The organism is Mycobacterium aquaticum (assembly GCF_002086485.1).
In the GTDB taxonomy this organism is placed as follows: Bacteria; Actinomycetota; Actinomycetes; order Mycobacteriales; family Mycobacteriaceae; genus Mycobacterium; species Mycobacterium aquaticum.
This window is the reverse complement of record NZ_MVHF01000010.1, coordinates 1-57671: the sequence shown is the minus strand read 5'-3', so window position 1 is coordinate 57671 and position 57671 is coordinate 1. Positions and strand designations below refer to the sequence as shown.

General features: G+C 66.0%; 49 protein-coding genes (1 of these 49 running past the window's edge). 28 read left to right on the top strand and 21 right to left on the bottom strand.

Annotated features, from left to right (window positions below; translation table 11 throughout):
- Positions 1 to 757: the 3' portion of an ammonium transporter gene (locus BST13_RS12790; RefSeq protein WP_083164328.1), read on the top strand. The gene continues 656 nt to the left of window position 1, outside the view; the window shows 757 of its 1413 coding nt (coding positions 657-1413); its start codon lies off the left edge, out of view; its stop codon occupies positions 755 to 757.
- Positions 758 to 761: 4 nt separating this feature from the next.
- Positions 762 to 1100 carry a P-II family nitrogen regulator gene (locus BST13_RS12785; RefSeq protein ID WP_083164326.1) on the top strand — a complete coding sequence of 113 codons (339 nt, stop codon included), beginning with the start codon at positions 762 to 764 and terminating at the stop codon, positions 1098 to 1100.
- 578 nt (positions 1101 to 1678) lie between these two features.
- Here the strand turns inward: BST13_RS12785 and BST13_RS40400 are convergent.
- From BST13_RS40400 to BST13_RS12770, 3 genes are all read right to left on the bottom strand, one after another.
- Positions 1679 to 1993 (bottom strand): winged helix-turn-helix transcriptional regulator, encoded by a 315-nt coding sequence (locus tag BST13_RS40400; RefSeq protein ID WP_081812604.1) that lies wholly within the window; start codon positions 1991 to 1993, stop codon positions 1679 to 1681.
- A 64-nt stretch (positions 1994 to 2057) separates the two neighbouring features.
- The gene (locus tag BST13_RS12775; RefSeq protein WP_142282782.1) at positions 2058 to 2285 is read right to left on the bottom strand and encodes an FAD-dependent oxidoreductase; all 228 of its coding nucleotides are present in this window, start codon (positions 2283 to 2285) and stop codon (positions 2058 to 2060) included.
- Positions 2282 to 2977: a transporter gene (locus BST13_RS12770; protein WP_083164324.1), complete on the bottom strand. Its 696-nt coding sequence runs from the start codon at positions 2975 to 2977 to the stop codon at positions 2282 to 2284. Before BST13_RS12770 ends, BST13_RS12775 begins: the two co-directional genes overlap by 4 nt.
- Before the next feature lie 270 nt (positions 2978 to 3247).
- On the opposite strand from BST13_RS12770, the gene BST13_RS12765 reads away from it, so the two are divergent.
- From BST13_RS12765 to BST13_RS12715, 11 genes are read left to right on the top strand one after another with little or no spacing between them, the layout of a single operon-like run.
- A complete protein-coding gene (locus BST13_RS12765; RefSeq protein ID WP_083164322.1) occupies positions 3248 to 4765 on the top strand; it encodes a flavin-containing monooxygenase in 1518 nt (505 codons plus the stop codon).
- The gene (locus BST13_RS12760) at positions 4758 to 5660 is read left to right on the top strand and encodes an alpha/beta fold hydrolase (RefSeq protein ID WP_083164320.1); all 903 of its coding nucleotides are present in this window, start codon (positions 4758 to 4760) and stop codon (positions 5658 to 5660) included. The genes BST13_RS12765 and BST13_RS12760 overlap by 8 nt, the downstream gene beginning before the upstream one ends.
- Positions 5657 to 7072, top strand: coding sequence for a flavin monoamine oxidase family protein (locus BST13_RS12755; RefSeq protein ID WP_095533522.1), 1416 nt, complete (start codon positions 5657 to 5659; stop codon positions 7070 to 7072). The genes BST13_RS12760 and BST13_RS12755 overlap by 4 nt, the downstream gene beginning before the upstream one ends.
- Positions 7069 to 8496, top strand: coding sequence for an APC family permease (locus BST13_RS12750; protein WP_083164318.1), 1428 nt, complete (start codon positions 7069 to 7071; stop codon positions 8494 to 8496). Before BST13_RS12755 ends, BST13_RS12750 begins: the two co-directional genes overlap by 4 nt.
- A 44-nt stretch (positions 8497 to 8540) precedes the next feature.
- Complete coding sequence (locus tag BST13_RS12745; protein WP_083164316.1) at positions 8541 to 9188, top strand: hypothetical protein; 648 nt, start codon at positions 8541 to 8543, stop codon at positions 9186 to 9188.
- On the top strand, positions 9181 to 10533 hold the full coding sequence (locus tag BST13_RS12740; RefSeq protein WP_083164314.1) for a glutamine synthetase family protein: 1353 nt from the start codon (positions 9181 to 9183) through the stop codon (positions 10531 to 10533). Before BST13_RS12745 ends, BST13_RS12740 begins: the two co-directional genes overlap by 8 nt.
- Positions 10530 to 11291 (top strand): gamma-glutamyl-gamma-aminobutyrate hydrolase family protein, encoded by a 762-nt coding sequence (locus BST13_RS12735; protein ID WP_083164312.1) that lies wholly within the window; start codon positions 10530 to 10532, stop codon positions 11289 to 11291. Before BST13_RS12740 ends, BST13_RS12735 begins: the two co-directional genes overlap by 4 nt.
- Positions 11288 to 13672 carry an AMP-binding protein gene (locus BST13_RS12730; protein WP_083164310.1) on the top strand — a complete coding sequence of 795 codons (2385 nt, stop codon included), beginning with the start codon at positions 11288 to 11290 and terminating at the stop codon, positions 13670 to 13672. Before BST13_RS12735 ends, BST13_RS12730 begins: the two co-directional genes overlap by 4 nt.
- A complete protein-coding gene (locus BST13_RS12725) occupies positions 13669 to 14790 on the top strand; it encodes a Zn-dependent alcohol dehydrogenase (RefSeq protein WP_083164308.1) in 1122 nt (373 codons plus the stop codon). The genes BST13_RS12730 and BST13_RS12725 overlap by 4 nt, the downstream gene beginning before the upstream one ends.
- Positions 14787 to 16250: an aldehyde dehydrogenase family protein gene (locus tag BST13_RS12720; RefSeq protein ID WP_083164306.1), complete on the top strand. Its 1464-nt coding sequence runs from the start codon at positions 14787 to 14789 to the stop codon at positions 16248 to 16250. Before BST13_RS12725 ends, BST13_RS12720 begins: the two co-directional genes overlap by 4 nt.
- 28 nt (positions 16251 to 16278) lie before the next feature.
- Positions 16279 to 17157 (top strand): NAD(P)-dependent oxidoreductase, encoded by an 879-nt coding sequence (locus BST13_RS12715; RefSeq protein WP_083164304.1) that lies wholly within the window; start codon positions 16279 to 16281, stop codon positions 17155 to 17157.
- 67 nt (positions 17158 to 17224) lie between these two features.
- On the opposite strand, the gene BST13_RS12710 is transcribed toward BST13_RS12715, so the two are convergent.
- Positions 17225 to 18445 carry a PucR family transcriptional regulator gene (locus BST13_RS12710; protein WP_051578867.1) on the bottom strand — a complete coding sequence of 407 codons (1221 nt, stop codon included), beginning with the start codon at positions 18443 to 18445 and terminating at the stop codon, positions 17225 to 17227.
- A gap of 824 nt (positions 18446 to 19269) precedes the next feature.
- Positions 19270 to 19431 carry a hypothetical protein gene (locus BST13_RS39045; protein WP_158087146.1) on the bottom strand — a complete coding sequence of 54 codons (162 nt, stop codon included), beginning with the start codon at positions 19429 to 19431 and terminating at the stop codon, positions 19270 to 19272.
- Positions 19432 to 19763: 332 nt separating this feature from the next.
- Between BST13_RS39045 and BST13_RS12700 the strand changes: the two genes are divergently transcribed.
- Together BST13_RS12700 and BST13_RS12685 are read left to right on the top strand one after the other, a co-directional pair.
- Positions 19764 to 20771: an AAA family ATPase gene (locus BST13_RS12700; RefSeq protein ID WP_083164300.1), complete on the top strand. Its 1008-nt coding sequence runs from the start codon at positions 19764 to 19766 to the stop codon at positions 20769 to 20771.
- A gap of 63 nt (positions 20772 to 20834) precedes the next feature.
- The gene (locus BST13_RS12685; protein ID WP_245839553.1) at positions 20835 to 23225 is read left to right on the top strand and encodes a S8 family peptidase; all 2391 of its coding nucleotides are present in this window, start codon (positions 20835 to 20837) and stop codon (positions 23223 to 23225) included.
- A gap of 610 nt (positions 23226 to 23835) precedes the next feature.
- On the opposite strand, the gene BST13_RS40195 is transcribed toward BST13_RS12685, so the two are convergent.
- The 10 genes from BST13_RS40195 to rpsF all read right to left on the bottom strand — a co-directional run bounded on the left by BST13_RS40195 (position 23836) and on the right by rpsF (position 36121).
- Positions 23836 to 23958, bottom strand: coding sequence for a hypothetical protein (locus tag BST13_RS40195; protein WP_281254743.1), 123 nt, complete (start codon positions 23956 to 23958; stop codon positions 23836 to 23838).
- Between the two features lie 190 nt (positions 23959 to 24148).
- A complete protein-coding gene (locus BST13_RS12680) occupies positions 24149 to 26767 on the bottom strand; it encodes a TniQ family protein (protein ID WP_142282781.1) in 2619 nt (872 codons plus the stop codon).
- Positions 26764 to 27846, bottom strand: coding sequence for an AAA family ATPase (locus BST13_RS12675; protein WP_083164290.1), 1083 nt, complete (start codon positions 27844 to 27846; stop codon positions 26764 to 26766). The genes BST13_RS12680 and BST13_RS12675 overlap by 4 nt, the downstream gene beginning before the upstream one ends.
- A gap of 38 nt (positions 27847 to 27884) precedes the next feature.
- Positions 27885 to 30035 (bottom strand): Mu transposase C-terminal domain-containing protein, encoded by a 2151-nt coding sequence (locus tag BST13_RS12670; RefSeq protein WP_083164288.1) that lies wholly within the window; start codon positions 30033 to 30035, stop codon positions 27885 to 27887.
- The gene (locus tag BST13_RS12665) at positions 30032 to 30769 is read right to left on the bottom strand and encodes a TnsA-like heteromeric transposase endonuclease subunit (protein WP_245839548.1); all 738 of its coding nucleotides are present in this window, start codon (positions 30767 to 30769) and stop codon (positions 30032 to 30034) included. The genes BST13_RS12670 and BST13_RS12665 overlap by 4 nt, the downstream gene beginning before the upstream one ends.
- Before the next feature lie 139 nt (positions 30770 to 30908).
- Entirely contained in the window at positions 30909 to 33986 is a 3078-nt protein-coding gene (locus tag BST13_RS12660; protein WP_170064282.1) for a replicative DNA helicase, read from the bottom strand.
- A gap of 491 nt (positions 33987 to 34477) precedes the next feature.
- Positions 34478 to 34933, bottom strand: coding sequence for a 50S ribosomal protein L9 (gene rplI / locus BST13_RS12655; protein ID WP_083164284.1), 456 nt, complete (start codon positions 34931 to 34933; stop codon positions 34478 to 34480).
- 11 nt (positions 34934 to 34944) lie between these two features.
- Positions 34945 to 35202, bottom strand: a complete 258-nt coding sequence (rpsR, locus tag BST13_RS12650; RefSeq protein WP_018603057.1) for a 30S ribosomal protein S18 — start codon at positions 35200 to 35202, stop codon at positions 34945 to 34947.
- A gap of 35 nt (positions 35203 to 35237) precedes the next feature.
- Positions 35238 to 35759 (bottom strand): single-stranded DNA-binding protein, encoded by a 522-nt coding sequence (locus BST13_RS12645; protein WP_083164282.1) that lies wholly within the window; start codon positions 35757 to 35759, stop codon positions 35238 to 35240.
- Between the two features lie 71 nt (positions 35760 to 35830).
- Positions 35831 to 36121 carry a 30S ribosomal protein S6 gene (gene rpsF / locus BST13_RS12640; RefSeq protein WP_029371044.1) on the bottom strand — a complete coding sequence of 97 codons (291 nt, stop codon included), beginning with the start codon at positions 36119 to 36121 and terminating at the stop codon, positions 35831 to 35833.
- A 156-nt stretch (positions 36122 to 36277) separates the two neighbouring features.
- On the opposite strand from rpsF, the gene BST13_RS12635 reads away from it, so the two are divergent.
- Positions 36278 to 36949: a hypothetical protein gene (locus tag BST13_RS12635; protein ID WP_245839546.1), complete on the top strand. Its 672-nt coding sequence runs from the start codon at positions 36278 to 36280 to the stop codon at positions 36947 to 36949.
- On the opposite strand, the gene BST13_RS12630 is transcribed toward BST13_RS12635, so the two are convergent.
- The 3 genes from BST13_RS12630 to BST13_RS12620 are packed head-to-tail and all read right to left on the bottom strand — an operon-like array spanning position 36940 to position 41451.
- Positions 36940 to 38577 carry a glycosyltransferase family 87 protein gene (locus tag BST13_RS12630; RefSeq protein ID WP_083164280.1) on the bottom strand — a complete coding sequence of 546 codons (1638 nt, stop codon included), beginning with the start codon at positions 38575 to 38577 and terminating at the stop codon, positions 36940 to 36942. The genes BST13_RS12635 and BST13_RS12630 overlap by 10 nt on opposite strands.
- On the bottom strand, positions 38574 to 41027 hold the full coding sequence (locus BST13_RS12625) for a transglycosylase domain-containing protein (RefSeq protein WP_170064281.1): 2454 nt from the start codon (positions 41025 to 41027) through the stop codon (positions 38574 to 38576). The genes BST13_RS12630 and BST13_RS12625 overlap by 4 nt, the downstream gene beginning before the upstream one ends.
- The gene (locus BST13_RS12620) at positions 41020 to 41451 is read right to left on the bottom strand and encodes a DUF5318 domain-containing protein (RefSeq protein ID WP_062828870.1); all 432 of its coding nucleotides are present in this window, start codon (positions 41449 to 41451) and stop codon (positions 41020 to 41022) included. The genes BST13_RS12625 and BST13_RS12620 overlap by 8 nt, the downstream gene beginning before the upstream one ends.
- Before the next feature lie 103 nt (positions 41452 to 41554).
- Here BST13_RS12620 and BST13_RS12615 point away from each other — a divergent pair, with 103 nt between their 5' ends.
- The 4 genes from BST13_RS12615 (at position 41555) to BST13_RS12600 (ending at position 45233) form a co-directional block, all read left to right on the top strand.
- Positions 41555 to 42406: a DUF1707 SHOCT-like domain-containing protein gene (locus BST13_RS12615; protein ID WP_083164276.1), complete on the top strand. Its 852-nt coding sequence runs from the start codon at positions 41555 to 41557 to the stop codon at positions 42404 to 42406.
- A gap of 171 nt (positions 42407 to 42577) precedes the next feature.
- Entirely contained in the window at positions 42578 to 43123 is a 546-nt protein-coding gene (locus BST13_RS12610) for a PadR family transcriptional regulator (RefSeq protein WP_083164496.1), read from the top strand.
- A gap of 49 nt (positions 43124 to 43172) precedes the next feature.
- A complete protein-coding gene (locus tag BST13_RS12605) occupies positions 43173 to 44252 on the top strand; it encodes an inositol-3-phosphate synthase (protein ID WP_083164274.1) in 1080 nt (359 codons plus the stop codon).
- Positions 44253 to 44339: 87 nt separating this feature from the next.
- On the top strand, positions 44340 to 45233 hold the full coding sequence (locus tag BST13_RS12600) for an alpha/beta fold hydrolase (protein WP_083164272.1): 894 nt from the start codon (positions 44340 to 44342) through the stop codon (positions 45231 to 45233).
- Positions 45234 to 45236: 3 nt separating this feature from the next.
- Here BST13_RS12600 and BST13_RS38695 read toward each other — a convergent pair whose 3' ends face one another.
- The gene (locus tag BST13_RS38695; RefSeq protein WP_142282780.1) at positions 45237 to 45605 is read right to left on the bottom strand and encodes a hypothetical protein; all 369 of its coding nucleotides are present in this window, start codon (positions 45603 to 45605) and stop codon (positions 45237 to 45239) included.
- Between the two features lie 662 nt (positions 45606 to 46267).
- Between BST13_RS38695 and BST13_RS12590 the strand changes: the two genes are divergently transcribed.
- From BST13_RS12590 to BST13_RS12570, 5 genes are all read left to right on the top strand, one after another.
- Complete coding sequence (locus BST13_RS12590; RefSeq protein WP_083164268.1) at positions 46268 to 47065, top strand: LLM class F420-dependent oxidoreductase; 798 nt, start codon at positions 46268 to 46270, stop codon at positions 47063 to 47065.
- A 96-nt stretch (positions 47066 to 47161) separates the two neighbouring features.
- Entirely contained in the window at positions 47162 to 47827 is a 666-nt protein-coding gene (locus BST13_RS12585; RefSeq protein WP_083164266.1) for a GntR family transcriptional regulator, read from the top strand.
- A gap of 44 nt (positions 47828 to 47871) precedes the next feature.
- On the top strand, positions 47872 to 49647 hold the full coding sequence (locus BST13_RS12580; protein WP_083164264.1) for an ABC transporter substrate-binding protein/permease: 1776 nt from the start codon (positions 47872 to 47874) through the stop codon (positions 49645 to 49647).
- The gene (locus BST13_RS12575) at positions 49647 to 50384 is read left to right on the top strand and encodes an amino acid ABC transporter ATP-binding protein (protein ID WP_083164262.1); all 738 of its coding nucleotides are present in this window, start codon (positions 49647 to 49649) and stop codon (positions 50382 to 50384) included. The genes BST13_RS12580 and BST13_RS12575 overlap by 1 nt, the downstream gene beginning before the upstream one ends.
- A 94-nt stretch (positions 50385 to 50478) precedes the next feature.
- Positions 50479 to 51012, top strand: a complete 534-nt coding sequence (locus BST13_RS12570; protein WP_083164260.1) for a MarR family winged helix-turn-helix transcriptional regulator — start codon at positions 50479 to 50481, stop codon at positions 51010 to 51012.
- A gap of 6 nt (positions 51013 to 51018) precedes the next feature.
- On the opposite strand, the gene ggh is transcribed toward BST13_RS12570, so the two are convergent.
- Positions 51019 to 52359 (bottom strand): glucosylglycerate hydrolase, encoded by a 1341-nt coding sequence (ggh, locus tag BST13_RS12565; RefSeq protein ID WP_083164258.1) that lies wholly within the window; start codon positions 52357 to 52359, stop codon positions 51019 to 51021.
- 75 nt (positions 52360 to 52434) lie between these two features.
- On the opposite strand from ggh, the gene BST13_RS12560 reads away from it, so the two are divergent.
- Both BST13_RS12560 and BST13_RS12555 read left to right on the top strand, forming a co-directional pair.
- Positions 52435 to 53100 carry an SDR family oxidoreductase gene (locus BST13_RS12560; protein ID WP_083164256.1) on the top strand — a complete coding sequence of 222 codons (666 nt, stop codon included), beginning with the start codon at positions 52435 to 52437 and terminating at the stop codon, positions 53098 to 53100.
- Complete coding sequence (locus BST13_RS12555) at positions 53100 to 53732, top strand: maleylpyruvate isomerase family mycothiol-dependent enzyme (RefSeq protein WP_083164495.1); 633 nt, start codon at positions 53100 to 53102, stop codon at positions 53730 to 53732. Before BST13_RS12560 ends, BST13_RS12555 begins: the two co-directional genes overlap by 1 nt.
- On the opposite strand, the gene leuS is transcribed toward BST13_RS12555, so the two are convergent.
- Positions 53716 to 56577 carry a leucine--tRNA ligase gene (gene leuS, locus BST13_RS12550; RefSeq protein WP_083164254.1) on the bottom strand — a complete coding sequence of 954 codons (2862 nt, stop codon included), beginning with the start codon at positions 56575 to 56577 and terminating at the stop codon, positions 53716 to 53718. The two genes, BST13_RS12555 and leuS, sit on opposite strands and share 17 nt — an antisense overlap.
- 222 nt (positions 56578 to 56799) lie before the next feature.
- Between leuS and BST13_RS12545 the strand changes: the two genes are divergently transcribed.
- A partial coding sequence (locus tag BST13_RS12545; protein ID WP_142282779.1) for an LpqN/LpqT family lipoprotein occupies positions 56800 to 57671 on the top strand: 872 nt, incomplete at its 3' end.

Below are 57671 nucleotides of genomic sequence, written 5' to 3'. Positions count from 1 at the left end.
TCGCGAGCGAGCGGTGCCCAACAACCTTCCGATGGCCGCCGTCGGCGCGGGCATCCTATGGCTGGGCTGGAACGGATTCAACGGCGGTGACCCCTACTTTTCCGGCACCAACGCATCCTTGGCGGTGCTCAACACCAACCTCGCCACCGCAGTGGCACTGTTGACCTGGGTGATCTGGGACATCTTCGCCAGCCGCGAGCGCAAACCCACCTTCTTGGGCGCCATCAACGGCATGATCGTCGGACTGGTCAGCATCACCCCCGCCGCCGGTTTCGTCAACAGCTTCGGCGCCATGCTCATCGGCGTGGTCGCGTCCTCCCTGGTATGGATGTCGTGGAACTGGCTGGGCCGCACCAAGTTATTCACCAGGGTCGACGACACCCTGGGCGTCGTGCATACCCATGGCGTGGCCGGTCTGGTCGGTGGCCTGCTGGTCGGCGTGCTGGCCGACCCGAAGGTCATCATCTATCTCGGCAACGGAAAGGACGTCAACGACGTCACCGCCGCCGGGTGGCTCTGGGGCGACCATCCGGCACAGATCCTGATCCAACTTTGCGCCGCGCTCACCATCATTGCGTGGGACGCCTTCATCACCTTCGCGATCCTGAAGGTTCTCGGCCTGTTCATGAAACTGCGTGCGCCGGAGGAGATCTTGGAACGGGGTGACATCGGCGCGCATCTCGAGGAGGCCTACCCTGACGAATCCGTTGTCAGCGGCCGACTCGATGGAATGAAGGTCGAAGGAGTGAAGGCCTGACGCCATGAAGCTCATAACCGCAGTCGTGCAGCCGTTTACGGTCACAGACATTCGGACCGCCGTGGACGAGGCCGGCGTGCACGGCCTAACCTTCTCCGAGGCCCAGGGGTATGGGCGCCAGAAGGGACACACCGAGGTGTACCGGGGTGCCGAGTACGAGGTCGGCTTCGTTCCGAAGGTACGCATCGACGTTGTGGTGGACGACGAACAGGTCGACGCCGTGGCCGCGGCCATCGTCGGCGCCGCGCGCACCGGCAAGATCGGCGACGGCAAGGTATGGGTCACGCCCGTCGAGTCGTTGGTCCGCGTGCGCACCGGCGAACGCGGACCCGAAGCCCTGTGACGGTAAGCGCCCAAGTTCCATGGTGAACGTTGTCCGCAACGATGTCATTTCTGCGTAACCTGCACGCTCTCAAGACTCGGCGGCATATCCAGCGGACCGCGACCAGCGCGAGTTCTTTACGATCCGCGCCTTATCGGCCGACTCATCAGTGCAGGTCGGCTAGGAATAAAACTAATTGGTCTAGTTCAACAACAAACGGGGTGTTGCTAATTTTCGCTGCATCTCGACAACAAGACAACTACAATGTAGGTTCTCAAATTTGACTGCATTTGGCCGCAGCTCTGACGTGCGAATATCGGATGGTCTCACGTGAACTGCACCGGGGTTTGTCTCACGAGGTGCTGCATTTCCTAGGCGCAAGCCCCGAACATACGATTTCCATGCCACTCGCGATAGCGCTAGTCAAACTCACCAGATGTCGATTGGTCACGGTGAGACATGAGCCTGGCTTGCGACAAGAAGCGGCAAGCATTGAGCCGCTGATTCAACCACGTCCGGTCTTGGCGACCGCTTGTTGGGTTACCGCGTACGCACATGTCGATTCAGTGGCCCAATTGGTCATTTGCGTCCTGGCCTGGCTAATCCGCTCGCGGTTGTCGCGCCGCTTCGATGACATGTACGTGGCTGTCGGCCCATGCGTGGAGTCCGTCGAGGCTGTCAACTAGGGACCGGCCCAGATTGGTCAGGCGGTAGTACACACGTTGCGGCGGAGGCCCTGTTCTCGGCGAGCGCTGTACCAAACCGTCGCGCACGAGATTGCGCAGTGTCGCGGACAGCATTTTGCGCGAAGCGCCGTTGATGCGCCGATACAGGTCTCCGTAACTGAGTTCCGTTGCACCGGAGAGGTGTTCGAATACTGCGGGCACCCACTTGTTGCTGATAATCGCCAACACAGCTTGCAACGCGCAGACATCGCGGACCGGCCTCGAACGGACATGACGCCCGGCAACGAACACCTCAGCGCACCGCGGTATCGAAGGGGCCGTATCCGCAGCACCCCGATTCGAGCAGGACCGTGTCGACGCCGCGCCCAGCCAGCCGCCGTGCGGTCGACAGGCCGGCCAGTCCACCGCCGATGACCGCGACCGAGCAGGTGAGATTCTCCTTCAGCGGCGGAGGGATGTCGGTCGGCGGGTCGATCCAGCCGGTGAAGGTGGTGTAGTCGGTGGTCGCGGTGCTGTTCATGCGGCTCCGGCTCCATGGACGCTGGTGGCTGAAAGGCGTTGTGCGGCAGCACCAGTGCGAGCGTCGAACGCCGTGTAGGCGCGGTAGATGACCAGCATGGTCAGGCCCCAGGTGGACAGGGCCAGGATGTAGAAGAGCGTGTGGTTGGCGTCGTCGCCCGGGATGTGCCAGAAGTCGTAGATCACGGCGACGACGACGTTGAGGGCCGTCGCGACACCGATCCAGGCGGCGTGTGCGCGCTCGCCGATGTTCCACAGGCGAAATGCGAAGTAGCACAGGAAACTTGAGGTCGCGAGCGCCGTCAACAGGAAGAACACCTTGCCGGGAGTGCCGATCTGGGCAGCGAATTCCGAGAGGAAGTACCCGAGCACCGCGGCCAGGGTGAACGCCCCGACCTCGACACGCAGTGACGGCCTGTATCCGTGGGTGAGCACCAGCAGACCCATGACCAGGATCAAAGTGAAACCGATAGAACGCGAGAACGCGTCGAGGAAGAATGCGATGCGGAACATCGGAGAATCCTGGCCGCCCTTGAGCAGACCGTACAGCAGGAAGTTCGACCCGGACACAGCCATGATGATCCATTCGAGGCCGATCAGGTAATTGTGATGGCGCCGAATGAATTTCGCGCCACAGATGAATCCGATGGCGATCATCCAGATGTCCGCCGCGGCGAAGAACATGTCGCGCATGGCAGCGCCTCCTTGGGTGTGACCGTGATCTCGTACGGTCCCCAGCGTGTCGAGGCGACTGCCGCCGCCGCTACGCCGACATGCACCTTCGTGTCGCCATGAGCGCGGCACAGTGCACCACCCGATCGTGCGATCCGCCCCTGTTCGGCGGCCGCGGTGCAATGTGCACCACACCGTCGCGAAGGAATGGGCACCGCGGCGTAGTGAACAACTGGCGGCGCCGGGCACCGTGGCATCACCCAAAGCGGAATCGATCGAAAGGCCCGGCCCATGAACGCATCGACACCCACCGTCGACGAGTACGACATCGTCGTCATCGGCGCCGGCATCTCCGGTATCGGCGCCGCGAAGTACATCACCGAGGCGTTCCCAGGCAAGCGGGTGGTGATCCTCGAGGGTCGCGCGAACATCGGCGGCACCTGGGACCTGTTCAAGTACCCCGGCATCCGTTCCGACAACGGCCTGCACACCTTCGGCTACGAGTTCAAGCCCTGGACCGACCCGGACGCCATCGCGGAGGCCCCGAAGATCGTCAACTACCTCCAGGAGACGCTTGAAGAGTTCGACCTGAACCGGCTGGTGCGGTTCGAGCACAGCGTGCAGCGCGCCTCGTGGTCGAGTGAGGACGCCCGCTGGACTCTCGACGTCACTACCCCAGACGGCGACCGGCGGATCAGCGCGAACTGGATCTTCGCCGGCACCGGCTACTACCGCTACGACGAGGGCTACACCCCGCAGTTCGAGGGCCGCGAGGACTTCCGGGGCGACATCCTGCACCCGCAGCACTGGCCCGAGGACTACGACTACAGCGGCAAGAAGGTCGTGGTCATCGGCAGCGGTGCCACCGCGGTCACGCTGATCCCGTCGATGCTGAACCACGCAGGTGCTGCGGCGCACGTCACCATGCTGCAGCGCACTCCGACGTACGTTATCCCCTGGGCGAAGGTCGATTCCGCAGCGCTGATGTTCACCAAGTGGTTCGGTGAGAAGCGCGGCTACGCGCTGACCCGGTTCGCCAACATCTGGATCGAACGAGGCATCGTCAAGGCCATGCGCGGATTCCCGAAGTTGGCACGCGCGGCCATCCGGCGCGTGAACATCGAATCCCTGCCGCAAGGATTCGACGTGGACACCCACTTCAACCCGCCGTACGACCCGTGGGATCAGCGCCTGTGCCTGTGCCCCGACGGCGACTTCTTCGAGGCGCTCAGTGACGGCAGCGCTTCGATCGTCACCGATAAGATCGAGCGGTTCACGGAGACCGGCATCGCGCTCGAATCGGGCGAGCACCTGGACGCCGACGTGATCGTCACCGCGACCGGCCTGAACATGCGCCTGCTCGGCGGCATCGAACTCGACGTCGATGGCGATCCGGTGCACCTACCGGACACCGTGGCTTACCGCGGAACCCTCCTGTCGGGAATCCCGAACCTCGCCATCGCGATCGGCTACACGACATCCCCGTGGACGCTGAAGATCAGCATCCTGTGCCGATACTTCTGCGCACTCGTGGCACACATGGACGCCTTCGGCTACGACAGCGTCCGCGTCGAGGCCGACCCGGCCATGGAGCGCCGGCCGATCGTTGACCTGAGTTCCGGCTACGCCCAGCGCGCGAAGGACATCATTCCGAAGCAGGGCACGGGCCTGTTCCAGATGTCCATGTCGTACCAGCAGGACGCCAAGATCCTCCGCGGTCCGCTGCTCGACGAGGCCCTGCACTTCTCGTCCCGTGCCGACGAACCGCACCGCTTGCCGGCGCCGGCGAATGAGGCGATCCATGCCTGAGCCGAAATCCGCAGACCGGTTCGTGACGCTCCCCGGCGGCACGCGGGTCTGCTTCCGCACCGACGGGCACGCCGGGGGAACACCGGTCCTGCTCATCGCCGGCCTCGGGGAGGACCTCACGACGTGGTCGCCGCGGTTCGTCTCCGCGCTGACCGCCACGGGATTCCTGGTGATCCGCATGGACAACCGCGACTCGGGCCGCTCGACCTTCGCCACGACGCCGCCGCCGAACACCCTTCGGCAACTGCTTTCCCGGCCGCGGCGCGACGCCTACACGCTGGCCGACATGGCGACCGACGCCGCGCAACTGATCGAGCACCTGGCCGTGGGCCCGACCCATGTGGTCGGCAGGTCGATGGGCGGCATGATCGCGCAGACGGTCGCGGCCCGGCACCCCGCCCTCACCGCCACGCTGACCTCGCTGTACTCGACCACCGGTGATCCGACGGTGGGGCAGCCCGCCGCGTCGACAAAAGCCCTGCTGGTGAGCCCCCCTCCGCGGAACCGGCTGCAGGCGGTCCGCGCGCACCTGCGGATGACTGCACACCTCGCCGGAACCGGTTACCCCATCGATGAGGCCGAGGAGGCCGCGCATGCCGTCGAAACCTGGAACCGCACCGCCGGCGACGGCGCCTCCGGGATGGCCCGGCAGATCCAGGCCATCCAGGCCTCCGGTGACCGGACAGCGGAACTGGCCACGATCACCGCGCCGACGCTGGTGATCAACGGCAACCGCGATCTCATCGTCGCACCGTCGGGCGGCGCGGCCACCGCGGCCGCGATCCGGCACGCACGGCACATCGTCATCCCCGGCATGGGCCACCACCTGCCCGATTCGCTCGCCCCGCGCATCGCCGACCACGTCATCGACCATCTCGAAAGGGCACTGATATGACCGAACAGAATCTGACCGCACAACACACCGTCGACGTCGCCATCATCGGCGCCGGCGTATCGGGTTTGACGGCGGCGCGGAGGCTGACTCAGGCCGGACGATCAGTGATCGTCCTGGAGGCCGGCGACCGCGTCGGCGGGCGCACCATGAACCTCGACGTCGGCCACGGCGTCATCACCGAAGGCGGCGGCCAATGGATCGGCCCCGGCCAGGACCGGATCTTCGCCCTGATCGACGAACTCGGGATCGACACGTTCAAAACCTACGTCGACGGCAAGTCGATCTATCACCGCAACGGCAAGTCCAAGCGATATGACGGCCTCATCCCGCCGGTCAATCCGCTGGTCCTCGCCGACTTCGCCCAGCTGCAGATGCGGCTGGACCGCATGGCGAAAACGGTACCCCTGGAGGCGCCGTGGACGGCCCGGCACGCGCGCAAATGGGACAGCACCACCATCGGGCACTGGCTCGACGCCAACGCGCTGACCGAGGACGCCAAGTTCATGCTCACTCTCGGCCTGGCGGTGACCAACGCCGAAGATTTGCACTGGACGTCGTTGTTGGTGCAGTTGGCGCGGATCAAGGGCGCCGGCGGCTTCGAACACATGGTGAACGTCACCGGCGGCGCGCAGGAGTCGCGGGTCGTCGGCGGGACGTTCCGCATCGCTCAGCGCATGGCCGACGACCTCGGGGCCGCGGTGGTGCTTGAGTCGCCCGTGACTGAGATCAGCCAGAACAGTGACGGCGTCACGGTTCGGTCCGCGCGCATCGATGTCCACGCTGACCGGGTGATTGTCGCCATGTCACCCGCCGATGCCTCCCGCATCAACTTCACACCGGACCTTCCGACCCGCCGGAGCATGTTGCAGCGCCGCTGGAGCAGTGGTTCGGAAAGCAAGCTCTTCGCCGTTTACGACAGGCCGTTCTGGCGGGAGCAGGGCCTCAACGGGCAAGCGGTCAGCGATTTGCCGGTCGCCAACTTCGTCATCGACAACTCGCCGCCGGACGCCAGCGTCGGCATCCTGCTGACCTTCATGGGCACCGCGGGATCGGGGTGTCTGCAGAGCTGGCCCGATGAACTGCTCGACAACCCTGACGCCCGGCGCGACGCCGTCCTTGCCGACCTGACCACACTGTTCGGCCCGCAAGCGGCCAAGCCGATCGCGTTCCTGGAAAAAGACTGGGCACACGAACCGTGGATCAATGGCTGTGTCGGCTCCCGCGCGCCAGGGTCGCTGACCCAGTACACCGACGCCGACCGCAGGCCGGTCGGCCGAATCCACTGGGCGGGCACCGAGACCGCGACCGTCAACCAGGGATACTTCGACGGCGCTGTCAGCGCCGCCGAGCGCGCCGCCGCTGAGGTACTTGACCGCCTGCGGGTCCCTAATCGACTCGGCGGATTGTCATGACCGACCAGCGCGCAGTCGCGGCGCAAGAGGCCGCCACCGGCCTGAACCGGACCCTCGGCGTCGCCCACATCGTGTTCATGGTCGTGGCGTTCGCCGCGCCGCTGACGGTGTTCGCGGGGCTGATCCCGCTGATGCTCGGCTCCGGCAACGGCATCGGGACGCCCGTCGACTTCGTGATCGTCGGCGTCGTGCTGGTGCTGTTCACCGTCGGCTACTCGGCGATGACCCCCGAGGTCCGCAACGCCGGCGCCTTCTACTCCTATGTGCAGCGCGGCCTCGGCACCGCGGCAGGCCTGGGCGCCGCCGCGCTGGCCCTGGTCACGTACTCGCTGCTCATCGTGTCCGTCGCGGCTTACCTCGGTGCCGCCGCGCGGAACGTGATCCACACGTTCGCCGGAGTCGCGGTGCCGTGGTGGATACTCGCAGCCGCCGGGCTCGCGGCGATCGGCTACCTGGGATACCGCAACGTCGAGGTCAGCGCGCGCGTACTGGGCGTGCTGCTCATCGCGGAGATCGGGATCGTCGCGCTGGTTGATGTCGCCATCGTGCTGCGCGGCGGAGCTGACGGGCTGTCGGCGCACCCGCTGACCTGGGACGCGTTCACCAGCGGCGCCACCGGCACCGGGATCATGTTCGCCGTCTTCGGCTTCGTCGGTTTCGAGGCCACCGCGGTCTTCCGGTCCGAGGCCAAGGATCCCGACCGCACGATCCCGCGCGCGACGTACACCGCCGTCGTCGTCATCGCCGCCATCTACACCGTCTCGTCCTGGGCGATGATCAACGGCCTCGGCGTCACGCGCACCGTCGAGGCCGCGGCAAACGATCCCGAAGGACTGGCAGCCGGGCTCGCGACCCGCTATGTGTCGCAGCTAGCCCACGACGCCGTGCAAGTGCTGCTGGTCTCGAGCTTCTTCGCATGTGTGCTCACCGCGCACAACGTGGTTTCCCGCTACCTGTTCGCCCTCGGCCGCCAGGGCGCGCTCCCGGTTCCGCTCGGCGCGGTGCATCCCGTGCACCGGTCGCCGCACGTGGCCTCGCTGCTGACCTCAGGAGTCATCGCGACGCTGGTCGCGGTCACGGCGATCCTCGGGCTCGACCCCGTCGTCCAGATCTATGCCTGGTTCGGCGGCGCCGGAACCCTCGGGCTGATCGTTCTGCTGGCCCTGACCTCCGCGGCGATCGTCGTGCACTTCCGCCAGCTCCGGACAGCGAGTACCTGGAGGGGCACCGTCGCCCCTGCCCTCGCACTCGCCGCCCTTGGCACCATCCTCGTGCTCGTCATCAGCAACTTCGAGCTCCTCATCGGCTCGCGCACCTGGGCGAATGTCTTCCTCGCGGTGATCACCGCCGCGTTCTCCGCCGGCCTCGCCTGGGCAGTCATGCTGCGCCGGCGTCGCCCCGATGTCTACCGCACCCTCGAATGACCTCGATCCCCGAAGCAGACCCCCAACGAAGAAAGGACGGACCATTGGACGCCACCACGATCCCCCCGGCTCCGGTCACGACAACAATCCGTGTCGAGATCGCCCACGATGCCACGCCCATCGTCCGACTGCTCGGCCGGACCCTGCGTGACGCCGTCCGCACCGGAGACGCCCCCGACGTGCTCGGACACGGCGCCGGGACGGTAGCGGTCCGCTCCCACGACACCCCGCAGGCCGCGACCGTGACATTCTCCGACGGTGCCGTGACGGTGACCGGTGGCGTGTTCGCACCGACCGATGCCACGGTGGTCGTCGATCTCGACGCGCGCCTGGCGACCGTCAGCACCGAAGGCGACGCCGACCTGGCCGACGGGCTGTCGACCGCCCTGCGACCCCCGCTGCCGTCGTGGCAGGAGGCGGCCACCCGATTCTGGGACCTGACCCGCGGCATCCGCGGCATCCCGGACGTCCTCGTGGCGGTGGCCGATGGCCCCGGCGGCCCGCAAGAGGCCCGGTTCGGCGCCGGCCCCACCTGCTACCGCATGGTCGCCACGCCCGACGTGCTGACCGGTGTGTTCACCGGCTCCGACTATCTCCTCTCCGCTCTGGACCGCGGCCTGCGGGTTCAGGGCACGCTCTCACAGCTCTCGGTCATGACGGCCGCCTCGTGGAAGGTTCGATTCGATGTCTGAGCTCACCCTGCCCAGAACGGCCACCAAGGCGATCCGGGTGGAGGCCACCAATCACGACGGCAGCTTCATGGGTAAGAACGTCACTGCTGCGAAGTTCGCGTCCGGCAAGGATTCGGGGTTCGCCTTCGCCGACATCCTCTTCGCGATCGACATGGGCACCGACTTCGTTTTCGGCGACGCCTTCCCCGACTGGCGCGGCAACCTCTACGACATCGCGCTGGTCCCGGACATGAGCACGCTCGTGGAGTGGAAGCCCGGGATGGACTCCGTGATCGGTGACTTCTGGATGAGGGACGGCCGGCCACTACCAATCTGTCCGCGCAACATGGTGCGCCGCCTCGCCGACCGGCTCAGCGCACTCGGCTACAGCGCCACCGTTGCGGTGGAAATCGAGACGACCCTGTTCGAGGAATCCATCCAGGAAGCGCGGGCACGCGGCTACCGCGACCTCACCCCGCTCGGCGGGGACACCGGGTCCGCCTACAACCTCGCGCGGTCCAAGGACTGGATCGACTACATGGAGGCTGTCACCGACCGGCTCGACTCGCTCGGCATCACCTGGGAGGCGTGGACCGACGAGGCCGCGCCCGGTCAGACCGAGTTGAACATCGCACCCGCCGACCCGGTGGCGCTCGCCGACGCCTGGGTGCGAACCAAGCAGGTCATGCGCGAGGTCGCGTACGAACAGGGGCGGTCGGTCACCTTCATGGCGAAACCGACCGCCGGATTCGGGCAGGGCGCCCACGTCAACCTGTCGCTGCAGCGGGACGGCGTGAACCAGTTCTTCTCCCCCGACGGGCCGTCCGAGGTCATGCTGCAGGCCATCGGCGGGCTGATGGCCACCATGGCCGGCAACACGTTGCTGGCGATGCCGCAGATCACCTCGTACCGGCGCCTCGTCGACATCTCGGGGCCACCCACCACCATGAGCTGGGGCATCAACAACAAGACCGCGGCGCTGCGGGCGATCGTCGGGCACCCCAAGTACTCGCGCCTGGAATACCGGGTGCCGGGTTCGGATGTCAATCCGTACTACGCGCTGGCGGGTGTGCTGGCCGGGGTCGTCGCCGGCCTCGAACGCGAGATACCGGCCCCACCGCCGTGCGATGACATGGCGTGGTCCCTGCCCGACGACACCGGGGTCGCGCGGATCCCCGACACGATGACGAAGGCCATCGCAGCTCTCGACGGCGACCCGCTGCTGCGCGAGTACCTGGGTGACGAGTTCGTCGAGTTCTGGGTTGCGTCGCGCCGGTGGGAGTGGATGCAGTTCCACACCAAGGGCGGCGACCCGTATACCGAACTCTCCGCGTGGGAGTCCCACCGCTACTTCGAGTTCACATGAGTCGCAAACCGCTGATCGGGATAACCGGCCGCCGATTCCAGCTGGGGCTGATCGCCGGGATGGACGAACGGTACGGAGGCGAGTCCATGGACTCCTTCATGTCAGCGTTCGCAATCCGCATCGCCAACGCCGGCGGCGTGCCCGTGCACCTGCCCTACGACGCCGATCCGGCCGACGCTTGCCAGTGGCTGTCCGGGGTAGTGGTGACCGGCGGGCAGGACGTGCATCCGGCACGGTGGGGCGGCGACACCACCGTGGTCCGCGACGTCGACCCCCGGCTTAATCCGAACGCGCATGACACCGAACGCGATGAGTACGAATTCACCCTGACCCGCACCGCGATTGATCACGGTATCCCGTTGCTGAGCGTGTGCCGCGGCCTGCAGGTCCTCAACACCGCGCTCGGCGGGACCCTCGTCGCGGATCTGCCGCCCGGGCCGATACCGCACCTGTCGCTGCGGGCCGCGCCCACCGACGGGGACGCCGCCCATGTGGTGGTGTTCGAGCCCGGGTCGACGGCCGCGCGGATCTTCGGCGACAGCGCAGTCACCAACTCGTGGCACCACCAGGCCGTTGACCAGTGCGCCACGGGGCTCATCGTTACCGGCCGCACCTCTGACGGGGTGGTCGAGGCGGTAGAGGCGCCCGATGCGCCGATCCTCGGGGTGCAGTGGCACCCCGAGTGGATGGAACGCGACGACCCGGCATTGACCTGGCTCGTCGACGAATCGAGAAAACAGCTGGAGGCCGCCAAATGACCATCGACACCACACATAGGGCACCGGGGCGACCCGCCGTCGCCGCCGACGAGATCGGGGCCGTGCCGCGGGTGCGCACCGTCACCGGCCTGCTCGCCGACGGCGCCGCCCGCACACCGGAGGCCGAGCTGCTGCGTTTCGGCGAGCAGTCGTGGACCTATGCGCAGGCTGACGCGTCGTCGTCGCGGCTCGCGCACCGACTGATCGCGACGGCGGGCGTGGCCCCAGGCGACCGGGTCGCGATCATGCTGCCCAACGTCGCGGGCTGGCCGCTGACATGGCTGGCGGCGCTCAAAGCCGGCGCCGTCGCGGTGCCCGTCAACTCGGCGTACCGCGCGGCCGATCTGCAGTTCGTGCTGCAGGATTCGGGCGCCCGCGTGATCGTCACCGACGCTGATCACAGCCCCCTGGTACGTGAGGTGATCGCCGCAGTTCCCGGCCTCGCCGACGTGACGATCATCGATATCGCCGACAGCAATGCGGGGTTCCCCGCGACCGCCCCCGAGGTCGTGATCGGTCCCGACACCCTCGCCAACCTGCAGTACACCTCGGGCACCACCGGGTTCCCGAAGGCGTGCATGCTGACCCACGATTACTGGACCAGAATCGCGTGGACCTGCGCCGCGGCCGCCGGACTCGGCCCCGACGACGTGCTGCTCACCGCCCAGCCCTTCTCCTACATGGACCCGCAGTGGAACACGGTGGTCGCCCTCACCACCGGTGCCGCACTGGTGGTGCTACCGCGGTTCTCGGCATCGGGCTTCATGACAGACGTGCGCCGGCACGGTGTGACGTTCTGCTACGTGCTCGGGTCGATGCCCACGCTGCTGTTCAAGCAGCCGCCCGGCCCTGACGATCGGGACAACCGGCTGCGCGCCGTGTTCTGCTCGGCCATCCCGGTGGCGCTGCACGCCCAGCTCGAGGAACGCTGGGGCGCGCCCTGGCGTGAGCTCTACGGAATGACCGAGAGCGGCATCGACATGATCAGCCCGCTCGCCGACACCGCGGCCGTGGGCAGCGGAACTCTCGGACGTCCCATGCCCACCAAGCACATCCGGATCGTGGACGCCGACGGCGCCGACGTCGCTGCCGGCACGCCCGGCGAGCTGACCGTGTCCGGCACACCGATGATGCTGGGCTACTGGAACCGGCCCGACGAGACAGCGCGGGCCCTGCACGGCGGGTGGCTGCACACCGGCGACCTGGCCGTCGCCGACGACCGCGGCGACATCCGCCTGGTGGGCCGCATCAAGGACATGGTGCGCCGCGGCGGCGAGAACGTCGCCGCCGCGGAGGTGGAGGCCGCACTCGAACGCGACGACGCCGTCGTCGCGTCCGCAGTGGTCGCCGAACCCGACGAGATGCTCGGCGAGGAAGTCAAAGCATTCCTGCAACTCGCGGCCGGCCTGCCGGCCGACCGGGCGACGGCCGAGGCCATCGCCGAAAGGGTCTCGGGGCAGCTCGCGCGGTTCAAAGTGCCGCGGTACATCGAATTCGTCGCCGACTTCCCCCGCACACCGTCCGAGCGGGTGTCCAAACCCGCACTGAAGGCCCGGGCCGCCGAATCCCCCGGCACCGTCTTCGACCTGCGCGCACCGGCCCCGGCCCAGACAGGTGCGGCTGAGCACGTGGTCGTCGACATGGTCCACGACGTCGCCGTCATCACTCTGCGGCGCCCGGCGAAACTCAACGCGCTGACCATCGAGATGCGGCGGCGGTTGGCCACGCTCATCCGCGAGTACGGCACCGGCGAGCGGGCCCGCGGCATCGTCCTCACGGGCACCGGGCGCGCGTTCAGCGCCGGCGAGGACCTCGCCTCACCGCCGACCACATTCGACGACATGCGCGACACCTTCGAGACCTTCCACGACATCACCCGAGCCATCCTGCAGACCCGGGTACCCGTGGTCGCGGCAATCAACGGCATCGCCGTCGGCGGCGCCTCGGAGATCACGCTGTGCTGCGATGCCCGCCTCGGCACGCCGGCGACCACCTATTTCCAACCGGAGAATGGGCGCGGCCTCACGATCTCCAACGCCTCGAGCGTGCTGCTCCCGCGGATCGTGCGCAATCACGCGATGCGGATGGTGCTGGGCTCCGAACGCATCGACGCCAACGAGGCGCTGCGCATCGGGCTGCTCGACGAGATCGTCGACCAATCCGATTTGCTGGACCGAGCCGTCAGCACCGTCCTGGCCTGGACGCCGGAAGGCGTCAACAACACCGCTCTGCACCTGGCGCTGCTGCGTCCGCCGCTCGAGGAGATCGAACACGCCTTCGCGCTCGAGGACGCCGCCGCCGACGAATCGTGGAACAGCGGGGCGTTCAGCGCCGGCATCGCCGGGTTCTGGAGCTCCAAAACGTCTGGAGGACAACGATGATCACCACCCGCGCGGCCGTACTCACGACGGTGGGTGAGCCGCTGCACCTGACCGACATCGTCGTCGACGATCCCGAGCCGCACGAGGTCCGGATCGCCGTCACGCACGTCGGGCTGTGCCACAGCGACCTGCATTACATGACCGGTACCGTCGACACCGAGCTGCCGGTGGTGGTCGGGCACGAGGTGGCGGGCATCGTCGAATCCGTCGGCTCGGCCGTCACCGGCCTATGCCCCGGGGATCTGGTGACTGGGGTCCTCACCCCGTCATGCGGCCAGTGCGCCAACTGCAACGCCGGCCGCTCCACACAGTGCCAGCGCCAAGACGAGATCCGTCGTCGCACCCGCCCCGCGTACGCCCTGCCCGACGGCACCCCGCTGGCTCGCCTGGGCGATATCGGTGCGTTCTCCGAGCACATCCTGCTGCGTGCGAACGCCGCGGTGAAACTGCCCGACGACGTGCCCACCCGGGTGGGCTGCCTGCTGTCCTGCTGTGTCGTGACCGGTGTCGGCGCGGTGTTCCGCGGCGCACAGGTGCGGCCCGGGTCCACGGCGGCGGTAATCGGCTGCGGCGGTGTCGGCTCGGCGATCATCCAGGGCGCGCGGCTCGCCGGCGCATCGGCAATCGTCGCCATCGACCTCGACGAGGCCCGGCTGAAAGCCGCACGTCGCTACGGCGCCACCCACACGGTGAACGCCGCCGAGGACGTCCCCGCGACGGTACGCGAGCTGCTCGGCGACGGCGTCGACTATGCCTTCGAGGCCGTCGGCTCCGCCCGGACCGCTGCCACCGCACTTGCCGTCACGCGCCCGACCGGCACCGCCTGCCTCGTGGGCATCGCCCCCGACGGCACGCAACTCGCGCTGCCCGCGTCCGACTTCTTCTTCAGCGAGAAGCGCCTCATCGGCTCCTACATGGGTTCCGGACAGGCGCGGGAGGACATCACCCAATTCGCCCGGCTCTATCAACAAGGTCGACTGCTCCTCGACGAAATGGTCACCGAAGTCATCGACTTCGAGCAGATCAACGAAGGCTTCGAGGCGATGAAATCCGGTGACGTGACCCGCATCGTCGTCGCCATGCCCAACCGTTCCAAGACCGCGGAGATGACCCGATGACGACCACGACCACGGCACTCGCCCAGCCCCGCAGCTACATCGCCGGCGAATGGGTCGACTGCGACGCACTCGACGCGTGGAACATCGACCCGAACACGGGCGAGCCGGTGCACCGCATGGTGACCACCACGACCACCGACCTGGAGCGGGCACTCCAACACGCTCAGCGTGCGTACGACGCCGCGGACTTCACCTCAGAAGAATTCCGGCTCGAACGCGCCGACGCACTCGAGCGCGCCGCGACCAAGGTCGAAGACCGGCTCGAGGAAATCGCCCGCACCGACGCGATCACCAGCGGCACCGCGATCACCTCAACCCGCAAGCTCGCCGCCTTCCTCCCGCCCCGGATCCGCGCCGCGGCGGCCGAGGCCCGCAGAATCCCCCGTGTCACCGCGCTGGCCGCCGGCGGCCGCGACGTGCGTTTGCACCGGGTGCCGTGGGGACCTGCCGCCATCCTCACCCCGTGGAACGGTCCCAGCTTCATCCCCGCGGCGAAGATCGCCAGCGCGATCGCCGCAGGCTGCCCGGTGCTGCTCAAGCCGTCCGAGCACGCGCCGGCCAGCGCACAGGTGATCGCCGAATGCTTCGTCGACGCCGGCTTACCCGACGGTGCACTCCAACTCGTGCACGGCACCGGCGGCATCGGCGCTGCACTCACGGCCGACCGCCGGGTGCAGGTTGTCTCCTTCACCGGCGGACCGGGCGCGGGCCGGGCCATCGCCCGCGCGGCGGCTGAGGATTTCAAGGTTCTGCAGCTCGAGCTCGGGGGCAACAACCCCGTACTGGTGCTCGACGACGCCGATCTCGACGTCACTGCCGACGGCATCCTCGCCGGCATGACGACGCTGAACGGGCAGTGGTGTGAGGGCCCCGGAAAGGTCCTGGCACCGCACCGGCTGGTGCAGCCCCTGCGGCAAGCGCTGATCGAGCGCATCACGCGGTTGCGGATCGGGCATTCACTCGACGAGGGCACCGACATCGGACCGATCTCGAACGAGCCGCATTACCGGACCCTGCTCCAGCGGATCGACGACCTGCGCGGGCTCGGCGCCGAGATCGACCAGCCGGGCGAGCTCCCCGGCCTCGCGGGCTACTTTCTGTCGCCGACCATCGCCACCGGCTCCGACCCCGACCGCACGACCGCCGAGCTGTTCGGCCCGGTTATCTCACTGCACGGCGTCGGTTCGGACGAGGAGGCCCTGCACGCCGCCAACGCGCACCCGTCGGGCCTGGACGCCTACGTCTTCGGAACCGACACCGACCGCGCCATCGCCATCGGGGCCCGGATCAAGTCCGGTGAAGTGCGCGTCAACGGCGCCAAACTCGCCGACCTCGGCGACGGTTCCGCCCAAAGCTTCTGGGGCCGGTCCGGCATCGGCGGGCACGGGCCCGCGGAATCGGTGCGGGTGTTCTGCGGCGAGCGCGTCGTCGGGGTCGACTCACCCGACCTGCCGATGTAACGCACACCAACCAACACCGGAGAAAGCCATGGACAAGACCACCTCACACGACGTCGCAGTGCTGGGCTGCGGCTTGATGGGATCAGCACTCGCGCAGGCGCTCGCCCGCGGCGGCAAAACCGTCGCCGTCTGGAACCGCACGCACCAGAAGGCAGAAGCCTTGGCAGACAACGCGATAACGCCCATTCAGGAAATCGCCGAGGCCGTCCGGGCCGCGCCGCTCGTCGTCGTCTGCCTGGCCACGTACGACAATGCACTCGCCGCCCTCGGGCAAGCGTCCGACCTGACGGGCACGACCCTCGTCAACGTGGGCAGCGCCGCCCCCGCAGACGTGGAAGCCTTCGGGGTCTGGGCCGGCGAGCGCGGCGCCAGATATCTGGACGGTTCGATCCTCGGGTACCCCGAACAGATCGGCACCGACGCCACGGCGATCCTCTACTCCGGATCCGACAGCGCGTGGGCCGACCACAGCGAGAGCCTGCAACTGCTGACCCCCATGTCCGTATGGGTATCCCCTGACATCAAGATCGCCAGTGTTCTGAATGTGGGACTGGTGGGCATGTTCCTGGTCCCGGCCGTCAGCGCCTTTGTGGAGGCAACGACCTACATGCGCGGACAAGGAGTCGATCAGGCCGTTCTCGACGCGCTCACGCCTGCCACGTTCGTGACCGTCCAGAGTGAGACCGCTCGGGTCGCGTCCGCCATAGACGGCGGCGATTTCACCACCGATCAAGCAACCATCGCCACCTACGCCCAAGCCCTCGACGGGGCCATCGATGTGATGACAGAACTCGGACTGACACCCCGGGTGTTCGCCGCCGCCATCGAGAATCTGAACGCCGCAGTCGACGCCGGACTGGGCGACCTCGGCTTCGCCGCACAAACAAAGATCATCGCCACCTTGTGAGCAAGCCTGCACAGATACCTCGCCGCGAGCACTGGCTGCGACTGAGGTCCGGCGGCATCGCCAGACCTCAGTCGCGCAGCTGCACAAGCATCAACGCCGCCACCACACTCGCTGCGTTCTCGGCGAGCGGCACCGGAAGAAGCTGATCGGCCCGAGCCAGCCGCCGCTCGACGGTGTTGCGGTGCGTGAACAGCCGCTCCGCTGCGGCGGAGCCATTGAACCGCTCACGGACGTAAGTCAGGACCGTCTCCCGCAATACGGGGTCAGCAGTAGCAAGATCGCCGAGTGTGTCGTTCACGAACTGATCGGCCTGCGCCATGTCAGCGGTGAGCACTGACACTAGAGCGACGTCCTCATACCGCACGACGGGCCGCGCCGATCCCAGCCGGGCGAGCATCCGCTGCGCGGCCGCGGCATCCAGATGACTGCGGCGAAATCCATCGAGATCGCGCCCGGTTCGGCCGAGGGCCACGCGGATCCCGGGGCAGACAGATAGGGCAGCCTCAACCGCCTCGACCGACGGGACACCATCCGCCGGGAACCACACCCACAGCGCGGTGGCACTCGCATTCAGGGTGAGCCGGCGCTGCACTCCGCACACCCGCATCACCGCTTCTGCGGCGGAGTCCAGTCCCTCGGCCGCGTCGGCGGAGTCGCTCCAGATGATCACGCTGAGGTGGCTGCCCGTCAGCGCGTACCCGAGGCGGGATTCTGCACGTGCGCGAGCGATCGGCGCCCCCTCGAGCAGCAGTTGCACGGTGGCATGCCGCTCCGCGCTGGCGCCCCGGGCGAGGTCCGCACGCTCCTGCTCGACGTACTCATCCAGTGCCGTCATCGAATCGTCGATGAACGTCGCCATCGACCGCTCGGACACCTTCATGAGATCCCGGAGCTCCTCGACATCTGTCGTCGCCGCGAAGCACGCATCCACCCACAGGTCCCACGCGCCGTGCTGAGCGCCCCGCCACGAACCGAGATCGTGCATGTCCATTCCCCGGCGCACCAGGTCACGCGCAAACTGCAGGACCTCGGGTTCGACACAGGGCGCGACCGCTGCCCCCGGGTCCTGCAAATTGGCCGACAGCCAATGCAACAGGTACGCCTTGCTCATGTGACGGTCAGCCGCCGCAAGCTGAGGATCCTCAAGCAACGCACGATAGGCGGCACCCTGGTGGGCGGCGGCGATCACGGAATTGACCGCCTCATTCGTCGACGCCAGCAGACGTGCAGCGACGTCCCTGATCAGCGCCGCGGTTCGCTGATCAGGTCGCGGCCATCGTGCATCCACGCTCGCACTGTAACGCCGCACGAGCACGGTCGTCCCTAAGCCCTCCCTAAGCCCCAGCGGTCGTCATGAATTGTGCCTGACGTCAGCGTTGTTGACTTTCGCACGTAAAAGAGCTCGGAGCGCCCAGGCCAACTGCGGAATTGAGCGGCATTCGCCAACACGATCACCACCGGGGTGTTACCAGCCCGCGGTCACGGCCATCGGCCCGGTCTACGGGACTGGCGAGGGGGAGTTGAAAGGAGCGTGTCACCTCCGGCACTGTCGACGAAGCCGGCTACGGAACGACAGCGGTCGAACGCCGACAGTTCATCATCGAGCTCATCCGCCCGTATCTGACTCGGCGATCCTGCAGCCATTGTCTCGACCAACTCAGAGCGATCGACCTCTGCATGGTGTCCGGCCCACTGGTGCGCGCACTGCGGAGCACTTCTTACCTCCCCCACACGATGACGCAGTTGGATTGCGACACCTGCTGCGGAACCCCGGGGACTCAGCCTGGCTTGTTGTTTGTAGCGTGGCCTCAGCGGAACGCTGCTGTGCCGTTGTGGGCGAACGGGATTGAATCGATCTCGTCTCGAATCTCCTTGAAGCGCCTCTATGCCCCGCCAGGTGGCTGCGTTGAATTAGATGGTGCGACGAAAGCCCAAGTTGGTCCCGATCACCCGGCCCAAACGAATCTGATACGCCCCCTGCGGTCGGGTTCGCACGCATTGAGTTGCCGCCCAACCCAACAGCTTCAGCGCAGCGGCAAGGACGCTCGTAAGCGGCTGGTTCACGCCCTGGAAGCCGAAGACATCGTCCAACCACCCCTTGCGTCGCAGTAGCTACGTTAGCTGCCCAAGATCGACGTGGCCGTTGTCCCATCGCAGACCGATCGTGTCTGCAGCAAGTTCGACGACATCCCACAGAGGCGACGCGGTGCGGACGTAGTAGACGCGGCTGGTGTCGTCGGGACGGACCTCTGTGAGCATGCCCAGCTCGCTCAATCTGCGGAGCTCCTCGATGACGTTGCTGCGTGAGGTCGTACCGAACAAGGGGACCTCGCTCTGATAGAAGCGGTCCTTCTGTTGCTGAGTTATCCACGCCGCGATCGGCAGCCTGCATCGACGCCCGAAGAGGCGGTCACTGATCAGTCCCCCGTCGATGGCCAGCCTCCTTGCATCTAGATACTAGATACTAGATACTAGATAGCAGGGCATCAAGCGACGAATTGTTCGCAGGCACTCCTGATTTGGGCTGTGAAGCACTCGATTATCGTCGGAGCCCGCACCTAAAGTGACGTCAAGGAGCAGCAACCGAGTCTGCGGAAGGGTTGACCGTGGCACGCAGCGACCTGCTTCGACGGCTGTTCGAGAGCTACGCGCGCGCCGACGACGCGGCGTTCCGTCGCGTCGCGAGCGAGGTCATCTCAGACGAACGCCACAAGAACCACCGCCTGTTGGCCAACGAACTCGAACGTGCTCTGGGCACTGCCAGACCTCCGGGCGGCGGCGACCCCCTGACGCTGCGGCCGATCCCGAAGAGTCGCGATGAGCGGCCCCTGCTGCGTTTGGATAAGCCTCGGCGAGAGCTCACCGAACTGGTGCTCAGTTCGGGGTTGCGGTCTGTCATCGACGAGATCGTCGTGGAGAATCAGGCTCGGTCACTGCTGACCAGTCATGCCCTGCATCCGCGGCAGCGCCTGCTGTTTCTCGGCCCGCCGGGAACAGGCAAGAGCGCCACAGCCCATGCGATGGCAGCTGAGCTCAGTTTGCCAGTGGCGACGGCATCGCTGGCGTCGTTGACGTCATCGTTTCTCGGCGACACGGCGCGCAACATCGAGTCTGTCATCAGATTTGCCGAGCAGACGCCGTGCGTGCTTTTGCTCGATGAGTTCGACGTGCTGGGGCAGGACCGTGGGCAGGCCGGTGATCACGGTGAGATGCGTCGGGTCGCTGCCTCGGTGTTGCAGCTCCTGGAGGAGGTGCACGGCGAGTCGTTGATCGTGGCGACGTCGAATCACCCGCATACGGTCGATACCGCGATCTGGCGGCGGTTCGACGATGTGCTCGGATTCGAACCGTTAAATCAGGGGCAGATCGCCGATCTCATTGAGTTGAAGCTGCGCTCGATGCATCACGATCTGTCTATCCGGTTGTGGGCTAAGCGAATGGCCGGGTTCAGTCCGGCTGAGGTGGAGATCGTGTGCGTTGGGGCGATGCGGCGCACCCTGATTGCCGAACGAACGACCGTCAACGACGGCGACATGGACGAAGCGAGCGGCGCTATGCGCCGTCGGCGCAATCTGGTGGACCATTCCCATCCGGGCGCTGCGGACAAGGGTTAAGTTGTCCGGCTGAAAAGTCCCATTCGATAGCGCTTCGGATTCGCATCCGGTAAGCCAATTGGCATGACGCAGTTGCACCTTGATGGCGGTATCGAGCATGCGCACCTACGTCTGACTCGTGCGTTGGATCCGTTTCCGCGGCTGCCGCGGCCCGGTGGTGGTGGGGGGCGAGGGCCCGCCCCCGATGCCCGCTCGCACGCCCGGGATCTCGCCCAGCAGCTCGAGAAGGTTCGTGATCGCCAGCAGTGCCGAGAGCCGATTCTCGGGATCACCCCGGAACTGGTGATGGTGATCGAGGTGATTGGCAACGTTGTAGATATCGCTGATGTCGTTGAGAAGGCAGACTTGCGCGTCCTTGGCCTCGCTGAGGACCATGCCTTGGTTGCATTCTCAAGCGACCCGGGCCTAACCGGATTCCGTGAACGTCTCGATCAGTACGCCGAAAATCTCACCAAGAGCGGCAATCCGAGATACTGGAATCTTCTCGACCCCATCATTTGCGTCCGTCCGCTCAAACCAGAAGATATCATTGACGGTGACCTCCTTGACCGTGCCAACGCCGCGGAGGCCGATCATGTTCTCCGCGTTGACATTGAATGCTGGTGCACCGACGAAGTCGCCGATACCGAACGGCGACACCAGGAAACCAAGCTCGCGATTAAGAATGCCGGCGGCACCGTGTTGGACTCCAGCTGCCGCCCGAATATCGGCTTCTCACTGATTCGGGCGGATGTTCCGGCTGGTCGCCTCGTGGATGTGGCGGCCACCGATCGTGTTAGTCGGATGAGTTTGTTGCCGCGGCCGGTCCTTGTCCATTCTGACGTTCGAATGTGGCCGGTCGAGGACCTGCCGGTCGTGCTGGACCCATCGGAGGGTGCGGCGACCGTTGCCATCGTTGACTCCGGAATTCAGACAGGACATCCCCTTCTGGCACCCGCGGTTGTCGATGCTGTCAGCGCGGTGCCAGGACTTACCGATGGCGCTGATGCGTGCGGGCACGGAAGCATGGTGGCCAGTCTCGCCTTGTACGGCTCTTTAGAGCACAAACTGGCCGAAAGGGAACCGCTGCGCCCCGCTGGACGCGTACTCGGCGTACGGGTACTCGACGAGAACAACAACTTTCCCGACGCCCAGTTGTGGCACACCCAGCTTGAGAAAGCAGTTGTCCTCGCGATTGACGCCGGCGCGCGTGTCATCAACCTGTCTCTTGGCGATGCCGGTCATCCCTACCAGGCTCCGGCGCCGCACGCGCTCGGCGCGGTGCTGGACAGCCTGATCCGCCAGTCCAACGTGGTGCTGGTCGTGTCCGCGGGCAACGTCATGGCTGAGGAACACGAGGGACCGCAGTATGCAGCGCGCTTGCTGCGTGAAGCCGACGCCAGGATTGCGCCGCCAGCGATGTCGTCGCTTTCCCTCACCGTCGGCGCCTTGGTGCCGGACGACTGGCAAGGCGCTCAACCTGTTCGGGAGAGCGTTGACCACGAATACCTTGGCCGGCCCGGCGATCCCAGCCCGATCAGTCGTAGTGGACCGGGCGTCGAATTTGCCATCAAACCCGAGCTGATGGCCCCCGGGGGTACCTACATTCACGACCGCGCAACGAACCGAGTTCGCACCCACCAGTCAAGCGGGCGGGTGGTCGCAGTTGAGGGTGCCGACCCGGAACGCCTGTTGGACCTTGATCTCGGTACCAGCTTTGCGGCGCCGCTAGTCAGTCATGCTGTGCTCAAGGTCTTTGGCCGCTATCCCTGGCTATCAGCGAATGCGGCCCGCGCGTTGGTTCTGAGCTCGGCGAACGACGTGCCGATCCTCATCGAGCATGACTCGGACAATGCCGCCAAGCGAGCCCAGCTCAACCTCAGCGGGTTCGGCCGAGTTGACGCCGAGCGTGCCGAATTCTCTGACGAACATCGCGCGGTATTACTGGCCGAGGAGTCCATGGCCCCTGATCAGGTCCATTTCTATGAGGTACAAGTACCAGACTCCTTCTATCTGCCCGGCCGCAAGCACCTCCGGGTCGCGTTGGCGTTCGACCCGGAGACACACGGGAGCAGGCTCAAGTACTTGGCCAGCCGAATGTCGGTATTCGTGTATCGCGGCTGCAATGTCGACCACATCAAGGCTAAGTACGCGGCGTCCGGTGGCGAGCCCCCGGCCGATCTGAGGAACGTGCAGGTGGAGCCATGGCCAGCGGATAGGGACAGGCTTCTGGGTGCCAATCAGGCCGCCTCCGCGTCGTGGAAGAATCGTTGGACGCGCGGGAAGCACGACAATGTGGTTGTCGTCGTGCGGAATTCAAGCCGGTGGCCGCACCCTGACTACCAGCAGGGCTACGCCCTGGCCGTGACCTTGGAGGTCGACCCCGAATCTGCGCCACCGATCTACGCTGACCTTCACGCCCAGTTCGAAGTGCTGACCGAAATCGAGATCGAAGCGGAAGCCGAGATCGGCTAGACGACCGCACTCGAGGCACCGCGGGCTGGCCGACCCAGCTCCGAAAACCCTTTGCGCGTAGTCGTTATCGTGCAGAAACGCCATCGAGAGCAGTACGGGTGTTTCTCGGGTACCAGTGAAGGAGAGTGCGGTCAGCATGAGCGGGCGAGTCCTGGTAGCGGGTCTCGGAACTGAGATGGCCGCACCGTCGTCCACAACGTGTTAGCCGAATTATGTTCTTCTATAATCATTTTGGGTGTCCGGAGTGTGCCTGACAGGACCGGACGCGTTGTGAAGTGTGCTGGCGCCATTGCGGCAGGCAGGTCGAACGTTATGCCGCCGACTGGACTGGTCTCGGGGCGCAGCGCCGGGCCACGCTGGACCGCTGAAATGGTCCAGCTCGGCGCCGACGTGTGCCTTGCCTTCATAGGCGGCGACTCAGCTGGAGCCAGGTCAGGGCGCGCTGCAGGTCGCCGCCTGTTCGTAGTCAGCTGCTGGTGCGATATCCATCGAGCGGCTCGGAAGGTGCCCGCCTCCACAGGACCGCCATCCAACCGTCGTGAGCGCCTTCAGCCAGCACCGCCAGAACCTCGGCCAACGCGGGGATAGTCCCACCGCTCGGCGGGCATTGTCACGTCGGGTACACCTGGCCGACGTCGCCGGCTGGATTCGACTGGAAGGCAACGAGATTCGTCGCGGACCAACTGCGAAACTTGACAAGCAGCGGCGCGCCGACGGCCGCCGCCTCCATCATGGATCAACTCCTCCTCTTGACGCACCCCTAGTTGAGTCAGTCGCAGCGGAACCTTCGCGCCCCGGAGGTGCAAGTGTCGTTAACCAATCAGCCGACAACGGCCACCACTCAGCGCGTTCGTACTCGCTGAACCAGCAGTTCCGAGATCGTCGCCTGCTCGAGGAAGGACGCATCCGAGCAATCGACGCATCTACTGCTGATCCGCGGGTCGCCACGCTCGAATCGCTGCCAGCACGCGCGCTCCGGCGTCGGTGATTTCCATCGGCCGTCCCCGCTCGGCGCGGATAAGCAATGCCATGCCGAGTTCTTTTTCCACACGGTTGATCTGGCTGGTGAGTATGCCCTGGTGTAGGCCAAGAGATTTCGCAGCGACGGTCAACGTGGGGTGATTGGTCGCGGCCGCGAATCGCTGGAGCCGCTGCCACCCTCCAGATCCAGCTAGCGCCGGTCGGATCAGTTCGGGGGCATCGGTAGCCGTACCCTGTGCGGCCAGGGTGGCGCTGTGGCTTGCGGTGCCCCGTCCCCGCATCGGGATGTCGTGCTTCTTCGCCCAACGGGCCATATTGGCGGTGCTCATGCCCGCCTCGCGGGCTATGTCTGGAAGCGCACGGCGTTGTGTCACGTACTGGGCATAGAGCCAGTCACGGTCGACCAGCACCTGGGCCGTTCTGCATGGGTCGCGCAGCGGGAGGTCGTAGTCGTGGGCGAGCCGAGCGACAATCTGGCGGCTTACACCCACCATCGAGGCGATGTCCCGCAGTGAAATGCGTCGTTGCTCATAGAGATCGACTAGCCGTTCCCGCGGGAGCGCGATTTTGGCGGAGTAGTAGGCGCGGTTGTGGGGGGTACTGCCAGGCGGCGGGGCGGGCCGCGGAGCGGGATGTCGTTCGAGCAGGTACCGCACTGCGTCGAGCGTGATCTCCAACTGTTTGGCCGCGGTGCCCATGGCACCCACCCCTACCGTTGATATGCGGTGCAGGTCGCTGAGGTCCACCGCCTCGGGGTCAGATCCGGGTAACTCCAGCCCACATAGCAACTCCGTCGGCGGGTACCAGGTGGCCGGTTCCTGACCGATACCGTTGTCGGCTAAGAAGATGCCCGCGTAGTCGTCGAGTGCTCGCGCCAATTCTGGATTCAGATATTGGGGGAAGTCGGCGACGTGTGTCCGAAAGGGAGCCGTTGTGTTCCCCCACGGTGACACGCTGGCTGGCAGGCCGCTGAGCCGTTCGAACAAGAAGCACCGTGCGATCTTGGCGCGGGCCGACACTGGTCCCGGGGTGGCGGTATCTCGGCAGATCTGAGCCCAGACCTTGTCTGGCATCAGAGTGTTCCAGTCGAGACGCCGCCGTCGCTTGTAGTCGATTGGCACATGCTGGGCGGCAAGGTATTCGTCCATTCGAACCAGCGCGGCGCGAATGTTGGACCACGTCTCTTGCTGTTCAAGTAGCTGGAGCACGCGAGAGACCGCGTGGCCTTCGATGGGGCTCTCGATCAGGCGGGCCGCTGCATCGAGACTGAGCCGGCTGCCGACCAGTAGAAGGATGATCGACAGTGCCGGCCGAAGCTGCTGTTGGTGGCACCCCTGGATCGACAGGGGCAGCGACCACCCTGGCCACAGCATCGTCGGCAAGCGACGGGCCAATTGTGCGGTGTGGGACGTGCCCCGATGCGGATGTGTCGGCAGTGGTGAGCCGATGCGGTAGCGCACCTGATCGCTCGGGTTGAGCATCGGTCCGACTGCAGAGATCTGCGCCCCGGTGAGTATCGGGGAGATGCCCTTGCCCCATCCGATATTGGCCGGACAGACATTTAATCCGCGGTCGCGGGCAGTAGTGACCAGCCAGCGCAACTCATCGCCAGCAGCGGCAATATCCTTGCTACCCAGCGCTTTTAGCGCCACCACGACACCGACGGCGGCTGTGGCCGCTGTCGTGGGCGCAGCTAACCCCGGTTTCGTTACCGCACGGCGGGCGCCCGACCATGCGGGCGCTCTTTCTGGATTCAGGCGATAGGCATCGTGCAGATCGGCAGGGATGACAGACTCGAAGTCCGCGGGCGTCGCGTAGGCGAGGGTGCGGCCAGCGATGGCCCGGATGTCCGCGAGAACTTTGATCCGCGGCTGGGGCCAGGGCTCGTAGATACCGAAGGCTGGCACGTCGGTGTCGACGACGGTGTTAGCCAATTCCTGCGCACGTAGGACGACGTGATCAGCGTGGAAACAAACAACTGGTGCGTCAGCCAGATTGGCTCCACAACGTTGGGGAATGCGGCCGACAGCATCGGTTGCGGGGTGAGCGCAGCGTCCCGGCTGCGGTATAAGTTCGCTGACGTGCGGGCGTCGTCGTTGAACCGCACCGCATTGGGGGCAGGTGTCGGCAAGCAGGCAGCGGTGCCGCAGGCACGCGAAGGTCCAGCCCAGCCGCCATGCGAGTTGCCAGCGTCCGCCTGTCTCTGCCAAACACAGTGGGCAGAAGCGCGATCCGTTGCCCCGTCCCCAGGGAAATGCTCGGCTCAACGTCGCCGAATCTGGATTGACTCGGACGGCTCGTCCTGCGTAGTGGTCAATCGTCATCATGTCGAGTTGGGCCGCGGTGACTCCGCTTGCGAAGGCTATCGAGTCACGCTGATCAGGGGTGAGGTGCACGATCCAGCCGCTCGTACGTAGCCCCGGGCGAGGGGTCAGACCTGTCGCGGACAGCATGTCGCCAAACGCTGTGTGGGTGCGGTGGGCGTACGCTTCGAGCCACGAGTCCAAGGCCTCGCCGGCGATTGGCGCGACTCGGATGGGCAGCGTGCGCACGGTGTTCATCCGGCCTTTCGGCTCCTGTTCCACAACCGTTTGGCGGCAATCGCCGCCTCGAGTTCGGCGCGGGCTTTCTCCGACGCTTCGTCGTTCTTCACCTTGTCCATCAGGTCGCGGGTCAGGACTTCCGCGCCGGTTCGCACCGCGCGCTGGCAGCCGCGGTTGATCAGCGTCATGAGCGAACCGATATGTCCGGTGCTCCGGGCGAATAGGTAGTCGGCCAGATCGTTGGCGAGCATCCCTGGATGTTTGTCGGCAAGGACGATCCGCTGCTCCAGTGCCAGGAGGAGCTTGCGCCACTGGTCCCGGTCGGCATCGTCTTTGGCCAAGTATGGGAGCATATCGAGTTTCGTTGTGCGCCTTCCTGTTTGGGCGATCACCGCATCCTCGTACGAATGGCCTTCGGAGAACAGGCCGCGGGCTTGCAACCCCACGCCGATGAAAATGAGGGTGACGGGAAACTCGTTGGCGATGTACTTGAAGTGGTTACTGATCTCCACCCCAACGGTGTTGCGCCAACGCAGGAAATGTAGGTCATCAACGATCAGCAGCTTCGTTTCGCAGCTCAAGACGTTATCTAAAGCGCGGTGGGCGTATTCAGGCGCCTTGCCTCGCGACCCGCCGGGATGGGCGTAGAAGGCGAGCATGGCGCGGTTGAAATCCACCATGCCGGTATTTCCCGTCAGTCCGACCCGGCAGACCGGCCAGCGTTCGTTGCCCTGGTCCGTCTCGGTTCCTTGCTCCTTGCATTCGCGGCGGTGGAACTTCTTCGCGAAGTCCAGCACTGCCGTGGTCTTCCCCAGGCCGGGGAACGCGTCGATCGCCACCGCCCCCTTGGCCTTGTCGCCGTCTTGCAGGTTGCTGTCCACGATGTCCCACAAATCCTCATGCAAGTCAGCCAGCTGCGGTGTCCTGATCGGGCCGAGGTTGGCGTGCCATTCGCGGCGCTGCCGGTTGTAGTCCTCGTACGCGTCTTCGCCCAGCGCCTCAAGCTCTGTGCGGGTCAGCGCTTCTGGGGGTATCCGTGCCGGTGTATTCACGAACCGCTGCCAGCCTTCTTTACGGGCCAGTGTGAGGTTGTCCATGCGGACCTTTGGTTCTGGCTGTTGGCGCTTTTTGGCGGTCACGCGTCCTCCAGGGCATCGGCGTAGAAGTCGTTGGTGCAGTCGTCTAGTTCGTCCTCAGCGTCGTCATCACCGGTCTCGGGGTCAGGTTCGTCGATCGGCATGTCCGTGCCCTCGTCGGCGGGAGGATCGGCGGTGGCCAGCACACGCGCGACTGACGGCAGCGTGACGACCTCGTCCTGCGCGGCGCTCTGGTCGATCAGGGTGTCTTCGCGGGAGAGCCGCAACGCCATCCGCCGCTCGGCCAGCGTGGAGCCCAGCCCGAGGTTCCACCGCTCCAACAGATCTGCGACCGCAAGTCGATCGTCGGGGTGGGTGTACTTCTTGGCGGCGAGTTTGCGCCCGAATTTGTATGCGTCCTCGCTCATCGGCATCTTCATCAACGGTGCGTGCTCCCACATCAGCGTGTGCCACTTGCGGGTTTCCGGATCGCGGAAGTACGCGCGGGTAATGTCGTCTGGGTCGTAATGAATGGGCCAGCGCCCCTTGGCTTTTCCTCTGTAGGGGCTGGTCATGTAGCGGTAGGGGTTCAATGAGGGGCCGTTGTAGCGGCGAGTATCGAAGTCCACTCCGTAGTGCTGCACTTTACGGAACTCGGCTTTGAGGAACTCGTACGCCAGATCGGGATCACGCGGAGCCTCGATGTAGCCCGCGCGAGCGACGCCGTGTTCGAACATCTGCGCTGGCGACATGCGTAGCCCCGGCACATGCGGATCGACGAGGCTGTCGTGCGGTCGGCGGTGATACACCACTGCCACCCACTCACGGATGATTGCTTCCAACTCATCGAGGTAAAAGAACGCCTCCGACTCTGGGTCCAGCCCGCGGGAATGCACATCGGGGCCTTTGTATCCCGGCAAGGCTTGCAGCAGGTCCTCGCGGATGGTGCGGAAGAACCGCTCCACGGGTCCTTTATCCCGGCCCGTACGCAATCGCGCAGGCTGGATCGAAATGCCCATCCGCTGGCAGACACTCGTCAAGTGTTCGGAGATGTAGATCTTGCCGTGGTCGATCACGATGGTCTCGGGCACGATCGCCGGACCCGCCGCGCCGATGGCCGCTCCTTCGACCGCATCGACGTCGATCAGGACCGACCGTGGGACGCCATGCTCGGGCCACACCGCGTCAACTGGCCAGTCCTTGCCGGCAGGCCGAGGCCGATACGCCTGATACAACACCGACGCGGCATCCACCGATTTCGTCGACACCGGAGTCAATCTGATTCCGGTGACGCACCGGGTGTACCAGTCCATCCCGATCGTTAGTTCCGCCTGCACCCACCGCAATGTGAGCGGATCCAACGCGAAGACATCCAGCCGCGTGGTGTCCATCAGCAGGTACTCGCCCGGCCGGGTCGGGCGCAACTTTCCGTACACACCATCCGGACGATCAGCGATATCGCGGTTCCGTTTGGTGCTCAACCGAAAGGTCGGATGTCGCTTCTCCAACTGTTCAAGAACTCGATACGCCGTCGCGCGACTCGGCTCCTTAACGACATCTGAACCGAAGCGCCCGATTACTCTCGCGCATGTCCTGTCGATCACCATCGATCGCGACGGACGCGACTGCTCGGTGTGCTCGACCATGACCTCGAGGGCAATTTCGACCCATCGCTCATCGACAAGTCCCAACGGTTTCTGACGGCTTGTCGCACCTCGGGCCAACCCAGCCTCGCCATACTGACGGAAGTCGGCGACCCACTGCTTTATTGTGCGCAGGCTCACCTCAAGCTCAGTAGCTTTCGCCTCGTATCTCGCAGTCAGCGTCATCTGCGGGTCGTACAGCTGCCGTGGTTCACCGGGTGCAGCCAATTCGGCTGTCCCAGAACGGTATCCCGTTAGAACTTCGCGTATATGCGCAGCGCGTTCGGCCACCGCTGATCTCTCGGCATCGGACAGAGTCGACAGGACAACATCTGCATGATCTTCAGGATCGGTCGCCCTTATCCCCGGCGCCTCGGGGACGAGGCTCGCGCGAACGCTCGTCAGCAACTCCTGCAGCGCTACTCGCACCATTGCGCCCTGCCCGTGGCATGGTCGCAACACAGCCTCAGTGCCCAAGCTTCTCGCGTGCAGCTCAGCAATCTCAAGAAGTTCCCCATCGAATACAACACGGGTTCCAACGCCCACGCGCACCACGGAATTGGTCACTGTCTCGGCCCCTTCGTGATCATGGTCGATCCCGTGAATGGCTCATCGAGATCAACAGTGAGGTAGCGGTTCCAGATCAAGTGGAATACCGTGGCGCGCACCAACGCGGCTGCCACTCCAATGTCGACACTCAGTGCCTCACCCAAGGTGAGGCCGACGAGATCATCGAGGCGTATCCGTTCCACGAGTACACGTTCGAAATGCCTGGGATTGCGGAAGCCCGCAAGGAACCTAATATTGCCGAGTTCCACCGCCGGCGGCTCACTCCACACTTCGTAGCGCCAGCCACGACTCTCCACGAGCTTGCGCGACCATCCCAGGCTGAAGCGAACTTTGGGATCATCCAGCCGCGCAGCAGGTTTCACATCGACGATGACCGGCCCATCCGCATCGACGAGCAGAAAATCCGGGACATGCCGGCGTTCACGTCCTTCCACCGTCGCTTTTAGGAGAAACGGCTGCGGAACGATTCGGCGCACCGCGAAGTCGAAGTCGGCGTAGAGCAACCGCGCCAACTCCAGGCGAGATTCGTAGATGACATGGGCACACTCCGTCGCCGACCAATACGTGCCCGAATAGTGCTTTTGTCCGCGGTACCACCTAAAGGTGCGCCACGGTGCGGCGGTGCTGAGCAGATCAAGGGTCGCGAGGCCCCAGTCGGTCGATAACTCGGCCAGGGTCTGTTTGTTTCGAACGGAAACCGTCGCTTCGGCGGTCCGTCGAATGCCGGACACCCCTCGACGATCCCACCTCGACGGGCTCCCGCTCCGCAACCGCGTGCGGCGTGTCTCACGTTAATTGCACAAGTGCAGCGGTCGTGCAGTCAATCGTGAGAAAGTGCAGTCAAACTTGAGAACCTACACAACAGTCGTGCTACCTCGCCATGTTCGTAAACCGCGACAGATGCAGTTGGTGCGCAACGGTAATCGTCGCAGTCGGACCGTTGCGGTGCTTGCCGAGAATGATGTCGGCTTCGCCGCCGCGCGGGTCGTCACGGTCGAACGCGTCGGGACGATGCAGCAGCATGACCATGTCGGCATCCTGTTCGAGACTGTTATGTAGGCTAACTAAATTTGCGACGAAGTTGTGCGTTCCCGGCACGGTTCCGTCGTAGACGTCATGAGTACCAATACTTTTGATCTCCACGATCTTGTCCCAGAACACATCGTTAGTTGCAAGGTCGTGGAGCTCGCGATCGCCGAGCGCCGCCGCCACACGGTGCAAAGTCGGCCGGCCCGGATCATGCTTCCAGCGCCCCTCTGACACCGTGACATTCGCAGCAAGGTTTAGGTCACGGTTCGTCCACTGTCGCTCTTGCATCACCTTTCGCACGGTGTTCCACACCTCTCGCGGCACAGTATCGGAACCCGGCCTCCGCGTACGCTTTTCGAGTTCCTGCAGAACCTCACGCGCTTTCTCGCCGCGCGCACCATGCACTCCAACATGCGCGAGGAACCGCTTCTGATTTTCGGCCCGGTCTACGCACACATACCAGCAGTCCCGGTAGCCCGCTTTCTGTGCGCGCACAATACGTCCGTAGACACCGACCCGCAGCAGCAGCTGCGTCACATCGTCGGCCAGTTGCCGGCTCGTGGTGGCGTAGTAGATCCGCGCCTGCCCGACCTTGGCGTCCCACCGCACCGACCCATCGGTCGCCCAGAGGTGCTTGAGGAACAACGCCACCTGATCGTTCGGCAGCGCGAAAACCTCTTTGGGAACGAACTTCTCATAGCTGCGCTTGCCGAAGAGGCCGAGCTCGTCGAGCCAGGCGGCGATCGGATTGCGCTTGCCGTGCGTCAGCCGGTACGGCGCGGGTAGCCGCATCGTCGTCACGCGCGCGGCCGGGTACTCGTCGCGAATCGGAGTCACCCCGAAGTAGGCCGCCGAGATCTCCACCGCATCGAGGTTCGCCTTGTCGATGCTGGCGTAGCGGATCGGCTGGCGCTTGACGCACGAGCCGTCACCGATCATGTGCGCCAGCATCACGACCTCCGAGTCATGCATGCGTTCGGTCTGCACCGGTTCGGGGACATGGCGGGGTGTCGCCAACCGATCGCCGATGGCCAACTCACCCAACGGAACCCAGCCGTCGAGTGTCAGGAACGGATGGTTCGCGGTCGCCTCAACCTCGCGCCCGGAGGCCAGTCGAAGCTTGAAGACCTCTTTGTGACCGCTGTAGAACACGTTGGTCATCGGCCGCGCAACCATGCGCTTCTGCTCGTCGAGGGACCACACCAGCGGTCGCTCGCCGGTTGCCATCAACTCACCGAAGGTGACCTCAGCGCCGGTGTCGGCCCGCAGGATTCGCGTATTCGCCGTCAGGCAGCCCGACTCACGAAGGTCGGACACCTGCGGCCGCTTGTCGGTGCGCTGCTCGGGCCCACGGTTCAGCTGGCTGATCGCGACCACGGGGACGTCGAGTTCCTTGGCCATCAGCTTGAGGCTTCGGGAGAAGTCCGAAACTTCCTGCTGACGTGACTCGTACTTCTTGCCGGAGCTCATCAGCTGCATGTAGTCGACCACGACAAGCCGCAGATCGGCTTTTTGCGCGAGCCGTCGTCCCTTGGCCCGGATCTCCATCATGGTGAGGTTCGGCGAGTCATCGATGTAGAGCGGCGCCTCGCTGATCTCACTCATCCGGCGCGCCAGCCGCGTCCAGTCGTCGTCGCTCATGCGGCCCGAACGCATATCGCCGAGCTTGATCTTCGCTTCGGCCGAGAGCAGCCGCATGACGATCTCGGACTTGCTCATTTCCAGCGAGAAGATGACGCTGGCCATCCGGTGCTTGATGGAGCAGGACCGCATGAAATCCAGGCCGAGGGTGGAGTTGTGGGTAGGCACCATGGCCGGCCCGGCCAGGTAGAGATGCGCGGGATTGTCGACCTCCACGCAGCGCACCGGCACGCTCGGCAGGCGCCGCACGCCGACGATCTGGCAGACCGGCGTCAACACCGCGGCACCGCCGCCGGAGACCGGGGCGGCGATGGCGTGCAAGCCGGGCCGCAGCGCAGCCGTCGTCCGAATCCCCTCTCCCGTCGGCCACTGGTGCTGCGCGTCGGCGACGATCACTGTGCCGTCGGAGAATTCAACCTCGTAGCACGGACGACCCAGCAGCACGTCAGTCGCAGCCAGCACCTGCGTGGGCTCACCGTCGGCGCCCAGCAGAAGATCCCCGGCCGCGACGTCGCCCATCGTGGTCCACCCGTTGGGGGTCGGCAGCGGGGTGTCGAGCGCGAGTGCTTTCCCCACACCGGGACGCGCGGCGATGATGATCATCTGCCCGGCGTGCAGGCCATTGGTGATCTCGTCGAGTTCGGTGAACCCCGTCGGCACACCACGCGAGATGCCGCCCTGGGACGCGATCGCGTCGATCTCGTCCATGGTGGGCTGCAGCAGGTCTTCCAGTGGGACGAAGTCCTCAGACGCGCGCCGCTCGGTCACGTCGTAGATCTCGGCCTGCGCTCGGTCGACCACATCGGTCACGTCGGCGCCGTCGGCGCCCGCGTAGCCGTACTGCACCACGCGCGTCCCGGCTTCCACCAGACGGCGCAGCAGGGCCTTCTCGGCCACGATGCCTGCGTAGAAACCGGCATTGGCGGCGGTGGGCACCGTGGAGATCAGGGTGTGCAGATACGGGGCTCCACCGATGCGGCGCAGCAGACCGCGCCGGTCGAGCTCGGCCGCCACGGTGACCGCGTCGGCGGGCTCACCGCGGCCGTAGAGGTCCAGAATCGCGTCATAGACGTTCTGGTGGGCCGGGCGGTAGAAGTCGCCGGGCCGCAGCCGCTCCAGCACGTCGGCGATGGCGTCCTTGGAGAGCAGCATGCCACCCAGCACCGACTGCTCGGCTGCCATGTCCTGCGGGGGCTGGCGGCCGAAGTCCTCGCTCGGCGGTGCGCCGTCCATATCCGGAGGCCCATCTGGATGCCCCAGATCGTCGACGACAGCCACGGACTCCCACCCCCTCCGAGCCAAGCTCGAACGTCTATTCGAAACGGTACTGCGACTGTAAAACAGGGTTCCGACAAAACCGTGGAACGCCTCGCGGCAGCTTACGGTAGACGTTGCTGGCGACCCCGGAAACCCGGCCTGTTAACGAACCTGTGGATGGTGTGGGGATATCTGTGGGTAGCGATGTTGACTCATTGGGGAGAACCTGTGGATTACTGCCGAGTCAGGTTGCATAGGTGCAGTTCAGGCCGCTACCCGTCCGGTTCACAACTGTGGATGGCAATTGTCACGGCGTGTCGCGACGGGTTGCCACCTCGGGCGTGTTGTGTTGCACACAAGGGCCGGGGAGGTTAACGCCGGGTTAGATTCGCTGTCCAGCGTTTCGCTCATTATGTTCGCGGTAGACACAGCAACGCCCGGGTTGGATCCGATGACGGGCCCGACCCGGGCGTTTTGACGCTGTCGTTAGACCTCGGCCACTTGGGTGGCTGTTATCCCGCCACCACGTTCAGCGAGACCGTGGCTTCGACGCCGGTGTGCAGCCGAACCGTCACCGGGTGGGTGCCGACCGACTTGATGTGCGCCTTGGGCAGCTGGACGGTGCGCTTGTCCAGGTTCGGCCCGCCGGCCTTCTTGATCACTGCGACGACGTCGGCCGCGGTGACCGAGCCGAACAGCTTGCCGGTGTCGGCGGCGGCGTGAACGGGCAGCGACACCTCGCCCAGACCCTCGAGCGCGGTCTTGAGCTCGTTGGCGTGCTCAACACCCCGCACGGCCTTGGTCTCGCGGGCCCGGCGGATCTCTTCGGCCTGGCGCTCGGCACCACGGGAGGCCACGATGGCCAGCCCGCGGGGCAGCAGGTAGTTGCGGCCGTAGCCGTCCTTGACCTCGACGGCGTCGCCGGCGCCGCCCAGATGCTCCACCTCAGCGGTGAGAATCAGCTTCATGATGTTCCCCTCTACCGCGTCGACGAGCTGAACGGCAGCAGAGCCACCTCGCGGGCGTTCTTCACGGCGACAGCGATGTCGCGCTGGTGCTGGACACAGTTGCCGGTCACGCGGCGGGCGCGGATCTTGCCACGCTCGCTGATGTAGGTGCGCAGCAGCGCAGTGTCCTTGTAGTCGATGTTCTGCCCCTTCTTCGAGCAGAACACGCACTTGCGGGTCTTGACCGGCTTCTCCGGTGCCGGCCGCCGCTTGGTATTCGACTTGGCCATTGGTTATCTCTTCCTTGCAAAAATTTCGATGTTGATCAGAAGGGCGGTTCGTCGTCAGCCCCACTGAAGGAGCCCGACGCGGGCGCGCTGCCCCAGGGATCGTCTTTCGGCTCGGACTGACGGGAGCCTCCCCCGCCGCCACTGAAGCCGCCGCCACCGCCACCCCCGAAGCCGCCACCACCACCGCCGCTGCGGCTGGCCTTGTTGACCTTGGCCGTGGCGTAGCGCAGGGACGGGCCGATCTCGTCGACCTCGAGCTCCACGACGGTGCGCTTCTCGCCCTCACGGGTCTCGAAGGAGCGCTGCTTCAGCCGGCCCTGAACGATCACCCGCGAACCGCGGGTGAGGCTCTCGGCCACGTTCTCGGCCGCCTCACGCCAGATGTTGCAGCGCAGGAACAGCGCCTCGCCGTCTTTCCATTCATTGGTCTGACGGTCGAACGTGCGCGGTGTCGACGCAACGGTGAAGTTGGCGACGGCCGCACCGGACGGCGTGAAACGCAGCTCCGGGTCGGCGGTCAGGTTTCCGATAACGGTGATGGTGGTGTCACCAGCCACGAGATCCTCCTGAGGATGGGCTTGTTTCGCGCGAGCCTACGCAACGCGAATGACAGCCTGGGGCGGTTCGCCTAGTGCTTGTCGGTCCGCAGCACCTTGGTCCGCAGCACGGACTCGTTCAGGTTGAGCTGACGATCGAGCTCGGACACGGTGGCCGGCTCGGCCTTGACATCGACGACGGCGTAGATGCCCTCGGCATGCTTGGCGATCTCGTACGCCAGCCGGCGACGGCCCCAGATGTCAACCTTGTCGACAGAGCCGCCATCCTTGCGGACGACGTTCAGGAACGTCTCCAGCGAGGGAGCTACGGTGCGCTCGTCAAGTGTGGGGTCGAGAATGACCATGATTTCGTATGGACGCATTAGAACCTCATCACCTCCTATGGTCGTTTCGGCCACGGCGGATTCCGTGGCAGGAGGGTCGCCTGCGTCGGCAACCGGCCCAGGCTACCCGAAATGCGCCTGAGCTGTGAAATCGCTATAAGGTGAGGTCGTCATTCTTCGAGGATCGGGGGATCTGTGAGCTATCCCAACGGGCCCTACGGTCAGGGGTTTCCCGGGCAGCAGCCGGGCTACCCGCAGCAACCCGGATATCCGCAGCAGCCGGGCTATCCACCGCCGGGCTACCCGCAACAACCGGGTTTCCCGCAACAGCCCGGGTTTCCCGGCGGATACCAACCATCCGGGATGCCGCCCATGGCGCCTGCGTCGCCGAGTGGTGGCACGGGCATCACCGCGGGCGTCCTGGCCGGGCTCGGCGCACTGGCGAACCTCGGAGCCGGGATCTTCGGGTTGATCGGCCTTGCCGCGATCAACAGCGACTCGACCTTGGGAAGTTCGGAGCTCTCCGGCGGCGTGTCCGCCCTGCTGGTCGTCACGGTGCTGATCAGCGTCGTGGTCGGGATCGTGCTGCTGGCCGGAGCCATTACGTTGTTGCAGCGCAAGATGATCGGCCGCTGGCTAGTGGTCGCGGGATGCGCAATGACCATCGTGGGCAGCCTGATCAGTCTCGGCCTGAGTGCAGCCGTGACGGCGCGCTACGGCTACTACGGCGGCGGCGGTTTTGCCGTGCTCGGTCTGATCTTCCCGGTGGCGACACTGGTGCTCGCCCTGCTGCCTGCCACCACCGCATGGATCCAGGCGAAGCCCAATCCACTGGCACCGCAGCCATATTCGCCGTTTCAGGGCTGAGCTGACGCGCTCTCGACGGGTTGCGGTTCGGGCGCCGGTTCCACGCGCACCCGGTCGCGGTCGGGCCGCAGCCAGTCGGGCAACCAGCGCGGCGGGTTGTCGGGAGCACCGTCGAACACCCCACCGGTCGGATCATCGATGCGGCCGCCGTGGCGCACGAGGTCGAGTTCCGGCCGGTAGATCTGGCGGATCACCAACGCGCACAGTCCCATCACGGCGATGTCGCGAAGAAGTACCGTCGTGGTGAACCACTGCTCCGGCAGCCCACGGTTGGCCTCCCCGTACAGATAGAGCATCCGCGGGACCCAGACCAATGCGTCAATCGTCATCCAGGCCAAGAGGATTCGGCGGTGCGGCAGGGCAAGGACGGCGAGCGGCACCAGCCACAACGAGAACTGTGGACTCCACACCTTGTTGGTCAACAGGAATGCCGTCACCACCAGGAACGCCAACTGCGCCACTCGCGGCCGCTGCGGCGCGGTGAGCGCGATATAGCCGATCACGATCAGGCACGCCGCGAACAACACCGCGGTGACCGCGTTGGTCACCGTCGGTGGTTGCCAGAACCCGAGATTCGGGTCGAACCCACGCCACCCGGTGAACGACTTCACCACGTTGTACAGCGAGTCCATGTCGTCACCGCGCCGGGTGTTGAGCCGGAAGAACTCCGACCACCCCCGCGGGAACATCACCATGATGGGCAGGTTCACCACCACCCAGGTGCCGACCGCGGCCAGCGCGGTCGTGCCGACCTGCCGCATCCGCCCGGTGCGCACCGCCAGCATGGCCAGCGGCAGCAGCAACAGCAGCGGATAGAGCTTGGCCGCCACTCCCAGCCCGATCAGAACACCGGCCAGTGCGGGTTTGCGGCGGGCCCACGCGAGCATCGCGCCAGCCGCCGCGGCGGTCGCCAAAGCGTCGAAATTGGTGAAGATCTGAAAGATCAAAATCGGAGAGCCCGCGACCAGCGCGGCATCCCAGATGCGTCGACCCGCCTGTCGCGCGGTCGCCCAGATGGTGGTGAGCCAGGCCAGCGCCAGCCCGAACGCGGCGATGTTGAAGAACATCACCACCTCGGCGATCACCGGGAGCGCAATCACCGTCGTGGCAGCCGTGTACGTCTTGGCCAGCGCCATCGACACGTACTGGTAGATGCCGGTGAGCACCGGATACTCCATGTAGCGCACGGCCGGCTCGCCGTCGTACTGCATGCGCTGCTTACCCGTCGAGTCGTTCTCCTGCCAGCTCGACTTGTACGGGAACTTGCCGAGGTTCAACAGCTCTGCGGTGTAGAGCGGCACGGTGTCGGAGTAGCAGAGCTCGTAGTACGCCCGGTTGTTCTGCCAGTTGGCGACGCGTTGGCCTGCGGTGCCCGAGCCGGTGGTCTGCAGGCACGCGGCCTTGGTCGAATAGCCCAGCGCGAGGAACACCATCGCGATGATGAACATCACGCGCAGCGGCGTCATGAACCGCGCCCGCCCGATCACCGCATGCCGGCCGACCGGACCACCGAATGGATACGACAACGCCCGGCTCAGGACGTCGTTGCGGCTGGGCAGGTCGCGATCATCCGCCTCACGGGTGTCCCCCGCGAGCGGCGCCGGTGAAGCCAATTCCCGTTCCGTCACGGAGGCGGCATGGGCGCGCCGGGACCGCCGGGGACAACCGGTTCAGCCGGCTGTGCCGGTGCGATCGGCTGCGCCGGTGCGATCGGCACGGTCGTCGGGGGGCCGACCGGGATCGTGATGCCCGGCGCCACTTCGATGGTCGGCTGGATGACGGTCTCCGACGGCATCGTCGGATTGGGCACCATCGGTCCGTTCTGTCCCGGCGGCGGGGCTGCGGGCGCCTGCGGCACACCGGCATAGCCGCCGATCTCCGTCGGCTTCGGGAAGGACTCGTTGTCGGTGCCCTGCAGGGCGCCGTCCATGGTCGACTTCCAGATGTCCGACGGCAGACCGGAACCGTAGACGGGCGAACCCCACTGATTCACCAGCGGTTTGACGCCTTCGGTGGTGCCGACCCAGACCGCCGTCGACAGCGACGGCGTATAGCCGACCATCCATGCGTCGCGGTTGGCTCCGGAGTCGCCGAGCTGGACGGTGCCCGTCTTGGCTGCCGACGATCGTCCACCCGCGAGGTTGTGCCCGCGCGACCATCCGGCGATCGGCTGCATCGCCGAGGTGACGTTGTCGGCGACGGCCTTGTCGATGCGCTGTTCACCGTTGTCCTGCGCCGATGCGTCGAACAGCACCTGGCCCGAGGAGTTCACGACCTTCTGCACGAAGTGCGGCTTGTGATACACGCCCGACGCAGCCAGCGTGGCGTACGCCGAGGCCATGTCGAGCACCCGGGACTGGTACTGACCCAACACGACGCCGTTGTTCGGCGGGCCGCCCTTGCCGTCCTCGGACAGCGTGTGCTCGACCCCGGGGAAGCTCTCGGCGACACCCGCATCGTGGGCGGCCTTGGCGACATCTTCCGGCCCGTTCTTGAGCTTGAGCATCAGCCGGTAGTAGCTGGTGTTGAGCGAGCGCTTGAGCGCCTCGGCGATGGAGCAGACTCCACAGCCCTCGCCCTCGACGTTGGTGATCTTGATGCCGTTGACGGTCACCGGCGAGCTGTCCACCTGGTAACCCAAGCCGATGCCCTGCTGCAGCGCGGCGACCAGCGCGAACACCTTGAAGGACGACCCGGTCGGCAAGCCGGCCTGGGCGAAGTCGAACCCGTTGGCGTCGGAACCGCCGTAGTACGCCTTGATGGCGCCGTCATGCGGGTCGACCGACACCACCGCGGCCCGCATGTCCGCATCCTGGCCGTCCATGTACTTGGTGACGGCCTTCTCGGCGGCCTGCTGCGCCTGGGGGTCGATCGTGGTGGTGATCTGCAGGCCCTCGGTGTTCAGCGTCTGCTCGCTGACGTCGAAGAGCCCCATCAGCTCCTTCATGACCTGCCGTTCGATCAGACCGTTGGGACCGGTGGTCTGATTCTGCTGCGTGGCCTGGTCACGCGACACCGTCGGCGGGAACACCTGCTTGGCCCGGTCGCCGGCAGACAACGCACCCATGTCGACCATGCCGTCGAGCACCCAGTTCCACCGCTCGGCGGCGCCCTCGGGATCGACCGCGGGATCCAGGGTCGACGGCCGCTGGATCAGGGCCGCGAGCAGCGCGCCCTCGGCCACGTCGAGTTGTTCGACGGGCTTGTTGAAGTACGCCTTGGACGCCGCGGAGATCCCGTAGGCGCCGCGACCGAAATAGATCATGTTCAGATACGCCTGCATCACGGCGTCCTTGGACCATTCGCTGGACATCTTCGTCGAGATGACCAGCTCCTTGGCCTTGCGCACGAGACCGCCCAACCCGGAGCGCTCGTCACCCACCAGCGCGTTCTTCACGTACTGCTGCGTGATGGTCGAGCCGCCCTGCAGTTCGCCGCCGAACAGGTTGTTCTTGATGGCACGCAGGAAGCCCGTGAACGAAAACCCGGGGTTGGTGTAGAAGTCGCGATCCTCGGCGGCCATCACCGCGTTGCGGACGTGCACCGGGATCTGATCGATGTTGACGTCGACGCGGTTGCCCTCGGGTGGCACGATCTTGGCGATCTCCGAGCCGTCGCTGGCCAGGATGGTCGACACCTGGTTGGTACGGATGTCCCCCGGCTGCGGGACGTCGACGATCATGTACGCCATACCGAAGGTGACCAGCGGCAGCAGCACCATCACGGCCACGGCCGCGACGAGCCCGCGCCGCACCCACTTCCAGTTGATGCGGAACTGCTTGCCCGGTGCCGGCGGCCCCGACGGGGGCTCGGACGGTCCGCCCGGACCGCGTCCGCCCGGTGGCGGGGGCGGAGGAGGCGGCGACTTCGGTGGCGGTGTGCGGTCCATGGCCGCCCGCACGACCTCGATCGGGGCAGGCCCGCCTTCGCGGACCGGGGGCAGCACAGTCGTCAGCCGGTCATCCGGCGGCACCGCCGAGCGCGGACGATGGGCGCCCCGGGGTGCGCGTGCGCCAAGACGGCCAGCCGCGTTCTGGACGTCGTCGGCTGACCGGTGCTGGCCCTCTTCGCTATTCACTGGCCGTACGCGCGGGCTTGCGCGTGGTGGGAGTTCGTCGTGGCTTGCGCGCCGCCGGAGGACGGGGCGTACCGAGCACATACGACTTGACCAGATGGTTCCAACTGCAGGTCCGGCATACCTCCACCACATGTACTGCGAATTCGTCGTAGCGCGTCGCCAGAAGGACCAGCTCCTCTGCCGTGCGCGCCGAACCCGACACCGGGCCCAGATGTTCTCCGAATACCCACGACACCAGCGTCAGCTGTTCCTTACGGCAGATCGGGCACATCACCGAACTGGTTTTTCCGTGGAACTTCGCGGCGCGCAGCAGGTACGGATTGGCGTCGCAGACCTCGGAGACGCCGGTGCGCCCCGAGTAGACCTCAGCCAGCAGGGACCGCCGCCGAAGCGCGTAATCCACCACCTGTCTCTGCAATCGCACGTTGACCAGAGTACGTCGGCCCTCACACCGCCGAGGCGCGACCGTGGTTGCAGCTCCTACGATCATCGGCGTGGCAACAAGGCAATCCTCCCCGCGAAGCGCCATGACGCGGGCCAAGGACAGCGACCGCAACGACACCTGCAAAGTGCTCGACAGCGCCTTGGAGGAAGGTCAGCTGTCGATGGAGGAGCACCGTCAACGGGTCAGCGCGGCCACCAATGCGACCACGCTGGGCCAGCTCGCCACCTTGGTCGAGGACCTGCAGAACTCCAATGCCCCGGTGCAGCTGCCGACGCTGGACGAACCGCGGGTGCGACGCCTGACGGGAACGGCGCGCGCCGGCTGGGGTGTGCGCTTGGCGATGGCCGTGGTGCTGGTGCTGTTCGGCATCGGTATCGGCTGGGGTCTGTACGGCAACACCACGTCGCCGCTGAGCTTCACCACCGATCCGGGCGCCAAGTCCGACGGGATCCCCGCCAAGGTGCTCACCTCGCCACGCCAGCTGCTCTCGCTCGGCGGGTTCAACGGCCTGTTCGAGCAGATGCGCAAGAAGTTCGGCGACACCACGGGCTATGAGCTGCAGATCAGGGAGGACTGGGCCTCGCTGGACCGCGCCGACCCGAACGACAACCGCCGCAAGATCGAGTACGACTACCGCGGCGGCTGGGGCGACCCGAGCTCGTCGCCGCCCAGTGCGCTCAGCGACGGGGACCGCCTCGTCGACCTGGCCAAGTTCAACTTCGACGCGATCATCGGCATGCTGCGCGGCGCCCCCGAATCCCTCAACGTGCCGCGCGCCGACGTGAAATACACCTGGGTGGAGATCACGCCGTCGAAGGATCCGGCGACGCCGGATGCAGTGAACATCACCATTCGCGTCAGTGGTGATTTCGGCGGCGGCTACATGGTTCTGGCCCCCGACGGCACACCCAAAGAGGTCTACGCCAAGCAGTGATGTGGTCTCGGCGGGCCGTCACGCCGGCGTGACAGTCGAGGGCGACCCGAGGTGACAAAGCACGCACTTTGGCAACCCTAGGTAGCGCTCAATATATCGGCGCGATACAGTGACACGAGGTGTTGATCCGTCGTAGCGATCGACACATGTCCTGTCGAGGGGGTGATTTCGGTGCTGGAGCTCGCCATCCTGGGTCTTCTGCTCGAATCTCCCATGCACGGCTACGAGCTGCGTAAACGCTTGACGGGTCTACTTGGCGCCTTCCGGGCCTTCTCGTACGGTTCGCTCTACCCGGCACTGCGACGCATGCAGACAGACGGGCTGATCGTCGAGGATGCAGCGCCGCTCGGGTCGACCAAGGTGCGCCGCGCGCGCCGGGTTTACCAGCTCACCGACGCCGGCAAGCAACGGTTCGCGGAGCTGGTGGCTGATACCGGCCCACAGAACTATTCCGACGACGGGTTCGGGGTACATCTCGCCTTCTTCAATCGCACTCCGGCCGAGGCCAGGATGCGAATTCTGGAGGGGCGCCGTCGTCAGGTGGAGGAACGCCGGGAAGGTCTGCGCGAAGCCGTGGCGCGGGCCAGCAGCTCGTTCGACCGCTACACCCGTCAGCTCCACCAGTTGGGGCTGGAGTCCAGCGAGCGCGAAGTGAAATGGCTCAACGAATTGATCGCGGCTGAACGACTGGGTCAAAGCCGCCCAGAGAACCCGTAGGCGCAGCCCGCATAGCCGAGCAGTACCGAATTGAGTAAGGAGACCGTCCATGTCTGAGCACGCAGGAGATATCCGGGTCGCCATTGTCGGCGTCGGTAACTGCGCGTCGTCCCTGGTGCAGGGCGTGCAGTACTACCAGAACGCCGACGAGAGCACCACCGTGCCCGGGCTGATGCACGTGAAGTTCGGCCCGTACCACGTCCGCGACGTCAAGTTCGTCGCCGCGTTCGACGTGGACGCCAAGAAGGTCGGCTTCGACCTGGCCGAGGCGATCTTCGCCTCCGAGAACAACACCATCAAGATCGCCGACGTGCCGCCGAGCGACGTCATCGTGCAGCGCGGCCCGACTCTCGACGGCATCGGCAAGTACTACGCCGACACCATCGAGGTGTCCGATGCCGATCCGGTCGACGTCGTCAAGACACTCAAGGACGCCAAGGTCGACGTGCTGGTGTCCTACCTGCCCGTGGGCTCCGAAGAGGCCGACAAGTTCTACGCCCAGTGCGCCATCGACGCAGGTGTCGCCTTCGTCAACGCCCTGCCGGTGTTCATCGCGTCGGACCCCGTGTGGGCCAAGAAGTTCGCCGACGCCGGTGTCCCGATCGTCGGCGACGACATCAAGAGCCAGGTCGGCGCCACCATCACCCACCGCGTGATGGCCAAGCTGTTCGAGGACCGTGGTGTGCAGCTCGATCGCACCATGCAGCTCAACGTCGGCGGCAACATGGACTTCCTGAACATGCTCGAGCGCGAGCGCCTGGAGTCCAAGAAGATCTCCAAGACCCAGGCCGTCACCAGCAACCTGCAGCGCGAGTTCAAGACCAAGGACGTGCACATCGGCCCGTCCGATCACGTCGGCTGGCTCGACGACCGCAAGTGGGCCTACGTGCGGCTGGAAGGCCGTGCGTTCGGTGACGTGCCGCTGAACCTGGAGTACAAGCTCGAGGTGTGGGACTCGCCGAACTCGGCCGGCGTGATCATCGACGCGGTGCGCGCCGCCAAGATCGCCAAGGACCGTGGCATCGGTGGCCCCGTCGAGGCGGCCTCGGCCTACCTGATGAAGAGCCCGCCCAAGCAGCTGCCGGACGATGTCGCCCGCGCTCAGCTGGAGACCTTCATCGAGGGCTGATTTTCTTCGTTGCCTCTGCGCCCAGGGCGTGTGCTTCTCGCACATCGACGCCCTGGGCGCAGAGTCGTTTTCGAGTAGGGTCGGCTCGTGGTCAGCGACGACGAACTACCTGGTCTTGACGAATTCGGGCTCCTGCACGAGAACGCCGAACAGATCGGTGCGACGGGCCCGCTGCCACCGGTCACCCGTGTCGATGACGGCCCGATCAGCATGCTGAAGTGGGGCGACGGCGACCCAGAGGTGGTGTTCCTGCACGGCGGAGGCCAGAACGCCCACACCTGGGACAGCGTGATCCTGGGCCTGGGTCTGCCCGCACTGGCGATCGACCTGCCGGGGCACGGCCGTTCGGCCTGGCGTGCCGACGGCGACTACGGCCCGAAGCTCAACGCGCAGAACCTGATTCCGGTGCTCGAAGCCCATGTGCGGCAGCCACGCCTGGTGGTCGGCATGTCGTTGGGCGGGTTGACGGCGCTGCGCATCGCGGCCACCGGCCCGGCCCTGGTGCCCGAGCTGGTACTCGTCGACGTCACCCCCTCGTCACCGGAACGCCACGAGCAGATGACCAAGGCACAGTTGGGTACCGTCGCTTTGGTGCGGGAGAACCGCATCTTCGGCTCCTTTGCCGACATGCTCGCGGTCACGGTGGCCGCGGCTCCGCATCGCGATCGAAAGTCTTTGCGGCGCGGCGTGTTCCACAATTCCAAGCAACTCGACGACGGCACCTGGACATGGCGCTACGACTCGTTTCGCACGGGCGACGGCTTTGGCGGCCTGTGGGATGACGTCCCGGCGATCACCATGCCCACCACACTGATCCGCGGCGCCAACTCACATTTCGTGAACGACGAGGATGCCGAGATCTTCGCCCGCACCGCGCCCGGATTCCGTCAGACGCACATCGTCGCGGGTGCCGGGCATTCCGTGCAGGGCGATCAGCCTGCCGCACTGGTGGAACTGCTGCGGGGCGTGCTGGCGCACTGACCGTCACGGAAACGCCCAACTCTCGGTCGGCGTGACCACGAAACCCCGCGTCCGTGCGCCGTCGTAGCAGGCGACGCCGCCGCCGTACAACGCCATGCACAATCCCGAATCACCGTAGCCTTCGACGGCCAGCCCCTGATCGAGATGGGCCACCGGACCGGGATATTGCGGCTCGATCGACTGCTCGGCATGACTCCACGTCAGTTCGGAGAGGTCGAGGCTGACACGGTTGACCGCACCGCGGCCGGGTATCGGTCCCTGACAATGGATTCGGACACCGGAGTACGCCGTGAGATCACAGCGCAGACCACCGTCGACGTCGAAGTACCTGGTGATGTTCTTGGGGCCGTCGCCCACCGTGTAGTCCGTCACGCCGTCGATCGCATATCGGCGTGGATCGGGAAAAGTGCTGGGAAGAGCCGCGACTGGACTGAGTGCCGTGGTACCTGCCGCGATCACGAACCCGGTGGTGGGGTCACCCGGAACACGGCACGCCGTCAGCTGATGAGAATCCACAACGCATTCGGAACCTCCTGCGGCCAGCTTGGAACCTGGTGGCAACGGTTTCGCGTCAGGTGGCGGTGTCACCGCTGTCTTCATGAACCAGGCCGGCTGACCGAACCGCACCGCAACCGCGTTCGCTCCCGCAGGTGCACCGGGAATGCTTCCGTAGCAAGAGATTTCGGATGATCCGAAACCGCACGTGGCACCCGTGGGAGTGGAGAACCAGACGCCGCGCCCTGGCTGCGCGTACGCCTCCTCCGGCACGGCGGTGAAGTCATCGAAGCGGGGGAAGTTCGGCGCCACTGCGGATGGCGGCGGAGTCGGCGGTGGTGCGTGTTCAGACGGTGTGGGGCCTGACGGCTCTCGCCCGGCGGGACTGTGACAGGCCGCGACCGTCGCAGCGACCAGAAGCACTGCCGATATGGTCATTCCCAGGTGCCGCACGTTCCCCAGCCTATTCAGATCACAATTCACGGTGAATTCCCGATGCCATCGCGGGCTCGAGCGCCCCGAATCGTTAACGTGAGGTGATGACCTCACCCATTCGTATCGGCGTCCAGCTGCAGCCGCAGCACTCCCCCACCTACAGCTACATCCGCGATGCGGTCCGTCGCTGCGAGGACATCGGCATCGACATCGCATTCAACTGGGACCACTTCTTCCCGCTCTACGGCGATCCCGACGGTGCGCATTACGAATGCTGGACGATGCTGGGCGCTTGGGCCGAGCAGACGTCGCGCATCGAGATCGGTGCGCTGGTGAGTTGCAACTCTTACCGCAACCCCGAACTACTCGCCGACATGGCCCGCACCGTCGACCACATCAGCGCCGGCCGGCTCATCCTGGGCATCGGATCTGGTTGGAAGCAAAAGGATTACGACGAGTACGGCTACGACTTCGGCACGGCGGGCAGCCGGCTCGACGATCTGACTGCAGCACTTCCGCGGATCCGGGCCCGCCTGGCCAAGCTCAATCCCGCTCCCACCCGCGACATCCCGATCCTGATCGGCGGGCAGGGCGAGCGCAAGACCCTGCGCCTGGTCGCCGAGCATGCCGACATGTGGCACGCGTTCGTCGACCGCAGCACCTACCCGGGCAAGGCGGACGTGCTCGGTGAGCACTGCGCGAGTGTCGGGCGCGATCCGGCAAGCATCGTGCGGTCGGCAGGCGTGCAGGACACCGGCGGGATCGACGCCATGCTCGCCGAGGCCGATGCCCTCGCCGACCTCGGCGTCACAATCCTGACCATCGGCGTCAACGGCCCTGATTACGACCTCACCTCGGCCGAGGCCCTGGTCCGCTGGCGAGACGGGCGTAACGGCAGCTGATACGAATTCCGTCGTCCATACATACGACAAATATCGCTGTGCCGCCCATTGCATGCGACACTCTGCGCATCGGTGTCACAGAAGGGGGCTCGCCGGGTGCCGAAGAAGTACGGGGTCAAAGAAAAAGACCAGGTGGTGACCCACATCATCAATCTCGTGATGACCGGCAAGCTACGCACCGGCGACCGGATCGATCGCAACGAGATCGTGCGTGACCTCGGCCTGAGCCGGGTCCCCATCCAGGAAGCCGTCGTGCAGTTGGAGCACGACGGCATCCTGTCCACGCGGTATCACCGCGGCGCCTTCGTATCCCGGTTCGACGAGGCCACCGTCGCCGAACATCATGAGCTGTACGGCATCCTCAACGGCATCGCCTCGGCGCGCTGCGCCACCAACCCCACACCGCGCATCCTGGCCCATCTCGACGACACCCTGCGCATCATGCGCTCGGCCAAGGACACCCGATCATTTCAGGAAGCCTGCTGGCTCTACCGCGACGCGATCAACGACGAGTACGCCGGTCCACGGCTGCAGGCTGCGATCCGGGCAGGCAAAAGCTTTGCGCCCATCGAGTTCTGGGTCGGCTATCCACAGGCGAAGACCGACTTCCTACAGAGCTACGAGGACGAAACCGCGGCCATCCACGCCCACGATCCGCAGAGCGCGCAGAACGCCTGTGTGCAGCGGGCCAATCAGATGGCGCAGATCATGATCTCCGAGTTGACCCGCCGCGGCGTGTTCGGCGACTTGCGGTCGCCTTGAGCAGAACCCCGCACTGCTGCGCGCGTGACCACTAGGTTGCAACGATGAGCATCAGACGGCTACCGGCGCTGATGGCATCGATCCTGATGGTCATGGGGTTGACGCTGGCAAGCCCGGCCCACGCCGACAACGACCAGTGCGCGCCGCCCGGAATCAACAGCGCCAGTGCGCTGCCGACCAACCTGGCGGCAGCCGCCACGGGTCCGGGCGCCGACAAATACACCACCCCGACGGTGCAGCCGCTGAACACCGTCAAGCTGGACAGCCTGGGGCTGGGCACGCCAGGAGTGCTGACCGTCGGCACCCTCTCGGACGCCCCGCCCAGCATCTGCATCAACTCCAGCGGACAGTTCACCGGATTCGACAACGAACTGCTGCGGGCCGTGGCGGACAAGCTGGGCCTCAAGATCAACTTCGTCGGCACGGAGTTCTCGGGGCTGCTGGCCCAGACGGCAGCGCGCCGGTTCGATGTCGCGTCGTCGTCGATCACCACCACCGACGCCCGCAGGCGCACTGTCGGATTCACCAACGGCTACGACTTCGGCTACTTCTCTCTCGTGGTGCCCAGCGGCTCGCCGATCACCGGGTTCGGCAAGCTCGCACCGGGACAGCGCATCGGCGTGGTGCAGGGCACCGTGCAGGAGGCCTACGTCGTCGACACCCTGCACCTGGAACCGGTGAAGTTCCCCGATTACGCGACCGTGTACGCGAGCCTCAAGACCCGCCAGATCGATGCCTGGGTGGCGCCGTCGCAACAGGCCTCGGGCACCGTTCAGCCCGGTGATCCCGCCCAGATCGTCGAAAACACGTTCAGCTTGGACAATTTCGTCGCATGGGCGGTAGCGAAGGAGAACCGGCCACTGATCGACGCGCTGAACTCCGGGCTCGACGCCGTGATCGCCGACGGCACCTGGGCGCGGCTGTATTCGGACTGGGTACCGCGCGCGTTGCCGCCGGGTTGGAAGCCCGGCTCGAAGGCCGCGCCCGTCCCGCAACTGCCCGACTTCAGTGCGATCGCCGCCGCGCGCGAGAAATCTGGTGACCACGACCACGGCGCCGTGGCACCGAAATCCACGCTGTCACAGCTGGCCGACTCGTTCCTGGACTGGGACCTCTACAAGCACGCGATCCCCGTCCTGTTCAAGACCGGCCTGCCCAACACCGTGATCCTGACCATCTCCGCCAGCATCATCGGGCTCGTGCTCGGAATGCTGTTGGCGGTCGCGGGCATCTCGCGGTCCCGGTGGCTGCGCTGGCCGGCCCGCGTCTACACCGACATCTTCCGCGGGCTGCCCGAAGTGGTGATCATCCTGCTGATCGGGCTCGGTATCGGGCCCGTGGTCGGCTCCCTCACCGGCAACAATCCCTACCCGCTGGGCATCGCCGCACTCGGCCTGATGGCCGCGGCGTACATCGGGGAGATCTTCCGGTCGGGCATCCAGAGCGTGGAGGCCGGACAGCTGGAAGCGTCTCGCGCACTGGGCTTCAGCTACACCGCGTCGATGCGCCTGGTGGTGATCCCGCAGGGTGTGCGGCGGGTGCTGCCCGCGTTGATGAACCAGTTCATCTCCCTGCTGAAAGCCTCATCGCTGGTGTATTTCCTGGGCCTGGTGGCCAGCCAGCGTGAGCTGTTCCAGGTGGGCCGCGACCTCAACGCGCAGACCGGCAACCTGTCCCCGCTGGTGGCGGCCGGGTTGTTCTACCTGCTGCTGACCATTCCGTTGACCCACCTGGTCAACTTCGTCGACAACCGGCTGCGCCGCGGCAGGCCACCCGCCGAGGAAGACCCCGTTGCGGCCGTCGAGCAGGAGATGATCTGATGCCCGGTTCCGAACCAGTCTCGTTGACCGCCAAGGGGATCAAGCTGTCCTTCGGGCCGAACGCGGTGCTGCGCGGCGTCGACCTCGATGTGCCTGCCGGGACCACCACAGCCATCATCGGGCCGTCCGGGTCCGGCAAATCGACCTTGCTGCGGACCCTGAACCGGCTCTACGAGCCCGACGACGGCGACATCCTGCTCGACGGGCGCTCGGTGCTGGCCGACAATCCCGACCAGTTGCGCCAACGCATCGGCATGGTGTTCCAGCAGTTCAACCTGTTCCCGCATCGCAGCGTGCTGGACAACGTGACGCTGGGCCCGCGCAAACTCAAGGGCCTCGACGCCGACGCGGCCCGCGAGCTGGGGCTCGCCCAGCTGGATCGAGTCGGCTTGCGGCACAAGGCCGATGTCCGGCCCGCCACGCTCTCGGGCGGTCAGCAGCAGCGCGTTGCCATCGCGCGGGCGCTGGCGATGGCGCCGCAGGTGATGTTCTTCGACGAGGCCACCTCGGCGCTGGATCCCGAACTGGTCAAAGGCATCCTGGCGTTGATGGCAGACCTGGCCTCCGACGGGATGACCATCGTGGCGGTCACCCACGAGATGGGCTTCGCCCGGTCGACGGCGGACACCGTGGTGTTCATGGATCACGGCGCTGTCGTCGAGTCGGGCAGTCCGGAACACATTTTCGACGCGGCCGAGACCGACCGGTTGCGGCGTTTTCTGTCCCAGGTGCTGTGAGCGGCAGAGGGACGAGCTGTGAATTGATGCGCGAGTTTGGCAAACCTCGCAAGCTGGCGTCGCGTCAGGTCCAGACAGGTTAGACTAGCGAACTATGGTGGAGACCGAATCCCAGGTCACCGAGCTGGCAGGGGAACTGCAGCGGGTGCTCTCCAAGGTGTTCTCGGTGCTGCGCCGCGGAGACACCCACAAGGGCACAGCCGGTGAGCTCACGCTGGCTCAGCTGTCGATCCTGCTGACGCTGCTGGATCAGGGCCCCATCCGCATGACCGAACTCGCGGCCCGCGAGCGGGTGCGCACCCCCACCACGACCGTCGCCATCCGCCGGCTGGAGAAACTCGGCCTGGTCAAACGCTCACGCGACCCGTCGGACCTACGTGCCGTCCTCGTCGACGTCACACCCCGCGGCCTCGTCCAGCATCGGGAATCCCTCGCGGCGCGCCGCGCCGACCTCGCGAACCGGCTCGCCCGGCTCAGCAGCGAGGATCTGGAAACCCTTGCCAAAGCACTGGCTCCGCTGGAACGGCTGGCCGGACAGGACCCCGAGGACCAGGGCGCCTCGCACAACGCCGAGCACCGCGACAACTCCGACAACTCAGCAAATTCAGAGCGCCCCGGCTGCTGCTGAGCCCGGTCAACCCAACCAGTCGAGCACCGCGGCCGCGGTCCACGACTGCTGCATGCTACCCAGCGGCTCCCCGGTGAACGGCTCGTAGTACTCGGCGAACGTGCCGTCGCTGGCCTGCCGCAGCCCTTCCCGGCGCAGCGCCGACGACCGCTCGGCCCAGCCCCGCCGGGCGAAGCACCACGAGAACAGCCACGTCACCACAGGCCACACCGGGCCGCGCCAGTACTCCCTGGACCGAAAATCGCGCGACACCGGCGATGTCGACGGGATCAACGCGTAACGCAGGTCCGGATGCCCGCAGAACCGCGGCCCCTCCAACAGGCGCAGCAACGCCCGCTCCCGCTGGTGCGGCAACCCGCCACACAGCAGCGGCGCGAACTGGGCGACCGTCTCGGTGGCCACCCACTTCTTCGTCCGCACGTCGTAATCCCTTGCCGCACCGGTACGTTCATCGGTGGTCTCCACCACGCCCGCGCGGAACCGGTCGGCCCACGCGTAGAGATCGCGCACGTCGGCGTTGGGTCGCTTGTAATCCTCCCCGATCTCGGCGAGCACCTGACAGGCCACCGAGAAGATGGCCGAGACGAACACATCCTCGACCGCGAAGCTCATCACCTTCGGCAGCAGATGGTCCTCGTAGCGCACCGATTTCATCTCCTCGAGCAGCCACAGGTAGCGGTCGTACTCAAGGTCGGACGGACGCTGGCTGGCGTCGGTGACGATGGTGTTGTCCTCGCGCTGGTACTCCGGCACGGCGCCGGGAATCACGTTGGCGTAGGCGCTGTCCCACCTCGGCGAGTTGTCCATGCCGGACTCCCAGCCGTGGTACAGCGTGATCCGGCCACGTCCGTTCTGATCGCGGCTCTCGGCCAGCCAGCGGTGCCAGCGCACCAGATCGTCCCAGCGCCGGTCCAGGAACGACGCCGCGACCGCGCGCGTGGAGCGGCCGCGGGTGCGGGCGTTGTCGAGAATGCGCTGCACGGCGATGGCGTGCACGGGCGGCTGGGTGATACCGGAGGTGTGCCGCGTGCGGGGCGCGTTGGCCGCCAGCGCCGAGGTGGCCCACCGAGCCGGGCCGGGGAAATAGCCGTCGACGCCGTTGGCGAAGACGATGTGCGGGATCATCCCGTTGTGCCACTGCGCCGAGAGCAGGGTGTCCAGTTCCACCACGGCGCGCTCAACGCTCAGTGGCGCCAGCCCGATCGCGACGAACGCCGCATCCCAGCTCCACATGTGCGGATACAGCAAAGGCGCTGCAGTGGTCATCACGCCCAGGTCGTTGCCGCGCAGCAGATAGGCGGCGCGGGCGGCGAGCTGCGTGGGGGCGAAGCTGGGATCCGGTGGCATCCGTACCATCATGCGACGCGCGCGCGAAACTCGCAGGCTCGCCGCCGCGCGCGCCGTCTCAGTAGAGTTGCGATCGTGCCCACCGCGTTGATCACCGGGGCCGGAGGCGGCATCGGCTCAGCCATCGCCGCTGCTCTCGCACCCACCCACACCCTGCTGCTGGCCGGCCGTCCATCCGCCCGGCTCGACGCGCTGGCCGAGCGTCTCGGCGCGCCGACGTGGCCGCTGGACCTGGCCGACCAGGAGTCGATCGAGGCCAGCTCCGAAGTGCTCGCCGAGCTCGATGTGCTGGTGCACAACGCCGGGGTGCTCTATCCGGGCCGGGTCGGCGAGTCCTCGGCCGAGGAGTGGCGCGCCAGCTTCGAGATCAACGTCACCGGCGCCGTGGCGCTGACGCTCGCGCTGCTGCCTGCGCTGCGGGCCGCCCGCGGGCACGTCGTGTTCATCAATTCCGGTGCAGGACAAAAGGTTTCACCTGGCATGGCGTCGTACTCGGCGACCAAGTTCGCGCTGCGGGCGTTCGCCGACTCCCTGCGCGACGACGAGCAGGCACTGCGCGTGACGTCGATCTTCCCCGGGCGCACCGATTCCGACATGCAGCGTGATCTCGTCGCCTACGAGGGACGCGACTACCACCCGGACCATTTCCTGCGCCCGGAAACCGTGGCGGGCCTGGTCGCCACGGCCGTCACCACCCCACCCGACGGGCATGTGCACGAGATCGTGGTGCGGCCCGGGTGATGCCGCGGTATCCGAATGTTTGCGCGCTGGCCCGCGCGGAACGGTCGGAGTTCGTGGCTCTGTTACAGGATTTGACCCCGCAGCAGTGGGACGCCCCGAGCCTGTGCCGGGGCTGGACCGTGCGTGACGTCGTCGCGCACACCGTCGCTTACCTCGGCCAGAGCCGAATCGAACTGACCGCCAACATGTTCCGTGCACGCTGGGACATCGACAGGCTCAATGCGTACGGACTTGCCAAGCACGCCGACACCCCGCCTGAGCAGCTGGTCAGGCAGATGCGCGCCGGGATCGAACCGTCCGGAGCTGCCGCCCTGTACCGCGGCCGCGTGGCACTCATCGAATGCCTGATCCACCAGCAGGACATCCGCCGACCCCTCGGCCTGCCGCGGGTCATCCCGGCCGACCGGTTGCGCGCGGCGCTGAGCTACGCGCGGATCAGCCCCGTCATCGGCGGCGCACGCCGCACCCGCGGACTACGCCTGATCGCGACCGACACCGACTGGTCGGCAGGCGTCGGCACCGAACTGCGCGGAGCCGGCGAGGCACTGCTGCTGGCGATGACCGGACGGGCCTGCGCGGTGGCCGACGAGCTCACCGGTCCGGGCTGCTCGGAGCTCAGACGACGAGGTTGACCAGCCTCCCGGGGACGACGATGACCTTCTTGGGCGTCTTGCCGTCGAGGAATGCCTGCACCTTCTCATCGGCCAGGGCCGCAGCCTCGAGCGCGGCCTTGTCCGCGTCGGCGGCCACGGTGACCTTGCCACGCACCTTGCCGTTGACCTGAACCGGCATCTCGACGGTGTCGTCGACCAGGTAGGCCGGGTCGGCCACCGGGAACGGCCCGTGGGCCAGCGAGGTGTCGTGGCCCAGCCGCTTCCACAGTTCCTCGGCCAGGTGCGGCGCCAGCGGCGCCAGCATCAACACCAGGGGTTCGAGCGCATCGCGTGACGACACGCCCTCCTTGGTGAGGTGGTTGGTGTACTCGATCAGCTTGGCGACGGCGGTGTTGTTGCGCAGTGCCGCATAGTCTTCCGTCACCCCGGCGATGGTCCGATGCAGGATCCGCAGCGTCGCGTCGTCGAGCGCCTCGTGCTCGGCGACGCGTTCGGTGCCGGTGGTCTCGTCGATCACCGCGCGCCACACCCGCTGCAGGAACCGGTGGGAGCCGACGACATCCTTGGTGGCCCACGGCCGCGACGCCTCCAGCGGACCCATCGACATCTCGTACACGCGCAGTGTGTCCGCGCCGTACTCGTCGCAGATCTCGTCCGGGGACACCGAGTTCTTCAGGCTCTTGCCGATCTTGCCGAACTCCTGATTGACCTCGTTGTCCTCGTAGTAGAACTTGCCGTCCCGCTCGACGACCTCGGCGGCAGGCACGTAGCTACCCCGGGAGTCGGTGTAGGCGAACGCCTGGATGTAGCCCTGGTTGACCAGCCTCCGGTACGGCTCGCGCGAGGTCACATAGCCCAGGTCGTAGAGGACCTTGTGCCAGAACCGCGAGTACAGCAGGTGCAGCACCGCATGCTCGACACCGCCGACATACAGATCGACCCCACCGGGATCGTCCGGGCCGTGCAGTTCGGGGCGCGGGCCCATCCAGTAGGCCTCGTTCACCTTGTCGCAGAACTCTTCCGAGTTGTGCGGGTCGGCGTAGCGCAGCTCATACCATGAGCTGCCGGCCCACTGCGGCATCACGTTGGTGTCGCGGGTGTAGCTCTGCAGGCCGTCGCCGAGATCCAGCTCGACGTGCACCCATTCGGTCGCCTTGTTCAAGGGCGGGGACGGTTCGCTGCTCGCGTCGTCCGGGTCGAACAGCACCGGCGAATAGTCAGGTACATCCGGAAGTTCAACCGGCAGAGCCGATTCCGGCAGCGGATGAGCCTGGCCGTCGGCGTCGTAAACGATCGGGAAGGGCTCACCCCAGTACCGCTGCCGCGCGAACAGCCAGTCCCGCAATTTGTATTCGATGCGGCGCTGCCCGCGACCCGCGGCCTCGAGGTGCTCGATGATGGTGGCCTTGGCTGTCTCGATGTCCAGCCCGTCGAGGTAGTCGGAGTTCACCATGGTGCCCTCGCCTGTGTAGGCGGACACCGAGATATCGCCTCCGGCAACAACTTCCACGATGGGCAGCCCGAACTCGGTGGCGAAGTCCCAGTCTCGCTGATCGCCACCGGGCACCGCCATGATGGCCCCGGTGCCGTAGCCGATCAGCACGTAGTCGGCGATGAAGATCGGGATCTTGTGATCGTTGACCGGGTTGGTGGCGTAGGCACCGAGGAACACGCCGGTCTTGGTCTTGTTCTCCTGACGCTCCAGATCCGACTTCGCGGCGATCGCGGCGCGGTACTCGGCGACGGCTGCCGCCGGGGTTTCGGCCCCGTAGGTCCACCGGGTGTCGACGCTGTCCGGCCAGGATGCCGCGGTCAGCTTTTCGACCAGCGGATGTTCGGGCGCCAACACCAGATAGGTGGCGCCGAACAGGGTGTCCGGGCGGGTGGTGAACACCTCGACGTCACCGGCGTCGGTCGCGAAGTGCACCTGGGCGCCGGTGGAGCGGCCGATCCAGTTGCGCTGCATGGTCTTGACCTTCTCCGGCCAATCCAGCACATCGAGATCCTCGAGCAACCGGTCGGAATAGGCGGTGATCCGCATCATCCACTGCCGCAACCGCTTACGGAACACCGGGAAGTTGCCGCGGTCACTCCGGCCATCGGAGGTGACCTCCTCGTTGGCCAGCACGGTGCCGAGACCCGGGCACCAGTTCACCATCGAATCGGCGCGATATACCAGGCGATGGGAGTCGATCACGGTGGCTCGCTCGGCGCGACTCAGCTGCGACCACTGCCGACCGTCGTCCAGAACACGTGCACCCGAGGCGAACTCGGCCTCCAACTCGGCGATGGGCCGGGCCTTGTTCTGCTCCGGATCGAACCAGGCGTTGTAGATCTGCAGGAAGATCCACTGGGTCCACTTGTAGAAGTCGACGTCGGTGGTGGCGAAGCTGCGGCGGGAGTCATGACCCAGGCCCAGCCGGCCCAGCTGACGCCGGAAGTTGACGATGTTGGCCTCGGTGCGGGTCCGGGGATGCGTGCCTGTCTGCACCGCATACTGCTCGGCCGGCAGCCCGAACGCGTCGAAGCCCAACGCGTGCAGAACGTTCCGACCCGTCATCCGGTAGTACCTGGCGTACACGTCGGTGGCGATGTAGCCCAGCGGGTGGCCGACGTGCAGGCCCTCACCCGACGGATACGGGAACATGTCCTGCACGAACATCTTGTCGACAGGGACGGCCGAGCCGTCCGTCGGCGCCAGACTGCCGACCGGGTTGGCGACGTTAAACGTGCCCCGCTCCGTCCAGGTCTGCTGCCAGGCGTGCTCGATCTCCCCGGCCAGCTCCGCGGTGTAGCGGTGCCCCGGGGTGTCGCCCGCACGCGCGGTATCGGCGCCTGGCTGGGTGGTTGCGGGTTCGGTCACGCCCAACAGGGTATAAGGCGACCGCTGCGGGACCGAAATGCCAGCTCACCAGCCATCCATGCGCGCCTGAGGGCACGGCTTGGTATCGGTTCCGTCGCAGCCGTGTCAGGGGTTGATTCCAGGTCGGTTGAGTGCCTGGTGGCAAACCCCCGCCGGTGGATACAGTCGGCGCCTACGCAGGGAAGGGCAGTATCTGCCCGCACCTCTTGGAAGGACCGAGGAATGATCGAGAATGCCCGCCGCTGGCGGGTTCTGGCAGCTGGACTGGCCGTGGGGATGGCCGGTGTCATCGGCGTGGCGGGTCAGACTGCCTCGGCCGAGCCGCTCCTCCCGCTACCTCCCGCTCCGAACCCGGCCAACGTGAACCAGACCGCGACCGTCGCTGCCGCACCGGCCGGGCTGGCCGGCCCAGTCGCCCCCGGGGTCACCGCCCCGGGCGCCCCGGCACCCGCCCCAGGCGTCCCGGCACCCGCGCCGGGGGCTGCTCTTCCGGTCGGCGCTCCCGGATCGGTCCCGCAACTGGCCACCCCGGCCATCGTCCCGGCCGGCTCCGGCACCATCGCCGACTACTTCAAGAGCAAAGGCGTCAAGCTCGAACCCCAGGTCAGCCGAAACTTCACGGCGCTGAGCATCGTGCTGCCGATGCCGCCGGGCTGGTCCACGGTGCCCGACCCGAACGTCCCGGACGCCTTCGCAGTGATCGCCGACCGCTCCAGCACCGACCTGTACACACCGAATGCGCAGGTCGTCGTCTACAAGCTCATCGGCAACTTCGACCCGGTCGAAGCGATAAGCCACGGTTACGTCGACAGCCTGCAGCAGATGGCCTGGCAGACCACCGACATGACGATGGGCGACTTCAACGGCTTCCCGTCGTCGTTCATCGAGGGCAGCTACCGGGCTGACAGCCAGACCATCAACACGTCGAGACGGCACGTCATCGCGACCGTCGGCCCCGACCGCTATCTGGTGTCCCTGTCGGTCAACTCGGGAGCGGCCAGTCAGGGCGTTTCGGCAGCCGCCGATGCCACCGACGCGATCGTCGCCGGGTTCAAGGTGAGTGCCCCCGGCGCGGGTGCCGGGACGCCTGGGGC

Bases quoted from the DNA above. Each gene is read 5' to 3' on its own strand.
- BST13_RS12675 (WP_083164290.1), bottom strand. From the start codon at position 27,846: ATGGACAACCTCACACTGGCCCGTAAAGAAGGCTGGCAGCGGTTCGTG.
- BST13_RS12760 (WP_083164320.1), top strand. From the start codon at position 4,758: ATGCCTGAGCCGAAATCCGCAGACCGGTTCGTGACGCTCCCCGGCGGC.
- BST13_RS12770 (WP_083164324.1), bottom strand. From the start codon at position 2,977: ATGCGCGACATGTTCTTCGCCGCGGCGGACATCTGGATGATCGCCATC.
- BST13_RS12590 (WP_083164268.1), top strand. From the start codon at position 46,268: ATGACCTCACCCATTCGTATCGGCGTCCAGCTGCAGCCGCAGCACTCC.
- rpsR (WP_018603057.1), bottom strand. From the start codon at position 35,202: ATGGCCAAGTCGAATACCAAGCGGCGGCCGGCACCGGAGAAGCCGGTC.
- ggh (WP_083164258.1), bottom strand. From the start codon at position 52,359: ATGCCACCGGATCCCAGCTTCGCCCCCACGCAGCTCGCCGCCCGCGCC.
- BST13_RS12775 (WP_142282782.1), bottom strand. From the start codon at position 2,285: ATGAACAGCACCGCGACCACCGACTACACCACCTTCACCGGCTGGATC.
- BST13_RS12730 (WP_083164310.1), top strand. From the start codon at position 11,288: ATGACCATCGACACCACACATAGGGCACCGGGGCGACCCGCCGTCGCC.
- BST13_RS40195 (WP_281254743.1), bottom strand. From the start codon at position 23,958: ATGATGGAGGCGGCGGCCGTCGGCGCGCCGCTGCTTGTCAAGTTTCGC.
- BST13_RS12725 (WP_083164308.1), top strand. From the start codon at position 13,669: ATGATCACCACCCGCGCGGCCGTACTCACGACGGTGGGTGAGCCGCTG.
- BST13_RS12580 (WP_083164264.1), top strand. From the start codon at position 47,872: ATGAGCATCAGACGGCTACCGGCGCTGATGGCATCGATCCTGATGGTC.
- BST13_RS12555 (WP_083164495.1), top strand. From the start codon at position 53,100: ATGCCGCGGTATCCGAATGTTTGCGCGCTGGCCCGCGCGGAACGGTCG.
- rpsF (WP_029371044.1), bottom strand. From the start codon at position 36,121: ATGCGTCCATACGAAATCATGGTCATTCTCGACCCCACACTTGACGAG.
- BST13_RS12570 (WP_083164260.1), top strand. From the start codon at position 50,479: ATGGTGGAGACCGAATCCCAGGTCACCGAGCTGGCAGGGGAACTGCAG.
- BST13_RS12720 (WP_083164306.1), top strand. From the start codon at position 14,787: ATGACGACCACGACCACGGCACTCGCCCAGCCCCGCAGCTACATCGCC.
- BST13_RS12740 (WP_083164314.1), top strand. From the start codon at position 9,181: ATGTCTGAGCTCACCCTGCCCAGAACGGCCACCAAGGCGATCCGGGTG.
- BST13_RS12755 (WP_095533522.1), top strand. From the start codon at position 5,657: ATGACCGAACAGAATCTGACCGCACAACACACCGTCGACGTCGCCATC.
- BST13_RS12765 (WP_083164322.1), top strand. From the start codon at position 3,248: ATGAACGCATCGACACCCACCGTCGACGAGTACGACATCGTCGTCATC.
- BST13_RS12715 (WP_083164304.1), top strand. From the start codon at position 16,279: ATGGACAAGACCACCTCACACGACGTCGCAGTGCTGGGCTGCGGCTTG.
- BST13_RS12680 (WP_142282781.1), bottom strand. From the start codon at position 26,767: ATGAACACCGTGCGCACGCTGCCCATCCGAGTCGCGCCAATCGCCGGC.
- BST13_RS12605 (WP_083164274.1), top strand. From the start codon at position 43,173: ATGTCTGAGCACGCAGGAGATATCCGGGTCGCCATTGTCGGCGTCGGT.
- BST13_RS12575 (WP_083164262.1), top strand. From the start codon at position 49,647: ATGCCCGGTTCCGAACCAGTCTCGTTGACCGCCAAGGGGATCAAGCTG.
- BST13_RS12735 (WP_083164312.1), top strand. From the start codon at position 10,530: ATGAGTCGCAAACCGCTGATCGGGATAACCGGCCGCCGATTCCAGCTG.
- BST13_RS12685 (WP_245839553.1), top strand. From the start codon at position 20,835: ATGACGCAGTTGCACCTTGATGGCGGTATCGAGCATGCGCACCTACGT.
- BST13_RS12615 (WP_083164276.1), top strand. From the start codon at position 41,555: ATGACGCGGGCCAAGGACAGCGACCGCAACGACACCTGCAAAGTGCTC.
- rplI (WP_083164284.1), bottom strand. From the start codon at position 34,933: ATGAAGCTGATTCTCACCGCTGAGGTGGAGCATCTGGGCGGCGCCGGC.
- BST13_RS12750 (WP_083164318.1), top strand. From the start codon at position 7,069: ATGACCGACCAGCGCGCAGTCGCGGCGCAAGAGGCCGCCACCGGCCTG.
- BST13_RS12785 (WP_083164326.1), top strand. From the start codon at position 762: ATGAAGCTCATAACCGCAGTCGTGCAGCCGTTTACGGTCACAGACATT.